A 57,671-nucleotide genomic window follows, 5' to 3' on the forward strand; every position below is an offset into this window, starting at 1 on the left:
GCGGGATGGGAAGGGGCCGCGCCGGCCGCCGAAGTCGGACGAACTGAGGGCTTGCGCACAGACAATCCTTGGTTATTATTAAGCAGCTTGCTTGCCGACACGTGGAGGGGATGGTCAATGGAACACCTCGCACACCGGTGCGCCACCGTAGCGGCTGCAGCCCTCACTGTAGGCGGACTCGTCGCGGCACTGACGTCGACGACACCGTCTCTTCCCGACGTGCAAGTCCATGACATCGACATGGCCGCGGCGAACGTCGACACGAACGCGATCATCGAAACCATCGAGAACCACGTCCGCCCGGACATGGTCGGCAGTGGCGGCACCGACCAGATACAGCAGATCGACCTCGGAGATCTGCTCACCGGCAATGGCGATGGCGACCTCGGGGACGGCGCGACGTTCAACGCCGGCGACCTGGACCAAAGCGCCCTGGACGCCTTGCTCAGCGAAGGCGGGGGATTCGACGCGCAGAGCGTGCTGGGCACCGTGGCGTTCGCTCCCGATCTCGGTGTTCTCGGAGTCCCCTCGGCCGGCGCGTTCGCCGGAACCGAGTCGGCCGCCGGCAGCGCGGCTGCCGGCGCTTTCGCCGGCATCGCCCTGGCCCTGAACGGCCTTCCGGCCGCCTACCAGTCGCTGCTCAGCGGCATTGCGAGCGCCGAATTGGCGTTCAACAGCGCCCTGGTGGAGGCACAGCTGGGTGTCCTCGGGCAGTTGGACGACGGCGACGCGGCCAGCGAGATCGCCCACTTCATCTTCCTGGCCAACAACTCGATCGTGGCCCAGAGCCAGTACGCGCTGAACAGTATGCTCGGCATCGATCTGAGCGGAGCCGCCCTGCACGACAGCCTGTTCGGTGATTTCGACGCGAGCAGTGCCGCGTTCGGAGCCGACTGGGATGCCCTGCTGGCCTCCTTCACCCCGGAAGTGGTGTCGGCGGTGCTGCACGACAACCTCGCGTTGCTGCTGGCCGACCTCGACATTCCCAGTTACCTGGCGAGCTTCCTCCTCAGCCTCTTCTGATAACCAGGCGTTCTCCGGACCATCGGTAGAGTTCCGGCCGTGTCGGATCAGACCCCGCGGTTGTTGTTCGTGCATGCCCACCCCGACGACGAGACGCTCACGACCGGCGCGACCATCGCGCACTACGCCGCGCTCGGCGCCGACGTGCATGTTGTGACCTGCACGCTCGGTGAAGAAGGCGAGGTCATCGGCGACCGCTGGGCCCACCTGGCGGTAGATCAGGCCGACCAGCTGGGCGGCTACCGGATCGCCGAGCTGGCCGCCGCGCTGCGGGAACTGGGCATCGGCGAACCGCAGTTTCTCGGCGGCGCCGGGCGCTGGCGGGACTCGGGGATGGCCGGCACCCCGCCCCGGCGACAGCAGCGATTCATCGACGCCGATGACACCGAGACCGTGGCAGCACTGGTGGCCGTCATCCGGCGGGTGCGACCACACGTCGTGGTGGGCTACGACCCGACCGGTGGCTACGGCCATCCCGACCATGTGCACGTCCACCATGTCACCACCGCGGCGGTGGCCGCCGCGGCGGCCGACGACGCCGGCCCGGACCAGGCCTGGTCCACGCCGAAGTTCTACTGGACGGTGACCGCCGCCAGCGTCTGGAGCGACGCCCGGGAGGCACTGCGGGACCCCGACCGGCTGCCGCACTGGTCGCTGCCGGGCGACGGCGACCGGCAAAACACGGTCGGAGGGTTCTCCGACGACCGCATCGATGCGGTCATCGAGGCCCCCGGATCGCGCGCGGCCAAGGTGGCGGCCATGGCCGCACACGCCACCCAGGTGACCGTCGGCCCCACCGGCCGGGCGTTCGCGTTGTCCAACAACGTGGCTCAGCCCATCGTGGACAGTGAGCACTACGTGCTGGCCGTCGGCAGCGCCGGCCCGCGCGACGACCGCGGCTGGGAGACTGATCTGCTGGCCGGACTTGGGCTCGGTGCGGCCGGGGACGCGGTAAGCTCCTGCTGAGCAAGTACCCGACACGTTAGGGCTAGGTGGTTTAGGCATGGATCCCGATCTGGACCCGAACTTGGAGCACTGGCAGTGGTGGCTGGACAGCTACCAGTGGATGGTCGGTTCGATGGTCAGCCAGCTGGACAGCATCCCGACTTGAGCTCGGTCGCGCCGCTCACCGAGCCCGCGATGACCACCGATCCGCCGGGCCGGGCCGTGAACTACCCGGTACTGGCCCTGCTGGCCGTCGACGGCGTGCTCTGCGCCGTTTCCACCGCCCTGCTGCTGCCCGCGCACCTCGGCGCGGTCCCGTTTCCGCTCAGCGCTCTGGTGGGCGGTTTCGTCAATGCGGGTCTGCTGTGGGTCGCCCTGCGTTGCACGGCGTCATTGCGGCTGGCCGCCCTGCCGCTGTGGACCTGGTTGCTGACGATCGCGCTGATGACCCTCGGCGGGCCGGGCGATGACCTGATCTTCGCCGACCGCGGCGTGATGGCCTACGGCGTGCTGTTGATGATCGTGCTGGGCAGCGCCCCGCCGGGGTGGCTGTTGTGGCGGCGCCGCCTGGCGCTGTCGGCCGGCCGGCCGGCCGGCGAGCCCTGAGGACCGGGCGGGCGCGCCCTGCGCTCCGGGCTACCTCGAAGGGCAGTTCGGGGCGGCGACTACTGTGGCGCATATGGCATGCGCGAGATTCCGGGTGCGGGTGACGCGCGGATGACGAACCCGTCGGCGCTGCGGCGAGTCCTGCGGCGGGCCCGCGACGGCGTGCTCCTCAACAGCGAGGAAACTGCCATCGCGATGAGTGCTCGCGGTCCCGACCTGGCCGACCTGTGCGCCAGCGCGGCCCGGGTCCGAGACGCCGGCCTGGCATCCGGTGGCCGGCGCGGGCCGGGCGGCAGGCTGCCGGTCAGCTACTCGCGCAAGGTGTTCATCCCGGTCACCCACCTGTGCCGTGACACCTGCCACTACTGCACCTTCGTCACCGTGCCCGGCGTGCTGCGAGCCCGGGGCAAGCAGATGTACCTGGGGCCCGACGAGATCCTCGAGATCGCCCGTCGCGGTGCCGAGTTGGGTTGCAAAGAGGCACTGTTCACCCTCGGGGACCGGCCCGAGGAGCGCTGGCCCGAAGCGCGGCAATGGCTCGACGAGCGCGGCTATGACAGCACGCTGGCCTATGTGCGAGCGATGGCCATCCGGGTGCTGGAGGAGACCGGCCTGCTGCCGCACCTGAACCCCGGGGTGATGAGCTGGTCGGAGATGTCGCGGCTCAAGCCGGTGGCGCCGTCGATGGGCATGATGCTGGAGTCCACCTCGCGGCGGCTGTTCGAGACCAAGGGGCTGGCGCACTACGGCAGCCCTGACAAGGATCCGGCGGTACGGCTGCGCACGCTGGCCGATGCGGGCCGACTCTCGATCCCGTTCACCACCGGCCTGCTGGTCGGCATCGGCGAGACGCTGGCCGAGCGTGCCGACACCGTGCACGCGATCCGCAAGGTGCACAAGGAATTCGGGCACATCCAGGAAGTGATCGTGCAGAACTTCCGGGCCAAAGAACACACCGCGATGGCGTCGACGCCGGACGCGGGCGTCGAGGAGTTCCTGGCCGCCGTGGCGGCGACCAGACTGGTGCTGGGCCCCAAGATGCGGGTGCAGGCACCGCCCAACCTGGTCTCGCCCGAGGAGTGTCTGGCGCTGATCGGCGCCGGGGTCGACGACTGGGGCGGGGTGTCGCCGCTGACGCCCGATCATGTCAATCCGGAGCGGCCCTGGCCCGCGCTGGACGATCTGGCCGCGGTCACCGAGCAGGCCGGCTACGACCTGGTGCAGCGGCTCACCGCACAGCCCGACTACGTGCAGGCCGGCGCGGCGTGGATCGACCCGCGGGTACGCCCGCACGTCGCGGCGCTGGCCGACCCGGACACCGGCTGGGCGCGCGAGGTCAACCCGGTCGGGTTGCCGTGGCAGGAGCCCGACGAGGTGGTCTCCGCCGGCCGGGTGGATCTGCACGCCGCCATCGACGTCGACGGCCGGGCCACCGAGACCCGCAGTGACCTGGGTAGCGCCTTCGGGGACTGGGAGTCGATCCGCGAACAGATTCACCAATTGGCCGCCCGCGCACCCGAACGCGTCGACACCGACGTGCTGGCCGCGTTGCGCTCTGCGGAACGCGACCCGGCCGGCTGCACCGACGCCGAGTATCTGGCGCTGGCCACCGCGGACGGCCCGGCATTGGACGCCGTTGCCGCCCTGGCCGATTCATTGCGCCGCGATGTCGTCGGCGACGACGTGACCTACGTGGTCAACCGCAATATCAATTTCACCAACATCTGCTACGTGGGCTGCCGGTTCTGCGCGTTCGCCCAGCGCAAAGGGGATGCCGACGCGTTCTCGCTGTCGAATGCCGAGGTCGGCCAGCGCGCCTATGAGGCGCATCTGGCCGGCGCCACCGAGGTCTGCATGCAGGGCGGGATCGACCCGGAATTGCCGGTCACCGGTTACGCCGACCTGGTGCGCGCGGTCAAGGCCCGGGTGCCGTCGATGCACGTGCACGCCTTCTCGCCGATGGAGATCACCAACGGGGTGTCCAAGAGCGGCTTGAGTATTCGGGAGTGGCTGATCAGCTTGCGCGAGGCCGGCCTGGGCAGCATCCCGGGCACCGCCGCGGAGATCCTCGACGACGAGATTCGCTGGGTGCTGACCAAGGGCAAGTTGCCGACCTCGATGTGGGTCGAGGTCATCACCACCGCGCACGAGGTCGGGCTGCGGTCGAGTTCGACGATGATGTACGGCCACATCGATTCGCCGCGCCATTGGATCGGGCACTTTAAGGTGCTGCGCGACATCCAGGACCGCACCGGCGGGTTCACCGAGTTCGTGCCGTTGCCGTTCGTGCACCAGAGCTCGCCGCTGTACCTGGCCGGGGGCGCGCGGCCCGGCCCGAGCCACCGCGACAACCGTGCGGTGCACGCGGTGGCCCGGATCATGTTGCACGGGCGGATCCCCAACATCCAGACCAGCTGGGTCAAGCTCGGGGTGCACCGCACCCAGGTGATGCTCAACGGTGGCGCCAACGATCTGGGCGGCACCCTGATGGAGGAGACCATCTCCCGGATGGCGGGCTCCGAGCACGGCTCGGCCAAGACCATCGCCGAATTGGTGGGGATCGCCGAGGGCATCGGCCGTCCCGCTCGCCAGCGCACCACCGACTACGCGCCCCAATTACCGCGAGCTGGGGCCACCACCCGCTTGCGGGGGAGCGCGTCCCCGGCCGACACGCCGGGCTGACAACCGGATTTGCGCACGCTCACCGGCGGGTGGACTACAGGCGCGCGGCCAGCTCGGTGCCCTGCTTGATGGCCCGCTTGGCATCCAGTTCGGCCGCCAGCGCCGCCCCGCCGATGACATGCGGACGCACCCCGCGTGGCCGCAAGCCGTCCACGAGGTCACGCACCGATTCCTGCCCGGCGCAGATCACCACGTTGTCCACGGCCAGCAGCTGCGGGCGCGACCTCTTCCGGCCGTAACTGATGTGCAACCCGTCGTCATCGATACGCTCATAGTTGACCCCGGAGAGTTGTTGGACGCCTTTGGCTTTCAACGACGCCCGGTGCACCCAACCGCTGGTCTTGCCGAGCTTGCGGCCCTGCGCGCCCTCGGTCCGTGCCAACAGGTAGACCTGCCGGGCCGGCGGCGCGGGATCCGGCGGCGCCAGCGCACCCCGTGCCTCCCAGGGGTCGGCGGCGCCCCATTCGGCCCGCCACTCTTTGAGGTTCAGTGTCGGCGAGGACTCCGGGTTCGCCACGACCAGGAACTCGCTGACGTCGAAGCCGATGCCGCCGGCGCCGATCACCGCCACCGCGGCGCCCACCGGGCGGCCGTTGATCGCATCGGCATACGACAGCACCATCGGATGCTCGATGCCGGGAATCTGCGGGATCCGCGGCTTCACACCGGTGGCCAGGATCACCTCGTCGAAGGCGGTCAATTCCTCGACCCCGGCACGACGGCCCAGTCGCACGGTCACCGCGTACTTGTCCAGCATCGTGGTGTAGTAGCGGATCGTCCCGGCGAACTCCTCTTTGCCGGGAATCCGCTTGGCCAGATCGAATTGACCGCCGATGAACTCGTTGGCCTCGAACAGCGTCACCTGGTGGCCGCATTCGGCGGCCGTCACCGCCGCCGACAGCCCGGCCGGTCCGGCGCCGACCACCGCGATGCTCCGGCGGCGCCGTGTCGGGCGCAGGACCAGCGTCGTCTCGTGGCCGGCGCGGGGGTTGACCAGACACGAGACCTTCTTGTGCACGAAGGCATGGTCGAGGCAGGCCTGGTTGCAGGCGATGCAGGTGTTGATCTGGTCGGCCCGGCCGGCGGCGGCCTTGCGAACCCAGTCGGGGTCGGCCAGCATCGGGCGGGCCATCGAGATCAGTTGGACCGAGGTCTCGGCGAGGATCTGTTCGCCGGCCTGCGGCATGTTGATCCGGTTGGACGCCACCACCGGGATCGTGACGTGATCGGCGAGGGCATGCGAGATGTCGACGAACGCACTGTTGGGGACCGACGTGACGATGGTCGGTACCCGGGCCTCGTGCCAGCCGAAGCCGGAGTTGATCAGGGTGGCCCCGGCGTCCTCGACTTCGGTTGCCAGCGCGAGGACTTCGTCCCAGCTCTGCCCTTCCTCGACGTAGTCGGCCAGCGACATCCGGTAGCAGATGATGAAGTCGGGACCTACCGCCGCGCGGGTGCGCGCCACGATCTCCACCGGGAAGCGGCGCCGGTTGGCCGGGGTTCCGCCGTAGCGGTCGGTGCGTTTGTTGGTGCGTGGCGCCAGGAACTGGTTCAGCAGATACCCTTCGCTGCCCATGATCTCCACACCGTCATAGCCGGCCTCCCGGGCCAGTTCGGCCGCCCGGGCGAAGTCGGCGATGGTCGAGTCGACGCCGCGCGAGGAGAGCGCCCGCGGCCGGAACGGGTTGATCGGTGCCTTGATCGCCGAGGCGCTGACCGAAAACGGGTGGTAGGCATAGCGTCCCGCGTGCAGCACCTGGAGCGCGATCTTGCCGCCCGCGTCGTGGACGGCGTCGGTGACGCGGCGGTGCCGGCGGGCGTCGGCGGGGCTGGTCATCGCCGAGGCGAATGGCAGCAGCCAGCCGGTCCGGTTCGGGGCGTATCCGCCGGTGATGATCAACCCGACGCCGCCGCGGGCGCGTTCGGCGAAGTACTCGGCCAGCTTGTCGATGTCGGAGGCCCGATCCTCCAGGCCGGTGTGCATCGAACCCATCACCACCCGGTTGGCCAGCGTGGTGAAGCCCAGGTCCAACGGGGACAACAGCATCGGGAAGGGGTTGGTGGATCGCGTCGTCATGGTGCCGCCTTCACCTCAGTGCCTCCTCGACCTCGTCGAGCCAGTCGATCGCGCTTTCTTCGGCCCGGATGCCGCCGCGCAACACCAGGTACTGGTGCAGTGCGGCCCCGGGCAGCGAGCCGGGATCGGGGAACTGCTTCTTCTCCAGGGCGCGGTAGACGTCGAGTCGCGCGGAACGCTCGGCGCGTAACGTGACGGCCTGCTCGCGCACCGCGGCGGCGTCCCCGTAGCCGGCGCCGCGGATCTTGACCGCCAATTCCCGCAGCCGGTTGTCGACGAGCGAGTTTCCGCGACCGGCGAGCGGTGCGGCGAGCCAACGTGCCAGCTCGTCACGGCCCGCCTCGGCGACGGTGTAGACCTTCTTGTCCGGGCGGCCCCGCTGGGCCACCTCGGTGGCGACCACCCAGCCGTCGGCCTCCATGCTGCGCAGCGTGCGGTAGATCTGCTGGTGGGTGGCGCTCCAGAAGTACCCGATCGAACGGTCGAATCGGTTGGCGAGCTCGTAGCCGGAGCCGGCCTGCTCGGATAGCGACACCAGGATCGCGTGGGGAAGGGCCACGACGGCGAGCATAGGCATCCGGCCGCCCGCTATGCAACTAGTTGCAGTGCAACTGCGTGCATAGCCGGGGTTATATCGCTCGGCGGCCCGCCGTCCCCCCGCGGCTACTATCAGAAACCGATGAATCCGCCGCCCCGTCTCCGCCCCGCCGCCGCCCCGTGAGTCCCGTGTTTGGCGGCCGATCGGCCGCCCTGCCGACTTTCCCGTGGGACACGCTGGCCGACGTGACGGCGCTGGCCAAGGCCCACCCCGACGGCATCGTCGACTTGTCGGTCGGCACCCCCGTCGACTCGGTCGCCCCGGTCATCCGCGACGCATTGGCGGCGGCCTCGTCGGCGCCGGGATATCCGACCACGGCCGGTACCCCGGCACTGCGGGCCTCAGCGGTCGCGGCGCTGGCCCGCCGCTATGGCATCACCGGCCTCGCCGAGTCGGCGGTACTGCCGGTGATCGGCACCAAGGAGCTCATCGCCTGGCTGCCGACCCTGCTCGGTCTCGGCGGCGGCGACGTGGTGGTGGTGCCCGAATTGGCGTACCCGACCTACGAGGTGGGAGCTCGGCTCGCCGGGGCGTCATGGCTGCGCAGTGACGCACCGGAGCGACTCGACGCGCCGCCGGCCCTGGTCTATCTGAACTCGCCCAGCAACCCGACCGGAGCCATCCTGACCGCCGGTGAGCTACGCGCTGTCGTCGGCTGGGCCCGCGAGAAGGGGGTGCTGCTGGTCTCAGACGAGTGCTATCTGGGGTTGGGGTGGGACGACACGGCACCGCGGTCGGTGCTGCACCCGCAGGTGTGCGACGGCGACCACACCGGTCTGCTGGCGGTGCACTCGCTGTCGAAAACATCGTCGCTGGCCGCCTACCGGGCGGGCTTCGTCGCCGGGGATGCCGCGGTGGTGGCCGAACTGCTCGCGGTGCGCAAACACGCCGGCATGATGGTCCCGACCCCGGTGCAGGCGGCGATGGTCGCCGCCCTCGACGACGACGAACACGAACACGAACAGCGCGACCGGTATGCGCGGCGGCGTAAGACACTGCTGCCGGCGCTGCGCGCGGCCGGCTTCACCGTCGATCTGTCGCAAGGCGGGCTGTATCTGTGGGCCACCCGCGGTGAGCCGTGCCGCAGCACGCTGGGGTGGCTGGCCGAGCGCGGCATCCTGGTGGCGCCCGGGGAGTTCTACGGGCCGGCCGGGGCCGAGCACGTCCGGGTGGCGCTGACCGCCCCCGACGAGCGGATCGCCGCGGCGGCCGAGCGGCTCGGTTCGGAGCGTTAGGCCGCAGCATCGATCGGCGCGTCTCCACGGTCACCCCGGGTTTAGCGGCTGCGAGATTCTATCTGCGTCCAGACGATCGGGGCCGGCATGTCGCGGTGGACGAACCTGGCCTGCGAGCTGCCGTCAAAGCTGGGCATTGCCGCAGGTGCACGCCGTAACACCGGCTCGCCGCGTGGCCGACGCAGACCGAGGTCGCGACCGGGTATCCGCCGGGGTGACGCCGGGCATACGCCGTCGCCGGCCGGCGGGATGGGTGCGGTAGTCGTACTAACCTCGCCTCAAACCGACGGCCGTGGACTGCGACGCAGGGTTCTCCCGAAGATGAGCTCCGTTGCCGTGAACGCCGACGGGGGATCGGTCTGGCGATATGCGCGAGGGGTTGTGGTGATGGACTTCGGAGCGTTGCCGCCGGAAATCAATTCCGCGCGAATGTATTCCGGAGCCGGATCGGCACCGCTGCTCGCAGCGGCGACCGCGTGGAGCGCTGTTGGGAATGAACTGTATTCGGCGGCCGAACTCTACCAATCGCTGATCTCCCAGATCGTCGAGGTCTCGTGGTGGGGGCCGTCCGCGACGATGATGCTGACGGCGGTAGGCCCCTACGTGTCGTGGATGACGGCGACCGCCACCGAAGCCGAGCAGGCCGCCGACTACGCCCGCGCCGCCGCCGGCGCGTATGAGATCGCCTACGCGGCAACGGTCCCGCCGAGCGAGGTCGCCGCCAATCGCAGCCTGCTGGCCCTACTCGTGGCGACGAATCTGCTGGGGCAGAACAGCGCTGCGATCGCGGCCACCGAAGCGCACTACGCCCAGATGTGGGCACAGGATGCCGTGGCGATGTACGGCTACGCGGCGGCCTCACGGATCGCCGCGATGGTGACACCATTCCAGACTCCACCGGAGACCACTGCCGCGGGCGGCGAGGAACGCCAACGGGACACGGTGACTCGAGCCGTGGGATCAACTGCGCAACAACAACTCGCGACTGATCTGGTCGAGGCCATCCGGCAGGGGCTGCAGAACCTTTCCGCATCGCCGTCGCAGTATGCGGTATGGGAGGACATCAAAGCCAACCTGCCGCAGCTGCTGAAAAGCTCCACCAGCACCGTGCAGATCGTCCAGCGGCTGGCCTCGACCCCGACGAACATCATGAACATCGCGAAGGGGATCCTGCCGCCCGCTTCCAGCGCCACCCCGGTGCCGCCGGTGCCCAGCGGGCCGATGCCGTCGGTGACGGCCGGCGCGGGCGGAGTGCCCGCAGCCGGTGTCGGACGCGCAGGCACCGTCGGCAGGTTGTCGGTGCCGCCGAGTTGGTCCGGCGCCGTAGCCGAGACGACTCCGCAGGCCCTGCCGCCGCCCGCTGCCGCCGTCCCACCCGACGGGAACCAGCCTCGAGGGATACTGCGGGGGATGCCGGTCAGCAGCGGGAGTGCGGCTCGCCGCAGCGACGGCTACGTCAACCGATACGGCTTCCGATACAGCGTGTTGACGCGCCATCCAGCCGGCGGCTGACCGGGCGGTCGCCACCGAGGGCGGCGACATTCCATATCCGTTGCGCCATAGTTGCATCCGATGGCAGTCGATGCGGAACATTAGCCGCGGCGGGATTCTTTTCCTCGCACCGCGACCCGAGCGGGTGGTCAACAGCCGGCGCGTTTCGGTCTTCGGACGGCGTTTGCGGTGGTCAGGGGCGTTTGAGTGACACCCGCGGGCGAGAAGTGCAGCCCCGGGCGCGCGCGAATGACGCCGAGGTGCCGTGGTTGCGTGACCGAGCGCCGGTAACGGCAGGTTCGACAATCCCCTAATCTCACGATCAACAACATTCGCGAAGTGCCGTGGCGCAGACAATGATTAGGAGGTGCCAGATGTCGTTCGTCAACACCCAGCCGGAAGCATTGGCCAGCGCTGCCAGTGAACTGCGGGGCATCGGATCGGTGGTAGCGGCGCAGAACATGGCAGCCGCCGGTCCCACCACGGTGTTGCCGCCGGCGGCGGCCGACGAGGTATCGGCGTTGACCGCGGCGCTGTTCTCCGCTCACGCACAGGCATACCAAGAAGTCAGTGCTCAGGCGGCGGCCATTCACGAGGCATTTGTGCGGACATTGGCGCTCAGCTCCGAGTCGTATGCGGCAACCGAGGCGGTCAACGCCGCTGCGGCAAGTTAGCTCGCGACAATGGATTTCGGGGCATTGCCACCGGAAGTCAACTCGGCGCGAATCTATTCCGGGGCAGGTTCGTCGCCACTGATCGCTGCCGCTTCGGCCTGGAGCAGGCTGGCCGCCGAACTGACCTCGGCAACCACCGGCTACGAGGCGATCGTGACGCGGCTGGCCGGCGAGGATTGGCTTGGGCCGTCAGCGGCTTCGATGGCGCAGGCGGTCGCGCCCTACCTGGAGTGGATGACCGCCACCGCGGCGCGGGCCGAGCAGGCCGCAACGCGGGCGCGGCAGGCCGGCGCGGCCTACGACTCCGCCGTGGCGGCCACGGTGCATCCCGCCGATGTCGACGCCAACCGCACCCAGCTGTCGTCACTGTTGTCGACAAACGTGCTGGGACAGAACACTCCGGCGATCGCGGTGACCGAGGCCGACTACGGGCAGATGTGGGCGCGTGATGCCGCCGCCATGTACCAGTACGCCGGTGAGTCGGCGTCGGCGTCGCAGGTGGCGCCGTTCAGCGGGCCGGATCCGACAACCACCGGTAATTCACCCTCCTCGCAACTGGTTTCCGCGGTCCAGTCGGCGTTGGCGAACTTGACCTCACCCGCCTCATCGGCGGCGGGTGCAGCGGGTGCATCGACGTCACCGCTGGATGACATGCTGGGCGATCTCTACGCCATAGTCGGCTTGAAGTACACCCCCGAAAGTCCGATAGCCAACCTGCTCGCCCCGTGGACGTCCTATGTCGCCCCGGCGCAAAGCAGCATCGCGATAGCGCACTTCTCCACGGGTGCGATCAACAGCGGGGTCTCGTTGTCCAAGGCCCTGGCGCCGGCTGCCGCTGCTGCGAAGGCTGCCGGTGACGGCGCCAAGGCTGCTGCGGGGGCGTTGCCCGCGGCGCTGCCTGCCGCCGGTTTGGCCGCCCCGCTCGGTGGCGGCGCACCGGTGGCCGCCGCCCTGGGCAATGCCGCGGCGGCCGGACGCCTGTCGGTGCCGGCCGGCTGGACCGCGGTCGGCCCGGCAGCGGGCGCGGTCCCGCCGATTCCGGTCAGCACGGTCTCCGCTATCAGCCCGGATGTCGAGGGCTCCGGGAATCTGCTGGGCGGGATGCCGCTGGCCGGTGCCGGGGCCGGCGGCAGGGGATCGGGTCCCAGGTACGGATTTGCGCCCAAGGTCATGGCACGCCCGTTCTCCGCCGGGTGACGGTCACGCCGGCTGATCGTCCCGGCTCTGCCGGACCGCCGCGGCGCTGGAATCGAAGGCTGCGCGAAGGAACTGGGCGGTCAGGGCCACGGTTTCGCGGCCTTCCGGGAGTAGGCCGGTGAGCACCGGAAAGGCGTGGACACCGCGTCGCCAGCGATGGGTCTGGACCGTGGTGCCGGCATCGTGGAGACGACCGGTGAAGGCGAGGATGTCGTGTTCCAGCAGTTCTCGTTCGGCGACGGTGAGGAATGCCGGCGGGAACGCGGCGACGGGTGCGTCGATGGGTGTGCGCAAACCGGGTAGTTCGATGTCGCCGCGCAGCCACTTGCTCTTGGCCCGGTGCACCGCGCTCAGGGGTTGGTAGGCATCGTGTTTGAGTAACGCGGGATCGCGTTGGTCGGCGTCCAGGCTCAGTTGGGGGGAGTAGCCGACGAATGCGGCGGGGCGCTCGCGACCGTCACGGTGGGCCAGCTCGCAGATCTTGGCAGCCAGGAAACCACCGGCGGAGTCACCGGCCAGGACGATCTTTGCCGGCGCCGTGACGCGGGTCAGCGCCTGGTACGCGGTGTAGGCATCGCGGACCGATGTGCCCACGCCGGCTTCGGGAAGCTGGCGGTACCGGACGGAATGCACCGGCACCCCGAGCGTTGCAGCCAGGCTGCTGCAGAGCCGGAGATGGGTTCCCGGGCCGCAGAACAGGAATGCGCCGCCGTGCAGAAACAGCACATGGGCGCCGGCCAGCGCATCGTCGGCGGGCCGCAACGGCGTGCACGTCCGGACCGGGACATCGCCGAGGACGCTGTGGCCGTGCAGCACCCGCCGCGATTTCGGCAGTCGCCCGAAGGTGGCTTCGATCAGCCGCAGCGCGCGAATCCCGCGGTCCCCCAACGGCCAGATCCGATAGACCTGCTTGAGGAAGATCCGCGCGAGCCAATACAGCACCACCGACACCGGGCTCGGTGCGCGATGCTCGACGATCGGGGCCCCGGTCACGAGGCCGATCGCTCCGGTGCCACGATGGTGCCGTAGTTCAGCCCGCCGTGGGAGAAGGTCGGGATCAGCGGCCACTGACGCTTCCACGCAGCACATTCCGACGACGGCAGCACCTGCAGCCAGCGCGGGTCGCGCGGCGAGGGGGAGGCCATCGTCTTCTCCTTGATCATCGAGTCGTACTGGTCGAGGCTGTCCTCGAGGGTGTTGCTGTTGAGCACGACCTCCCGGCCGTAGAACTCCGCCTGCTGCTTGACACCCGGGATCTTGGACAGTTCCGGCTGCCAATTGTCCGGCGCCATTCCGTTTTCCGACGAGATCCACACTCCGTCCGGGGTGTTGATGCACAGCGAGTGGTTCCCGTCGGTGTGTCCGGGAGTCCACAGCAGGCTCACGCCGACACCGAGCTCGACGTCTCCATCGAAGACTTCGAGCCGGTCTTCGGGAACGCCGGCCATCCCGTTCTCCACGTACCAGGCCCACTGCATCGGGTGCAGCGATTCGAACGTGCCGAGCTCCTTGCGGTGCACCAGCAGCTTCGCGTTGGGAAACAGCGGACTGCGCGGCTCGCCCTCGCCCTCGATCGGTTCGGTGCTGCCCATGATCATCCGCACGTCCTGGACGTGCAGATGATCGAAGCTGACGTAGTCGACGTCGGTGTTGGCCAGGCCCAGGCGGGGCAGTACATGGTCGGGATCGTTGTAGTACTTCACAAAGAAGCGGTCGACGTGCAGCGCGGTCCCGAACTTCTGGAACTTGTTGTAAAAGGGCGCTTCCGCGGAACCCGCGGCCACCGTCGGCTCCCACACCAGAGTCTTGAGTTTGCCGTCGAAGCCGTCGAACTGGATCACCATCATTCGGTTGATGATGGAGATGACCGGGTTGAGGTTGACCGAATAGCCTTGGAAGGCGAACCGGGCGGGGTAGGGCGCCGCGGCGATGTCGACGCTTTTGATCGCCCGGATCTGCCCCTGAGTCAGAAACCGCTCCCGGTAGCGGCGGGCGGCGTCGCGGACCGCCGCCAGGCGATCTCCGCGGGGCCAGATCTGGTGGACCCCGTTGAATTCCGGGATGGGACGTAGCAAGGCGGGCTCAAGCGTTGTCATCGGTGTTCTCCGTGTCGGTAGGGGCGAGGAACTCGGATTCGTAGCGGGTGCGGACGGACGATTCCCGTGTCGCCGCGACCTGATCGGGGACCAAGCGGCGCAGGACGGCATCCCGCGTGCGTTGCGGCAACAGATCGGCGATGCGGCTGAGCGGGCCGACGTAGCCGGGGATGGTCAGTTCGAATCGGGGCCGGACGATCACTCGCAGCACGGCGCGTGCGACATCGTCGGGCGTGAGCAGTCGGGCCGCGCCGCTGGCGGTGCCGGCCGCCAATTCGGTGTCGACGACGCCGGGCATGATCATCGACAGCTGGACACCGCTGCCGTGTAGTTCTTCGCGGACACCCGTCAGATAGCCCCGCACACCGTGCTTGGTGGCCGCGTACGTCGACTCTCCCGGTGGGGACAGCCGTGCGGCGGCCGAGGCGATCGTCACGATGTGGCCGCGGCCGCGGGACCGCATGGCCGGGGCCGCCAGGCGCACTCCGCGGATGACGCCGTGCAGGTTCACGTCGATCATGCGTCGGGTCGCCGATTCGGGCTCCTCGTCGAATGCACCCGCCCACAGCACGCCGGCGTTGTTCACCAGCACGTCGACGGGGCCCCATTGTGACTCGACCGCATCCAGGAAGCCGCGGAATGACGCGGCGTCGGTGACGTCGAGCGGGAAACCCTGCACGGCCGGCCCCAACTCGTCCGCGGTGGCCCGCAGCGCATGGCGGTCACGGTCTCCGATGGCGACCCGGGCGCCGGCAGTCGCGAGGTGCCGGGCGATCTCTCGCCCGATCCCGCGGGCGCCGCCGGTCACCGCGACGACTTGCCCCGCAAGGCGTGCGCGCAACTTGTGTCCTTCGAACGATCTGGCATCATCTGACATGAATGCATGTCAGAATTAGTTACTTTACTGTACACAGGGATGACGGGCAAGAAAACGGTGCCGGCAGGCCGCAGATATCAGGGCCGGACGTCGCAGGAGCGCACGAGCCAGCGCCGTGCCGCAATCATCGACGCCGGCCTGGAGGTGTTCGGCACGCTGGGCTACGCGGGCAGTTCGGTGAAGAAGATCTGCGAGTTCGCCGGGCTGACCGAGCGGTATTTCTACGAGTCGTTCACCGACCGCGAGAGTGGACTTGCCGAGGTGTACGACCAACTCGTTCGCCAGATCCGCGCGGCGACGGTGGCGGCCGTCGAATCCGCCGACGCCGACGTCGACGACCGGGCGCAGGCCGGTCTGCGCGCATTCATCGGCTACCTCACCGATGACCCGAGGCGAGCGCGGATCGTGTTGATCGAAGTGGTCGGCGTCTCACCGGCCATGGAGCAGCGGCGACACGGCGTGTTAGCCGAATTCGCCGACCTCGTCGCCGGCGTCTGGGCGGCTTCGCGCCCCGAACCGTTGACCGAACGTGAGCAGCTGACCGCCGTGGCGCTGGTCGGCGCCGTCAACCACCTCCTGGTCGACTGGCTGATGACCGGCCGGCGACAGGCTCCCGACGAACTCACCGACATCTGCGCCACCTTGTTCACCGCGGCGCGGGAACGGTTGGACAGCGGGCGGCAATCCGAGGCCGCACGCCGCTGAGTCAAGGCTGCGCGGCCAGCGGTTCCCCGGCGGGCGCGCCGCACTCGCCGGTCAGGATGCGGGCGATCGCATCATGTTCGGCCTGCGTCACCCACAGGCCGTAGCCGGACTTCACCTCCACGATGCGCGAGACGTACTCACAGCGGTAGGACTTGTTGGGCGGCAACCACGTTGCGGCGTCACCGTCACCTTTCTGATAGTTGATCGGACCGCTGGTGGCCTGCAGGTTCAGCGGATCGTTGGCGAAGTTGCGGCGGGTCGGCTCGTCCAACTGCTGAGCGCCCTTCTGCCAGGCGTCCGACAACGCCACGACGTGGTCGATCTGCACCGCCCGGGAGGTGCCCCGGCCGCGCTGAAAGGGGATCGCCGTACCGGTGTAGGGATCGTGGAGCACCCCGGAGAGCACCACGCAATCGTTCGTTCCCGGCTTGATCTCGATGTCGACCAGATCGCGGCGCAGGATGTCGTTGCGGGTGTCGCAGCCGTTGTGCCCGCCGGGCACCGTGACGTCATCGCTCCAGGCCTGCCCGAACAGGGCGCGGTCATAGCCGGTCCGGGGCGCGCGGCCCTTGATCGGCAGGCTCTCGAGCATGGCCAGAGCGGCCGGCCCGTCGGCCGCGCCGGCCGCAACCGGGTCGGCCGGCGCGGGAGTCGCCGGCGCGACGATCACCAGGGCCGCCGCAACCACGGCGTAGCCCGGCCACCTGCGTCGCTGGTCGGCCACGGCACCTCCGGAGTCTTGATGGGCTGGCGCGGACGTTATCAGGCTGCCCCGACACGATCGGATGGCGCGAAGCGGTTGCCGATCACCATAAGGTGAGACGGTGCGCGTCCATCCCGAAGTCGCCGATGCGCTGGCCGCAGGCCGTGCCGTGGTGGCGCTGGAGAGCACGATCATCACCCACGGATTGCCCCGCCCGGACAACCTGCGCGTCGCCCGAGAGATCGAGACGGCGGTGCGCTCGACGGGAGCGGTACCGGCCACCATCGCGATCATCGGCGGCCAGCCGCACATCGGTCTGGACGGCGAAGCGCTGCACCACCTGGCCACCGCGGGAACGGCGGTCAAGGTCAGCGTCCGCGACCTGGCGATGCTGGCCGCCACCGGCGGCCACGGCGCGACCACGGTCGCCTCGACCGCGCACCTTGCCGCGGCGGCGGGCATCGCGGTGTTCGCCACCGGCGGGCTGGGCGGCGTACACCGTGGGGCGCGCGAGAACTTCGACGAGTCCGCGGATTTGACGACGCTGTCGCGCACACCGGTGCTGGTGGTGTGTTCGGGCGTCAAGTCGATCCTGGACATCGGTGCGACGCTGGAGCGCCTGGAGACACTCGGGGTGGGCGTGATCGGGTACCGCACCGCCCGGTTCCCCGCCTTCTACCTGGCCGACTCCGGTTTCCCGATCGACTGGCAGGTGCACACCGCGGCGCAGGCCGCCGCGGTGTTGCGTGCCCGCGCCGGGGTGCACACCGAGGGCTACGGGCTGATTCTGGCCAATCCGGTCGACGCCGACGCCGAACTGGATCGCGCGCTGCACGACCGGGTGCTCGCCGACGGGTTGGCCGCCGCGGCGGCAGCCGGGATTCGCGGCAAAGAGGTCACCCCCTTCCTGCTCGACCACTTCCACCGCGGCACCCGCGGCGCGTCGGTCGCGACCAATGTCGCGCTGGTGCTGGCCAATGCCCGGCTGGCCGGGGAGGTCGCCGTCGCCTACGCGGCGGGGTGAGCGGCGACACATCGCGCGGATTTCCCGTACCATAGGTCGTTATATCCGCTGGTCTGGCCGGCACTCGCTGCCGACGGGGCTACGACTTCGGCGGGAGGCGTGCTGATGGCAGACGTGGTCAGCCGGGGTGCCGCGTGAGCCTGACGAGCATCCCCGGCAAGCAACTGTTACCGCGGCGCCCGTATCCGCCCCGAGGCGGCCCGCGAGGGGCCTTGCTCTACCGGGTCATCGCCACCACCGACCACAAGCTCATCGGCATCTTGTACATGGTGACCACGTTCAGCTTCTTTCTGATCGCCGGCCTGATGGCCCTGCTGATGCGCACCGAGCTGGCCGCGCCCGGCCTGCAGTTCCTGTCCAACGAGCAGTACAACCAGTTGTTCACCATGCACGGCACCATCATGTTGCTGCTGTATGCCACCCCGATCGTGTTCGGCTTCGCCAACCTGGTGCTGCCGCTGCAGATCGGGGCGCCGGACGTGGCCTTCCCGCGGCTCAACGCCTTCAGTTACTGGCTGTATCTGTTCGGCGGGCTGATCGTCGTCGCCGGCTTCCTGACGCCGGGCGGCGCCGCGGATTTCGGGTGGACGGCCTACTCGCCGCTGAGCGGGGCGATCCACGCCCCCGGAGCGGGAGCCGACCTGTGGATCATGGGGCTGGTGCTCTCCGGGCTGGGCACGATCCTGGGCGCGGTCAACATGATCACCACGGTGATCTGCATGCGCGCTCCCGGCATGACGATGTTCCGGATGCCGATCTTCACCTGGAATGTGCTGATCACCTCGATTCTGGTGCTGATCGTCTTCCCGATGCTGACCGCGGCCCTGCTCGGACTGGCGGTCGATCGTCACCTGGGCGGCAACGTCTTTGATGCGGCGAACGGCGGAGCGTTGCTGTGGCAGCACCTGTTCTGGTATTTCGGTCACCCCGAGGTGTACATCGTCGCGTTGCCGTTCTTCGGCATCGTCACCGAGATCTTCCCGGTGTTCGCCCGCAAGCCGCTGTTCGGCTACAGCCAGATGGTGTACGCGACGATGAGCATCGCCGGCCTGTCGACGGCGGTGTGGGCGCACCACATGTTCGCCACCGGCGCGGTGCTGTTGCCGTTCTTCGCGTTCATGAGCTTCCTGATCGCGGTGCCGACCGGTATCAAGTTCTTCAACTGGATCGGCACGATGTGGCGGGGCCAGTTGACGTTCGAGACGCCGATGCTGTTCTCGCTCGGGTTCGCGGTGACGTTTCTGGCGGGCGGGCTGACCGGGGTGATGCTGGCCAGTCCGCCGCTGGATTTCCACGTCCACGACAGCTATTTCGTGGTGGCGCACTTCCACTACGTGCTGTTCGGCACCATCGTGTTCTCGACGTTCGCCGGGATCTACTTCTGGTTCCCGAAGATGACCGGCCGGTTGCTCGACGAGCGGCTGGGCCGGCTGCATTTCTGGCTGACGTTCATCGGTTTCCACACCGCGTTTTTGGTGCAGCACTGGCTGGGCAACATGGGGATGCCGCGCCGCTACGCCGACTACCTGGGCACCGACGGGTTCCAGCCGTTCAACATCGTCTCCACCGCCGGGGCCTTCATCCTGGCCGCCTCGGTTCTGCCGTTCTTGTGGAACGTGTTTCGCAGCTGGCGCTACGGCGAGGTGGTGACCGTCGATGACCCGTGGGGTTACGGCAACTCGCTGGAATGGGCGACCAGTTGCCCGCCGCCGCGGCACAACTTCACCGAACTGCCCCGGATCCGTTCGGAGCGGCCGGCGTTCGAACTGCACTATCCGCACATGGTGCCCCGGCTCCGCGACGAGCTCCACATCGGGCGCCGGGAGATCGCTGAGCCGCTCGCGTCACGCGACTGATCGTGGGCGAGGTCAGCCGCTGCGGCGACCGGTCAGGGACCGATGACCCGGGCGATGCACAACTCCGGCTCGACGAACGGATCCAACTCGGCGTGCAGTGCGGCCTTTTCGTCGTCGGCATCGGTGTTGAGCAGTCCGCGCAGCAGACCCAGGTGCATGGCGCAGCTGACCTCCGGATGGGAGCGTGCCAGGTCGCGGACCGGGCAGGCGTGCAGCCGGATCGCACACTCGCGGCGGCCGTCGTCGACGTCGGCCGGCGCGGTGATCTCCGGGCCGAACCCCATTCGTTCGAAGGCCTCGGCGATCCGGCCGGTGCGGTCAGCGAGGGCCGGTGCCGTCGTGCCCGACTCGGCGGCGTCAGCGGCCTCGCCGGAGCCGTCCTGGGCCATGATCCGGTCGGCCCAGCGCCGGCCGGCCCGTTCGGCGCGCTCCCGGCGCTCGGCGGCGGTGTCGCCGAGTTCCATCGCGAGGATCTCGGCGAGGCCCCGGTAATCCAACCGGTCGCGCACCGCGACGTAGCCGGTGCGGGGGCGACCGACGCCGTCCCGCTTGATCCGGGTGCGCGCGACCGAGCCGTCCTCACACAGTGCGTCGAGGTGGAACCGCACGGTGGTGACGTGCAAGTCCATCTGGGTGGCTATCTCGGAGGCATCCACGGCGCCGGTTGCGCAGCTGACCAACCGCAGCACCCGTTCCCGCTGCTGGTTACGCGGCAACCGGCGGCCGCGTTCGGCGCCGCGCCGCTGGTCGGACTGGTCGTGCATCGGTGTGCCTCTCGTGAAGCCGTCTCCACAAATTTAATGGAACAAACTCGTTGATACCACTTACGGCGGTGGCCGGTTGTCCGGCTGAGCGGCCACGGCCGGCCGGGCCGGTAACCGGTAACGTCCCCCTGGTGCTGCTGACCTCGCTGGATACCCATGCCGACGATATTGCCGATGCGGTACGCATCGATGACACCACGCTCAGCCGGGCCGACCTGAGGGCCGCGGCGGCGGCGGCGCTCGAAGACCTCGGCGGCGCGGGGCGGGTCGCGGTGCTGGCCACCCCGACGGTGTCGACCGTGCTGGCCGTCGCCGGTTGCCTGCTCGCCGGGTTGCCGGTGGTCCCGGTCCCCGCCGACGTCGGCGTCGCCGAACGCGCCCACATCCTGCGTGACTCGAACGCGCAGGCCTGGCTGGGGGAGCGGCCCGACGAACTCGCCGGCCTGCCGCATGTGCCGGTGCGGCGTGGCGTCGGTGCGTCGAGCCTCCCCGAACCGCCGGGCGAAGACGACGCCGCGCTGGTCATCTACACCTCCGGCACCACCGGCCCGCCCAAGGGTGTGCAGCTGAGCCGGCGGGCGCTGGCCGCCGACCTGGACGCGCTGGCCCAGGCCTGGCAGTGGAGTCCCGAGGACGTCTTGGTCCACGGCCTGCCGATGTATCACGTTCACGGCCTGGTGTTGGGACTGCTGGGATCGCTGCGGGTCGGCAACCGCTTCGTGCACACCGGCAAGCCGACGCCGCAGGCCTACGCGCGGGCCTGCACCGAACTGGGCGGCACGCTGTATTTCGGGGTGCCCACGGTGTGGTCGCGGGTGGTGGCCGACGCCGGTGCCGCCGAAGCGCTGCGGCCGGCCCGGCTGCTGGTCTCGGGCAGTGCGGCGCTGCCGGTCCCGGTGTTCGACGCGCTCGTCGCCCGGACCGGCCACCAGCCCATCGAGCGCTACGGCAGCACCGAATCGCTGATCACGGTGAGCACCCGCGTCGACGGTGAACGCAGACCCGGATGGGTGGGCCTGCCGCTGCACGGCGTGCAGACCCGGCTCATCGGGGAGGACGGCGACCCGGTCCCGCACGACGGAGCGACCATCGGGCGGCTGGCGGTGCGCGGACCGACACTGTTCGACGGCTACCTCAACCTGCCCGAGGCGACCGCGGCGGCCTTCGACGCCGACGGCTGGTACCGCACCGGGGACGTCGCGGTCATCGACGCCGACGGGATGCACCGGATCGTCGGCCGCGAATCGGTGGACCTGATCAAGACCGGCGGGTTCCGGGTCGGCGCCGGTGAGATCGAGACCGCCCTGCTCGGGCATCCCGCGGTGGCCGAGGTGGCCGTCGTCGGACTGCCCGACGACGACCTGGGCCAGCGCATCGTCGCGTTCGTTGTCGCCGCCCCGAACGACACGGCGACATCCGACGAGCTGATCGACTACGTGGGCCGACAGTTGTCGGCTCACAAACGCCCGCGCGAGGTGCGGATGGTGGATGCGCTGCCGCGCAACGCAATGGGAAAGGTACTCAAGAAGGCATTGCTGCCGTAGGCTCGCGCTTGCGCGAACCGGAAACCAGAAGGGTGGGCCCCGTGAAAACTTGGACTCTTGCCGCCGGCGCACTCCTCGCCGGCGCGACGCTGCTGCTCGGTGGCTGCTCGGAGGTCAGCAAGGTCATCAACAAGGGCGGCGACACCACCTGCCAGGAGTTCAACAGCCACGACGACGAGAAGCAGCGCTCGGAAGTCTCCAAGATGCTCAAGGACAAGAACGGCAACGAGCCGTCCAACATGGAGCTGTCCGCGACGCGGGTGGCGGTCAGCGCCTACTGCAAGACGATCGGTAAGGACAGCGACAAGATCAGCAGCGCGATGCTGTAACCGCCGGCTGAACGCTCAATCGCCGTCGGGATGGGTGCTGAGGCGGTCAGCGCCGGGGCCCGCCGGTTCCCAGGTCCGCATCGCGGCGTCGACGGCGTCGTCGTCCATCGCGGCCACCGGTAGCGGCAATTGGTCGGTGCGGTAACGCATCCCGTCGAGGAGGAGGGCCACATAGCGGCGCCACAGGTCTGCGTCGACGTGGCCGGCGAACTCGCTGACCGTGCCGGCCAGCAGCCCGAATATGGGCATGTCGGTATCGGACAGTTCGGGACGCAGGCGGCCGTCGGCCCGTGCGCGCTCGACGAGCCGTTTCAGGATCGGAACAAGTCGCTCCTGGGCGGCGGTCACCCGATCGGCCCCGTAGCTCTTGCTGAAGGCGATCTCCCGCAATCCGCGGTCGGTCGCGGTGATCTGACACATCTGCTCGACGTACCACACGAACCCCTGCCATGGGTCTGGTTGGCGCAGAGCTGATTCCGCCAGGTCGGCCAGCTGGTGGAGGCCGTCGGCGAAGATCGCCTCGAATAGCTCCTCCTTGCTGCCGAACCTGCGGTACACGGTGCCTACTCCCACGCCCGCGTGGTGCGCGACGTCATTGAGATTGGGTTCGAGGCCCTTGCGGGCAAACAGATCTCGGGCGGCCTCCAAGACCCGCTTGCGATTGCGCTCGGCGTCCTTGCGCAGCGGGCGGCCCGTTGTGTTACTCGCGCTCACATCGGCCGAGTGTAATGCGCGCAACAAAAAACCGGATTGACTTCATCCACTTATGTAGTTAGCTTGGCTACTCGGAGAGCCGCAGGACTGCCCCCGGGCCGACATCGGGAAAGGTGACGATGACAAGGCTGCTAGGCCGGGTGTGGTTGCCCGTCTTGATCGTGACCGCCGCGGCGGCGGGTGTCGTCGCCGTCGCCCAGCTGCGAACGGTGTTCGGTGCGCATCCCGTCGTGGTGACCGACATCTCCTCGGATAACGCCGAGGACTTCAACCCGAAGTTCGTCACCTATGAAGTCTTCGGCTCGGGCAGCAGCGCCGTCATCAATTACATGGATCTCGAAGGCAAGCCGCAGCGCGTGGCGAGCGCGGCGCTGCCCTGGACGCTGACGCTGGAGACCACCTTGCCCTCGGTCATGCCCAACATCCTGGCCCAGAGCGACGGCGACAGCATCAGCTGCCGGGTCACCGTCGACGACGAGATCAAACAGGAACGGACCGCTACCGGAGTGAATGCCGAGACCTTCTGCTTCGTGAAGGCAGCATGACCGCGCCGACGGACGACACGCCGCCCGAGGCCGTCGCGCAGGCTCGCCACGCCGAGCGTCCGCTGCTTCCCCGGCTCATCCGGCGGTTCGCTGTGCCGATCATCCTGGCGTGGATCGCCCTCATCGCCGTCCTGAATATCGTTGTGCCGCAGCTGGAGGAAGTCGGCAAGCTGCGCGCGGTGTCGATGAGCCCCAACGACGCGCCGTCGATGATCGCCACCAAGCGGGTAGGCAAGGTGTTCGAAGAGTACGACACCAGCAGCTCGGTGATGGTGGTGCTCGAAGGCGACGAGCCCCTGGGCGCGCAGGCGCACGACTTCTACGATCGGATGGTGCGCGACCTGCGCGCCGACACCGCCCACGTGCAGCATGTGCAAGACTTCTGGGGCGACACGCTGACTGCCAAGGGCGCCCAGAGCGCCGACGGCAAGGCCGCCTACGTTCAGGTCTACATCGCCGGTGATCAGGGTGAGACGCTGGCGAACGAGTCGGTGGATGCGGTGCGCCACATCGCATCCCAGGGCCCCGCCCCCGACGGGGTGAAGGCCTACGTCACCGGGCCGGCGGCCACCAGCACCGACCAGAACCACGTCGGCGATGAGAGTATGAAACTCATCGAACGGCTCACCTTCGCCGTGATCACGGTGATGCTGTTGACCGTCTACCGATCCGTCATCACCACACTGATCGTGCTCGCCATGGTCGTACTCGAGCTGTCAGGTGCCCGGGGGGCGGTGGCATTCCTGGGTTACCACAACCTGTTCGGCCTGACGACCTTCGCCACCAACCTGCTGGTGACCTTGGCGATCGCCGCCTCCACCGATTACGCGATCTTCCTGATCGGCCGATACCAGGAGGCGCGCAAGGCCGGTGAGGACCGAGAATCCGCGTACTACACCATGTTCGGCGGCACGGCGCACGTGGTGCTGGCCTCAGGGCTGACCATCGCCGGGGCGACGCTGTGTCTGCACTTCACCCGACTGCCGTACTTCCAGACGATGGGTATCCCGCTGGCGATCGGGATGGTGATCGTGGTGGCGGCAGCCCTGACGCTGGGACCCGCGGTGATCTCGGTGTGCAGCCGCTTCGGCCGGGTGCTGGAGCCCAAGCGCATCAGCGCGGCCCGCGGATGGCACCGGGTCGGCACCTCGACCGTCCGCTGGCCGGGGGCGATCCTGGTGGTCGCCGTCGCGGCGTCGCTGATCGGCCTACTGGCCCTGCCGGGTTACCACACGAGCTACAACGACCGCATCTACCTGCCCGACGACGTCGCGGCGAACGTGGGCTACGCGGCGGCGACCCGGCACTTCTCCGAAGCGAAGATGAACCCGGACCTGATGATGATCGAAACCGACCGGGATCTGCGCAACCCGGCAGACTTTCTGGTGATCGACAAGATCGCCAAGGCCCTCAAGAATGTGCACGGTATCGCCCAGGTGCAGACCATCACCCGCCCCGACGGTGACCCGATCAAACACTCGACGATCCCCTACACCATCGGCCAGAGCGGTACCGCCGCGCTGATGAACAACGACTACATGCAGACCAACCTGGAGAACCTGCTCAGTCAGGCCGACGACCTGCAGGCCAGCATCGACTCGATGACCGAGATGATGAGGATCCAGACGGATCTGGCCGCGGTGTCGCAACGGATGGCAGACAAGATGGCGAAGACCTCCGACGACATCTCCGACATGCGGGACCACATGGCCGATTTCGACGATTTCTTCCGGGTGTTCCGTAACTACTTCTACTGGGAGCCGCACTGCTTCGACATCCCCATCTGCTGGGCGCTGCGATCGGTCTTCGACAGCCTGGACGGCATCGACACCATGTCCGGCGACTTCGACGACCTGGTTCCCGACATGCAACGCATGGCCGAGCTGATGCCGCAGATGGTCGCCGTGATGCCGGCGCAGATCCAGTCGATGAAAAACCAGAAGCAGACGCTGCTCAACCAGTACCAGGTGCAGAAGGCCCAGCAGGACCAGAACATGGCCATGCAGGAGAATTCCACGGCGATGGGCGAGGCGTTCGACGCCGCCAAGAACGACGACTCGTTCTACCTGCCGCCGGAGGCCTTCGAGACCGCCGACTTCAAGCGGGGCATCAAACTGTTCATGTCACCCGATGGACATGCGGTGCGGTTCACCATCATTCACCAAGGTGATCCGTTGACCCCCGAGGGAACATCGCGCATCGACCCGCTCAAGGTCGCGGCGGCCGATGCCATCAAGGGAACGCCGCTCGAAGGCGCCCGGATCTACCTCGGCGGCAGTGCGGCGATGTTCCACGACATGCAGCAGGGCGCCAACTTCGACCTGCTGATCGTCGGGGCGGCCGCACTCGTGCTGATCTTCATCATCATGCTGGTCCTCACCCGCGCCGTGGTCGCCGCAACGGTGATCGTCGGCACGGTGGTGCTCAGTCTCGGCTCGGCGTTCGGTCTGTCGGTGGTGCTCTGGCAACACCTCGTCGGCATCCCGCTGCACTGGATGGTGCTGCCGATGTCGGTCATCATCCTGCTCGCCGTCGGAGCCGACTACAACCTGCTGCTGGTCGCGCGCATCCGGGAGGAGATCCACGCCGGTCTGCACACCGGGCTCATCCGCGCCATGGTCGGCACCGGCGCCGTGGTCACCGCGGCGGGTCTGGTGTTCGCCTTCACCATGGCCTCCATGGCCGTGAGCGCATTGATCGTGATCGGCCAGGTCGGCACGACCATCGGACTGGGCCTGCTGTTCGACACCTTGATCGTCCGGTCCCTGATGACACCGTCGATAGCCACCCTGCTCGGACGCTGGTTCTGGTGGCCGCAGCTCGTGCGCCCGCGCCCGCGTCCGCAGCCCTGGCCGCAACCGAGTACCGCGGAGCCCGTGGCCGAGGGGGCGGCACGGGTCTGATCGCCGCCCTTCAGTTGGCGTGCAGGTCCTCGTTGAGCGCGATGCCCTGACCGTCGCGGGCGACGACCTCGACCGCCCCGGTTGACGAATTGCGCCGGAACAACAGGTTGTTGCCGCCGGCCAGCTCGCGGGCCTTGACCGTGGTGCCGTCGGGCATGGCGACCTTGGTGCCGGCGGTGACATAGAGGCCGGCCTCGATCACACAGTCGTCACCCAGCGGGATGCCCAGGCCGGAGTTCGCGCCCAGCAGGCAGCGCTGGCCGATCGAAATCACCTGGGTGCCACCGCCGGACAGGGTTCCCATGATCGACGCACCGCCGCCGACGTCGGAGCCGTCGCCGACCACCACGCCCGCCGAGATACGGCCCTCCACCATCGAGGTGCCCAGCGTGCCGGCGTTGAAGTTGACGAACCCCTCGTGCATCACCGTGGTGCCCGACGCCAGGTGCGCGCCCAGGCGTACCCGGTCGGCGTCGGCGATGCGCACCCCGGACGGCAGCACGTAGTCGACCATCCGCGGGAACTTGTCCACGCCGTAGACGGCGACCGGACCGCGGCGGCGCAGCCGGGCTCGCACCGACTCGAAACCCTCGACCGAGCAGGGACCGTGATTGGTCCACACCACGTTGGTCAGCACACCGAACAACCCGTCGGCGTTGAGTCCGTGTGGCGCCACCAGCCGGTGCGACAGCAGATGCAGCCGCAGGTAGGCGTCGTAGGCGTCGACGGCCTTGTCCGCCAGTGAACCGATCACGGTGCGCACCGCCACCGTCTCGGTGCCGCGGTCCTCGTCGGCGCCGACCAGCTCAAAGAGGTGAGCCAGATCGGCGGGCACGTCGGCAGCCGCCAAGCGAGTGGTGCCCGGGTCACCCGAGCCGTCCAACTCCGGTGCGGGAAACCAGGTGTCGAGAACCGATCCGTCTGCGGCCAGCGTCGCGACGCCGACGCCCGAAGCTCCAGTCACGCCGGTCAGGCTACCCGGCCCGCTACGCTGGGGCCGTGCTGGACCTGCACTCCGACCCGATTGCGCTGACCGCGGCGCTGGTCGACATCCCCAGTGAATCGCGGCACGAGGCACGCATCGCCGACGAGGTGGAGGCCGCGCTGCGGGCCCAAACCTCGGGCTTCGAGATCATCCGCGACGGCGCCGCGGTGCTGGCCCGCACCCGGCTGGGCCGGCCGACCCGGGTGCTGCTGGCCGGCCACCTGGACACCGTCCCGGCGGCCGGCAATCTGCCCAGCCGCCGCACCACCGGGGCCGAAGGCGACGTGCTGCACGGCTGCGGCACCGTCGACATGAAATCCGGCGACGCTGTCTTCCTGCACCTGGCGGCCACCATCGCCGAACCGGCTCACGATTTGACCTGCGTCTTCTATGACTGCGAGGAGATCGACGCGGCCGCCAACGGGTTGAACCGCATCGAACGCAACCTGCCGGACTGGCTGGTGGCCGACCTCGCCATCCTCGGTGAGCCCACCGGCGGCTTCATCGAGGCCGGCTGTCAGGGCACCTTGCGGGTCGTCATAACCGCCGGCGGCACCCGGGCGCATTCGGCGCGGTCCTGGCTGGGCGACAACGCCATCCACAAACTGGGGGCGGTGCTCGACCGGCTCGCCGCCTACCGGCCGCGCAGCGTCGACATCGACGGCTGCGTCTACCGCGAGGGGCTCTCGGCGGTGCGTATCGACGGCGGGGTGGCCGGCAACGTGATCCCCGACGCCGCCAGTGTCACGGTGAACTTCCGCTTCGCGCCGGACCGCTCGCCCGAGCAGGCGCTGACCCATGTCCGGGAGGTGTTCGACGGGCTCGACATCGCGATCGAACAGACCGACGTCGCCGCCGGCGCCCTGCCCGGGCTCACCGCCCCCGCGGCGGCCGCCTTGGTGGCCGCGGCCGACGGGCAGGTGCGGGCCAAGTACGGCTGGACCGACGTCTCGCGGTTCGCCGCCCGCGGCGTTCCCGCGGTCAACTACGGGCCCGGCGACCCCAACCTGGCCCACTGCGTCGACGAGCGGGTCCCGGTCGCCCAGATCAGCGCGGTAACCGATCTGCTGCGGCGGTTCCTCACGGGTTAGCCCGGGCCGCGGCCAGCGCGGTCCGGCCGAACGCGCAGTCGACCTCGTCGCACAGCCGGGCCAGCGGGTCGAAGGCCCGGGCATCACCGAGCTGGACCGCCACCTGCCAGGCCTGCAGCGCCACCGCGAACTGTCCGCTGCGCTCGGCCATCCGGGCGGCGTCACGGGCAGCGGTGACCGCGCCGTGTCGGTCGCGCATCCCGGCCCGCTGCCAGGCGCGCGCCATGCCCAACTCCGGGGCGAACAGCGCCGACTTGGTTCCATGCCGGGACTCCGCGCGGCTCAACGCTTTCGCCGCTCCGGCGATGTCGGACTGCCGCGCCAGGGCGGTGGCCAGCAGGGTCAGCGACAGCGGACCCCACGAATACCCGGTCCGCTCCAGGGTCGCCGCGGCCGGTGCCAGCAGCTCGGCCGCGGCGTCGAATTCGCCTGCCGCGATCAGCACCTGCGCCACCAGCACCTCGCCGATCGCCCGTCCGGGCTGGGCCAGCTCGGCGAAATCGGTGAACTGCCGGGCGGTTTCGTGTGCCTCGGTGAGCCGGCCCGTCATCAGCAGCACGGTGATCTCGGCCAGCCCGATGGTGAACCGCAGCAGGCCGGGATGTTCGGCGTCGGTTGCGCGGCGCGCCGGCGGCCCGACGTCGTCGAACCGGCCGGCCCGCGCCGCGCACAGTGCCGCGGCGCTGCCCGCCCAGGCCACCGCCATGTCGTCGGCGGCCGGATCGGCCAGCACCGCGGCTGCGGCCTCGGCGGCGCGGCCCAGGTTGCCGGCGTTCATCGCGAAGGTTGCACCGAGTGCGTCCAACGTGATGCGCGGGCCCGCCCCGGTAACCCGTCCGCGGGTGGCGGCCAAGAACGCGGTGGCGCGTTCGGGCTCGCCCAGCATGAAGAACTGGTTGGCGGCCCGCGGCAGCGCCCAGGCCATCAACTCCGGTTCGGTCAACCCGGCCGGGTCGACCGCGGACAGCACCGCGTCGGCGTCTCGCCCGCGGCCCTGCCAGCCCAACGCGTGAGCCAGCGCCAGCCGGGCCGGTAGGGCCCCGGACCGGTCGAGGGCACTGCGGGCCAGCCGCTCACCCAGCTCCAGATCCCCCAGTCGCAGCGCCTGCTGCGCGGCGCCCAGCAGCTCCGCGACGGGCTGCGGCGCGTCACTGTCGGCGGCCAGCGCCGCCAGCCGCAACTGTTCGCCGACGTGCTCGCACGGCCGGTCCGACAGCACTGCGATCGCCTCGGTGCGCAACCGGCGGGCGGCTTCGCCCTCCGGGCCGCCCAGTGCATCGCGGGCCCGCTCGCCGAACAGCGGGTGGGCGGTGTAGACCACCGGGTCCGGGCCGTGACCGCCGCGGCTGCGGATCTCGACCGCGCCGAGTTCTTCGGCCTGGCCGACGGCGTCGGCGCCGGTGAGCCGGATCAGATCGGCCAGCGGCAGCGGCTCGATGACCGCCAGGTAGTCCAGCACCGCGCGCGCGGCGGCCGGTAACCCGGCCACGAAGGCTTCGATATCAGCGACGTCGTGGCCGGCTTGGGTCGCCCCGTCCGGTGCCGCGATGTCGATGCGGGCCAGCAACTCGTCGCCCCACAGCGCGGCGACGGGCGGGGCGGCAACCGGCGCCGCGTCGGCGCACCCGGTGATGATCATGCGGGCCGCGCCGGTCAGCGCCAGCTGGTAGACCAGCGTCGCCGAGAGGATGTCGAGCTGATGTGCGTCGTCGACCACCAGCAGCAGCTCGCCGCCGTCCCGATCCTCCTCGGCTAGCGATTCGCGTGCCGCCCGCAGCAGCGCGGCGGGCTTGCCGATGTCGGAGACCCGGATCAGATGGGTCAGGGCGCCGAACGGCACCGTGCGCTCGGCGGGGGTGCCGATCACCCAGCGGACGCGGGTCGCCGGGTGCCGGCGGGCGCGGTCCTCGGCGGCGAGCCGGGCCAGGGTGGACTTGCCGCAGCCGTCGGGGCCGAGCACGACCGCACCCGCGCGGACCCCGTCTGCGTCGAGCGCTTCGGTGAGCCGGTGCAGGGCGGCCGCATGCTCGGGGACGTTCCACCGGATCGGCATCGCGGAGATTTTACGGTCTGAGCTACCCGCCGGATAGCCTTTCGGGTGTGCAGGGCAGCGAATGGGCGGTGTGCGTCTACTGTGCGTCCGGCCCGACCGACCCGGCGCTGCTGGCTCTGGCCGCCAAGGTCGGCGCAGCGATCGCGCAACGGGGCTGGACGCTGGTGTGGGGCGGCGGCAACATCTCGGCGATGGGCGCACTGGCGGTGGCCGTCCGCCAGCACGGTGGCCGGACCGTCGGGGTGATCCCCAAGGCGTTGCTGCACCGCGAGGTGGCCGACGTCGAATCCGACGAGCTGATCGTCACCGACACCATGCGCGAGCGCAAACAGGTCATGGACGAACGCGCGGACGCGTTCCTGACCCTGCCCGGCGGGATCGGCACGCTCGAGGAACTGTTCGAGACGTGGACCGGCCGGTATCTGGGACTGCACGACAAACCGGTCGTGCTGCTCGATCCCGACGGCCACTACGCGGGGCTGTGGGCCTGGATGGCGGGGCTGCTCGACGCCGGATTCGTGTCGCAGCGCGCGATGGACCGACTGCTGGTGGTCGACGAACTCGAGACGGCACTGGACGCCTGCGCACCCGGTACTGCCGGTACCGATTAAGCTGGGCTGTCTTCAGCACCTGCCGACCCCGAGGGGATAGCGTGTCCGATCACAATTCCGGGGCCCGCATCGGGCTGACCGACATCGCGACTCGGCTGCCGGTGCTCGTCGCCGACATGCCGGCGATGCTGCGCGGGATGCGGACCGGCCTGCTGGCCCGACCCACTTCCACGGCGTCGATCGGCAAGGTCTTCCAGGACCGCGCCGCCAAGCACGCCGACCGCGTCTTCATCCGGTTCGGTGAGCAGCAGCTGACCTACCGGGAGGCCAACGCGACCGTCAACCGCTTTGCCGCGGTATTGGCCGCTCGCGGCGTCGGCCACGGCGACGTCGTCGGAGTGATGCTGCGCAACTCGCCCAATGCGGTGCTGATGATGCTGGCCGTCGTCAAATGCGGCGCGGTCGCCGGGATGGTCAACTACCACCAGCGCGGTGACGTGCTGGCCCACAGCCTGGGCCTGCTGGAGGCCAAATTGCTGGTCGCCGAGTCGGATCTGGTCAGCGCCGTGCACGACAGCGGCGCGACCGCCGAGCCGGTCACCATCGAGGAGTTCGAGCGGCTGGCGGCCGGCGCACCCGCCGACAACCCGGCGTCGGTCGAGGCGGTGCTGGCCAAGGACACCGCGTTCTACATCTTCACCTCCGGCACCACCGGCTATCCCAAGGCCAGTGTGATGACCCATTACCGGTGGCTGCGGGCGCTGGCCACCTTCGGCGGAATCGGGCTGCGGTTGCGCGGCAGCGACACGCTGTACTGCTGCCTGCCGCTGTACCACAACAACGCGCTGACGGTCGCGGTGTCCGCGGTGCTCAACTCCGGCGCGACACTGGCGCTGGGCAAATCGTTCTCCGCCTCGCGCTTCTGGGACGAGGTCATCGCCGCCGACGCCACCGCGTTCGTCTACATCGGCGAAGTCTGCCGGTATCTGCTCAACCAGCCGGCCAAGCCGACCGACCGGGCGCACAAGGTGCGGGTGATCGCCGGCAACGGGTTGCGGCCGGAGATCTGGGACGAGTTCACCGACCGGTTCGCCATCAAGCGGGTCTGCGAGTTCTACGCCGCCAGCGAGAGCAACAGTGCGTTCCTCAACGTGTTCAACGTGCCGCGCAGCACCGGGTTGTACCCGCTGCCGCTGGCCTACGTGGAGTACGACCACGACACCGGGCAACCGGTGCGCGGCGAGGACGGCTGGGTGCGCCGGGTGCCGTCGGGGCAACCCGGGCTGCTGCTGAGCCCGGTGAACAGGCTTTCGCCGTTCGACGGCTACACCGACCCGGAGGCCAACGAGAAGAAGCTGGTGCGCAACGCCTTCCGGGACGGGGACTGCTGGTTCAACACCGGTGACCTGATGCGCCCGCAGGGCATGGGCCACGCCGCGTTCGTCGACCGGCTCGGCGACACCTTCCGGTGGAAGGGCGAGAACGTCGCCACCACCCAGGTCGAGGCCGCGTTGTCCGCCGACGAATCGGTCGAGGACTGCGCCGTCTACGGCGTCGAGGTGCCCGACACCGGTGGCCGGGCCGGGATGGCCGCGGTCAAACTGCGCGACGGTGCGTCGTTCGACGGGGCCGGGCTGGCGGGCACCGTCTACGACCGGCTGCCGTCGTATGCGGTTCCGTTGTTCGTGCGGCTGGTGGAAACGATGGCGCACACCACCACGTTCAAGAGCCGCAAGGTGGAGTTGCGGGAGCAGGGCTACGGCGCCGGTGACGCCGGCATCGACGACCCGCTGTACGTGCTGGCCGGTCGCGACGAGGGTTATGTGCCCTACTACGCCGAGTATCCCGGGGAAGTGGCCGCCGGGAAGCGACCGCGGGGCTGAGGCCGGTTTCGGCGGGTCAGGGTCGACCATCGCGTCGCCGCATCAGACCACCAGGCAACATAGAACCGTGCAGTCCACCCTCTGCGGTCGCCCGGTGGCGGCCGATCGCGCGCTGATCATGGCGATCATCAACCGCACCCCGGACTCCTTCTACGACGCCGGCGCCACCTTCGACGACGAGGCGGCCAAGGCGGCGGTGCATCAGGCGGTGGCCGAGGGGGCGGACGTCATCGACATCGGCGGGGTCAAGGCCGGGCCGGGGCAGACCGTCGACGCCGACGCCGAGACCGCCCGGGTGGTTCCCTTCATCGACTGGCTGCGCGGCGCCTACCCCGACCAGCTGATCAGTGTCGACACCTGGCGCTCGGAGGTGGCCAAACGCGCCTGCGCGGCCGGCGCCGACCTGATCAACGACACCTGGGGTGGTGTCGACCCGCAGCTGCCGGCCGTCGCCGCGGAGTTCGGTGTCGGCCTGGTCTGCTCGCACACCGGCGGCGCGGCGCCGCGGACCCGCCCGTTCCGGGTGCGCTACGGCACAGGCGTGGACGGCGTGGTGGACGCGGTGATCGGCGAGGTCAGCGCGGCCGCCCAGCGGGCGGTGGCGGCCGGGGTGCCACGCGAGAAGGTGCTGATCGACCCCACCCATGATTTCGGCAAGAACACCTTCCACGGGCTAGCGTTGTTGCGACACACGGAGAGGCTGGTCGCTACCGGATGGCCGGTACTGATGGCGCTCTCCAACAAAGACTTCATCGGGGAGACTCTCGGTGTGGGTCTGACCGAACGACTGGAGGGAACGCTGGCGGCCACCGCACTGGCGGCGGCCGCCGGAGCCCGGATGTTCCGGGTGCACGAGGTCGGGCCGACCCGGCGCGTCCTGGAGATGGTGGCATCCATCCAGGGCGTGCGGGCGCCGACCCGCACAGTAAGGGGACTTGCATGACCGACCTGGTCGCGGGGCTGGGTGACACCCGGCTGGCCGGGCGCACCTGGAACCGTCCGGACTGGACGGTCGCCGAGCTGGTGGCGGCCAAGGCCGAGACCGGGCGCACCGTCTCGGTGGTGCTGCCCGCGCTGAACGAGCAGGCCACCATCGAATCGGTCATCGACAGCATCACCCCGCTGCTCGACAACCTGGTCGACGAACTGATCGTGCTCGACTCCGGCTCCACCGACGACACCGAGATCCGGTCCATCGCCGCGGGGGCCCGCGTCGTCAGCCGCGAACAGGCCGTCCCCGAGGTGCCCCCGCAGCCCGGCAAGGGCGAAGCGCTGTGGCGCTCGCTGGCCGCGACCAGCGGCGACATCGTGGTGTTCGTGGACTCCGACCTCATCGACCCCGACCCGATGTTCGTGCCCAACCTGGTCGGCCCACTGCTCACCGGCGACAACGTCCACCTGGTCAAGGGCTTCTACCGGCGGCCGCTGAAGGTCAACGGCACCGAGGACGCCACCGGTGGCGGCCGGGTCACCGAGTTGGTCGCCCGGCCACTGCTGACCGCGCTGCGGCCCGACCTGGGCGCCGTGCTGCAGCCGCTGGGCGGTGAGTACGCGGGCAGTCGCGAGCTGCTGGCGTCGGTGCCGTTCGCGCCCGGCTACGGCGTGGAGATCGGCCTGTTGATCGACACCTATGACCGGTTGGGCCTGGATGCGATCGCCCAGGTCAACCTGGGGGTGCGGGCGCACCGCAACCGCCCGCTGGCCGAGCTGGCCGTGATGAGCCGGCAAGTCGTGGCCACCCTGCTGTCGCGGTGCGGCGTCCCCGACTCCGGTGTCGGGCTCACCCAGTTCTTCGCCGCCGGTCCCGACGGTACCGACTACCTGCCGCGCACCACGCCGCTGTCGCTGGTGGACCGGCCGCCGATGAACACGTTGCGCCAGCGCTGAACACACGCGTGCGGTCGAATGAGGCACTATCGATCCCGTGACACTGGTGTTGCTGTATCTCGTGGTGCTCGTCCTGATCGCGCTGCTGCTGTTCGGGGTGGCCAGCGTGCTGTTCGGCCGGGGTGAGCAGCTGCCGCCGCTGCCCCGGGCGACGACGGCGACCATGCTGCCGGCCTCCGGGGTCACCGGCGCCGACGTCGAGGCGGTGAAGTTCTCCCAGGTGCTGCGCGGCTACCACACCGGCGAGGTCGACTGGGTGCTGGAGCGCCTCGGCGCAGAACTCGACCAACTGCGCGGGCAGCTCGCCGCGGCACAGGCGCTCGCCGCGGACCCGTCGGGGCAGAATTGACCGGCCCCACCGACGACGGCCTGGTGCGGTGTGCCTGGTCCGATGGTTCGGCGCTGTACCGCGACTACCACGACCGGGAGTGGGGGCGTCCGGTGCGTGAGACGACGGCACTGTTCGAGCGGATCAGCCTGGAGGCCTTCCAGAGCGGGCTGTCGTGGCTGGTGATTCTGCGCAAGCGGGAGAACTTCCGGCGCGCGTTCGCCGACTTCGATGTCGAGACCGTCGCGCGCTACACCGACGCCGACGTGGCCCGGCTGATGACCGATGCCGGCATCGTGCGCAACCGGGCCAAGATCGAGGCGACGATCGCCAATGCGCGGGCCACCATCGCCCTGGGATCCACCGATTTGGCGGAGCTGTTGTGGTCATTCGCCCCGCCGGCGCGCCCCCGGCCCGCCGAGCTGTCGGAAATTCCGGCCGTCACGCCGGAATCCACGGCGATGGCGCGCGAATTGAAGCGGCGCGGGTTCCGATTCGTTGGACCGACGACCGCCTACGCGTTGATGCAGGCCACCGGCATGGTCGACGACCACCTGCGGTCTTGTTGGGTACCGACGGTAACCGTCTAGATCCATTAAAATGCACTCCTGGAATCGGGTCTTGTGCACGCGGCGTCGCCGATAGGGAAGAATGGCGTGGTGAAACTGCAGTTCGATGCCGGATGCTGCGATCGCGGTGCACAGCCGGCGCAGATCAAGGGCACGGCCGGTGGGCTGGTACCTGGAGGGAGCACTCGATGGCGGCGATGAAGCCCCGGACCGGTGACGGTCCACTGGAAGCGACCAAAGAGGGGCGCGGCATCGTCATGCGGGTACCGCTTGAGGGTGGTGGACGACTGGTCGTCGAACTGACTCCGGACGAGGCCGCCGCACTGGGCGACGAACTCAAAGCCGTCACGAGCTGACGGGCGGTCCGTCCCGACGGACTGTCAGCCGGCGCCCAATTGCCGATACACGGCGTGGGTCTGCTCGGCGACGCGCTGCCAGGAGAAGACCTCCTCGCAGCGGAGCCTGCCGGCCTCGCCGTATCGCCGTGCGGTTCCCGGGTCGTCGATCAGCGCGTTGACCGCCGCGGCCAGGCCGTTGCAGTAACCGTCCGGGTCGGCGGGGTGATAGGGCACCAGCGACCCGGTGACGCCGTCGGCGACCACCTCGGGTATGCCGCCGACGTCGGAGGCCACCACGGCGGTGCCGCAGGCCATCGCCTCAAGGTTGACGATGCCCAACGGCTCGTAGACCGAAGGGCAGACGAACACGTTTGCTGCCGAGAGCAATTCGCGGATCTGCCGGGCCGGCAGGGTCTCCTGGATCCAGAACACCCCGCTGCGGGTAGCGGCCAGATCCGCGACGGCCGCGCTCACCTCGGCGGCGATCTCCGGGGTGTCGGGTGCGCCGGCGCACAACACCAACTGCGCCTCCGGACGGAACCGGTGCGCGGCGGCCACCAGATGGGCCACCCCCTTCTGCCGGGTGATCCGCCCGACGAACGCCACCATGGGCCGGTCGGGGTCCACGCCGAGTTCGGCCAGCATCGACGACTCCGTCGCGGCCGGCTGCGGGCACCACACCCCGGTGTCGATGCCGCTGTGGATGACATGGACACGGTCGGGCCGCAGGTCCGGGTAGACCCGCAGCAGGTCGTCGCGCATGGCCGAGCTGACCGCAATCACCGCGTCGGCCGCGGTCGTGGCCACCTGCTCCGCCCAGGACGACACCCGGTAGCCGCCGCCCAGTTGCTCGGCCTTCCAGGGCCGCAGTGGCTCCAGCGAATGCGCGGTGAGCACGTGGGGGATGTCGTAGAGCAGTGCCGCCAGCCGGCCGGCCAAAGCGGTGTACCAGGTGTGCGAGTGCGCGATATCAGCCGTGCCGACGGCGTCGGCCATCGTCAGGTCGGCCGAGAGGGTGCCCAGCGCCGGATTCGCGTCCCGCAGCGCCGGATCCGGCTGATGCGCCGTGGCGCCCGGCCGGGGCGCACCCATGCAGTGCACGTCGACGCGGCACAGCCGGCGCAACGCCTCCACCAGGTTCGTCACGTGCACGCCCGCGCCGCCGTAGATGTCCGGGGGGTATTCCCGGGTCAGCATCGCCACCCGCATAACCCGCACCGTAGCGGTCGGCGGCGGGCGGGCGCGCGGCGGATGACCCGGCGATGGGCACGAACCGGGCACCAATCGTGCGGTCCACTGGCAGGTCCTCAAAACGGCCGATAGGTTTGGGGCTATGAGGGAAGCGCCGCATGTGCTGGGCATCGTGCTGGCCGGGGGAGAGGGCAAGCGGCTGCACCCGCTGACCGTCGACCGGGCCAAGCCGGCTGTTCCCTTCGGCGGCGCCTACCGGCTCATCGATTTCGTGCTGTCGAATCTGGTCAATGCGCGGTACCTGCGGATCTGCGTTCTGACGCAGTACAAGTCGCACTCGCTGGACCGGCACATCTCGCAGAACTGGCGGCTGAGCGGCCTGGCGGGGGAGTACATCACCCCGGTGCCGGCCCAGCAGCGGCTGGGGCCGCGCTGGTACACCGGGTCGGCCGATGCCATCTATCAGTCGTTGAACCTGATCTTCGACGAAGACCCGGAATACATCGTGGTTTTCGGCGCCGACCACGTGTACCGGATGGACCCCGAACAGATGGTGCGCTTCCACATCGACAGCGGCGCCGGTGCGACGGTCGCCGGGGTGCGGGTGCCGCGCGCGGAGGCGACGTCGTTCGGCTGTATCGACGCCGACGAGTCCGGGCGGATCCGCAACTTCGTGGAGAAGCCGGCGAACCCGCCGGGCACGCCGGACGACCCGGACAGCACCTACGTCTCGATGGGCAACTACATCTTCACCACCAAGGTGCTCATCGACGCGATCCGCGCCGACGCCGACGACGACCACTCCGACCACGACATGGGCGGCGACATCATTCCGCGCCTGGTGACCGACGGCATGGCCGCCGTGTACGACTTCTCCGACAACGAGGTGCCCGGCGCCACCGAGCGGGACCGCGGCTACTGGCGCGACGTGGGAACCCTGGACGCGTTCTACGACGCCCACATGGATCTGGTGTCGGCGCACCCGGTTTTCAACCTGTACAACAAGCGCTGGCCGATCCACGGCGCGACCGAGAACCTGGCGCCGGCGAAATTCGTCAACGGCGGCACCGCGCAGGAGTCGGTGGTGGGCACGGGCAGTGTCATCTCGGCCGGCTCGGTGCGCAATTCGGTGTTGTCGTCCAACGTGGTGATCGACGACGGCGCGATCGTGGAGGACAGCGTCATCATGCCCGGGACCCGAGTGGGACGCGGCGCGGTGGTGCGCCACGCGATCCTGGACAAGAACGTGGTGGTCGGCCCGGGCGAGATGATCGGTGTCGACCTGGAGAAGGACCGCGAACGGTTCTCGATCAGCGCCGGCGGTGTGGTCGCCGTCGGCAAGGGCGTCTGGATCTGACGGCGATCGCCGGCGCGGGGCGCCGGGCCTAGAACGGTTCCTCGGCGCCGCCGGGGTTGCAGCCGTTGGCCAACATGCTCAGCGTGCTGACGACCGGACGCCACGGCTCCAGGTTCCAACTGGTCTTGCCGGGGAGAATGAACTCGGCGAACTGCCAGTGGCACAGGAACTGTTCGCGCATGCCGGAGGTGTTGGCGTCCGGGTTTCGGTTCACCACCTCCGACCAGGCCTGCTCACCTTGACGTAGCGTGCCGGTCTCGCCGGCCTCGGTCCGCCCGGTGTCGGTCGGATAGACCCGCAGGCTGGTGCCGCCGTCGTAGTCCACCCATTGGGTGCGCTCGACGTAGGGCGACGCACTGACGCCCGACGCGCCCAGCCAGCCGCCCGAGCCGCCGAGACCGCCGGCGCCGCCGGCGCCGCCGGCGCTACCCAGACCGCCGTCGCCGCCGCGGCCCAACAGCAGCCCGCCCGCGCCGCCGTCGCCACCGGCCCCGCCGTTGCCCGCCTCGACGTCCGCCCAGCCGGCACCGCCGTCACCGCCTGCGCCGCCGGTGCCGCCGGTGCCCAGCCACCAGCCGCCGGCTCCACCGGTTCCGCCGGTGCCCCCGTCACCGCCGAGATCGCCGGTGCCGCCGGCCCCGCCGGGGCCGCCGATGCCCATGAACCAGCCGCCGGCACCACCGTCGCCGCCGGTTCCACCGGTGGCGCCCAGACCGCCGGCCCCGCCGTGACCGAAGAACCCGCCGTCACCGCCGGCACCGCCCGCGCCGTCGATCCCGGCACCGCCGTTGCCGAACAGGAACCCACCGTCACCGGCGTCGCCGAACCCGCCCCACTGGCCGAACAGACTGTCGTTGACGCCGTCGAATCCGTCGATGCCATCGCCGATCAGGTCGCGGCCGAACAGCGTGATGAACGGCGCGTTGATCAGGTCGAGGCTGAACTCTCCGAACGGGCTGGTGATCCATTCCTGCAGGCCGGCGTGCAACGGCGCGTAGAAGAACTGGTCCAGCCACGCGGCGGCGTCAAAGGTCTGCCCCGGGCCCGGCAGCGCCAGCACCGCGTCGATCGTGGTGGAGAAGAACGCGTTGCTCGCCGGATCCAGTTGGTCCACCCAGGTCTGCGCCAACTCCATCAAGCTGCCCAGGTCGAGGCCGGGCTCGGTGGTGTCGACGGCCGCCATCGGCGCGACCAGGTCGATGGCCCAATCCCAGTCCGCCTGTGCGGGCGGGGCCGGCGTCATCGGGGTGATCCCGAGCAGGGCCGCGGCGCCCAGTGCGCCGGCCACCCGCCCGGCCGAAAGCGCCCGAATACCGCCGCCACTGCCTCGCCGGGGTGTGCGCATGGCTCGACCAGCCTCCCTGAATCACGTCGACAGTCACGTTGAGCGGCCGCGTTTAACAGCCTGTGCTTAGGGAACTGTAAGCCAAGGTGGCTAAAAAGTGGAATGTTGACTACCAGAAATACGGAATCAGGCGGTAGCGGACTTTCTCGGTGTACTCCCGGTAGCCACTGAGCTCAGCGGTGAGCAGTTGCTCCTCGTCCCGGATCCGCAGCACCAGCAGCGCCAGTCCGGGCAGCAGGAACACCAGCCCCCAGTAGGAGCCGAGCGCCAACGGAGTCCCGATCATCAGCAGGACGTTGCCGGTGTACATCGGGTGCCGCACCCACGCGTACAGCCCGGTGGAGACCAGCGTCTGGCCCGCTTCCACGGTGACGTTGGCGGCCGCGTAGCCGTTCTGGATGACCACCACCATGGCGGCCCCGAGCCCGATCGCCACCAGCGCATCGCCGAGCAGGCACACCGGTGTCGGCACCGCCGACCAGCCGAAGCGGTGATCGAGGGCGCTGAGCACGAACATGGCCGCGAAGCAGATGAACACGGCGGTGATCACCCGCCGTTGCAGCGGTCGGCTCTCGGCCCGCGGGCCGACCTGCATTCGCCGTTGCAGCGCAGCGGGATTGGTGCGCATCAGATAGATGCTGGGAATCCAGGTGGACGCCGCGAACACCGCGAGGAACACCCACGCCTGCCAGTAGTGCAGCGTTCCGGCCGGCACGAACAGCAGCACGCCGAACACCACCAGCCCCAACGACGCGGTAACCAGTCCCTTGCCGACAGTCTTCACGGTTGCCTCCTCAGGAGTTGAGGTCTCTGCGGCGAAAAGCCCAGGCGCCCAGCCCGATCAGCGATGCATCGATCACCAGCAGCACCGCCAGCGGCACGACGCTGAATCCGCTGCTGACCAGCGGAACATGGCCGAACGGCTCGAGGTCGAGGAGCCACTGCGGCAATCCGGCGATGGTGCCCAACAGATACAGCGCGACGAACCAGATCAGCACCGCCCAGGCGGCGGGAGCGAATCGGGGCGCGAGTCCGAACAGCAGCACCGCCACCGCCGCGGGCAACCACACCGCTGGCAGTTGCACCGCGGCGCTGCCCACCGCGGTGGCCAGCTGCCCGCCGACGTCACCGGAGGCCGTCCCGTAGACGGTCCCGGCCACCACTCCGGCGGCCAGCATGGCTATCGCCGACCCGGCCAGTGCGATCACCAGATGGCTTGCCAGCCAACGATTCCGGCAAAGCGATCCGGCCAGCACGGTCTCGGCGCGCGCGGTGGACTCCTCCTGGTGCAGCCGCAGCACCAGCGACACCGCGAAGGCCGCGGCGACCATGCCCAACATGGCGAACGCCACCGCGATGAACGCCTGCTCGAGCGCTGCGGTGCCACCGAGCCGGATGACGATGTCGCGGGCGCTGTCGCTGCCGACCTCGTCGCCGATGCCGTGCGTCACGCTGCCGACCAGCAGCCCGTAGAGCACCAGACCGGTCGTCCACAGCAGCAGCGCGCCGCGATCGAGCCGCCACGCCAGCCCGAACGCCCCGGCCAGCGTCGGCGCCGCCCGGCGCGGCCCCGGACGATCGGTCAGCAGTCCGGCGCCGACATCCCGGCGGGCCGCGAGGCGGTAGGCCAGCCAGGTCAGCGCGACCGTCGTCGCCAGATGCAGCAGCAGCACCCACCACCGCTCACCGGCGTAGGGACGTACCTGCAACGACCAGCCGAGCGGGGAGAGCCACGACAGGACGCCGGATCCGGCGTCGCCGAGCGCCCGCAACGTGAAAGCCGCGGCCAGCACGCCGAACGCGGCACCGCGGGCGAACCGGGCGCCGGGGGACAACTGCGCGGCAACGGCTGCGACGGCCGCGAACACCAGCCCCGAGCAGGCCAGCGCCGCCCCGAACGCCCACGACCCCGCGGCCGGCACGTCGGTGGTGAGCAGGCCCGCCGCCCCGATGACGCCGGTGAGCACCGACGCCCCGAACGCCAGCAGCAGCGCGCCGGTCAGGCCGGCGTATCGGCCCACCGCGGTCGAGTCGATCAGCTCGGTGCGGCCGGACTCCTCGTCGGCGCGGGTGTGCCGGATGACGGTCAGGATCACCGCGACCGCGATGAGCAGATGGAAGATCCCGGCCTTCCAGATGCCCACGGCACCGAGGGTGTCGTTGTAGACAGGGCCGTAGACCGCGCGCTGCGCCGGGCTGGCCATGATGGTCGCCGCCAGACCGGCGCGGTCGGCCGCGGTGGGGTAGACGGCGGCCACGCTGGCGATGTAGACGCCGGCCAACGGCAGCGACAACAGCAGCACCCACAGCGGCGCGACGACGCGGTCGCGGCGCAGATAGAGCCGGAGCATGCCGAGGGCGCCGGTGAACTCCGGGCCGCGCCGGAAGGGCCCGGATGCCGGCGGCGCCTGCGGCACAGCGGCGGTGGTCATGCCCGCGCCGTGTCGTAGTGCCGCAGGAAGAGCTCCTCGAGGGTGGGCGGCCGGCTGGTGAGGCTGCGTACCCCGGCGGCGCCGAGCACGGCGATCAGGTCAGCGAGACTGGCGCTGTCGACCTGCGCGTGCAGCACGGTGCCGTGGTAGCGCACGTCGGCGACGCCCGGGATGCGGGTGAGATCGCCCGGATCGCGCATCAGGTCGGCTTGGATCGACGTGCGGTGCAAGTGGCGCAGCGAATCCAGCGAGCCGCTCTCGATGACGCGTCCGGCCCGGATGATCGTCACCCGCTGGCACAGCGCTTCGGTCTCGGCCAGGATGTGGCTCGACAGCAACACGGTGGCCCCGCGACGGCTCGCCTCGGCCACGCACTGCTGGAACACGTTCTCCATCAACGGGTCCAGGCCGCTGCTGGGCTCGTCGAGCAGCAACAGCCGGGCGTGCGAGGAGAAGGCCGAGATCAGCGACACCTTCTGGCGGTTGCCCTTCGAATAGGTGCGGGCCTTCTTGGTCGGGTCCAGGTCGAAGCGCTCGATCAACTCGTCACGGCGCCGCTCATCGATTCCGCCGCGCATCCGGGCGAGCAGGTCGATGATCTCGCCGCCGGACAGCGATGGCCACAACGTGACATCGCCGGGCACGTAGGCGATCTCACGGTGCAGGTCGACCGCGTCGGTCCACGGGTCCCCGCCCAGCAGGCGCACGGTTCCGCCGTCGGCTCGCACCAACCCCAGCAGGATGCGGATGGTGGTGGACTTGCCGGCGCCGTTGGGGCCGAGGAAGCCGTGCACCTCGCCGCCGTGCACCGTCAGATCCAGTCCGTCGAGTGCGGTGACCGGACCGAATCTCTTCTGCAGTCCCCGGACTTCGATGGCCGGCCAACGGTTCTCAGGTCGCATCGGTCTCCCTCTCCAAGAAGGCGTCGTACATGGTGCGGTCGGTCAACAGGCCCTCGGTGTAGATCTCGAGCGACGGCAGCACCATGTCGCGGGAGTAGTCGCGCAACACCGCACGCAGATCCGTCGGGTTCTCGTGCATCCGCAGGTACAGCAGGAAGGCGCCCCCGCCGGTGATCGCCACGTAGCGGGCCCTGGCCTTGGGGTCGCGGCTGGGTTTGAGGGTGCCGGCCCGCACGCCCTCGTCCAGGTATGACTCGGCGTTGTCGACCATCCGGCGCCACAGCGTGGTGGCCAGTTCACCGCCGGACTGCATGGTGCGCACCAGGTAGGCCATCACCGATGCGTAGGTCTCGATTTCGGCCATCGCGGCGAACCAGGTCGCCGGGTCGGCGGACTGCATCGCCTCGGATTTGCCGCTGCGGATCTCTTCGGCGACGAACTCGTCGCAGGCCCGGCGCAGCCCGTCTTTGGAGCCGAAGTGGTGGATGACCAGGGCCGCGCTCACCCCGGCGGCCTCGGCGATCGCCCGGATGCTCACCCCGAAGCCGTGTCGGCCGAACTGCTCGATCGCCGCGTCCCGGATTTTCGCGCTGGCCGTCAGGTCCGCTGAACGCATGTTCAATAGACTAAACGCGCGTTCAGTCCGGCGTCAACCAGCTGGCGGGAGCGCGCGTGGGCAGGGTCAGTCGCGGACGGCGGCCAGCAGTCCGTCGCCCAGCGGGATCAGCGCCGGCGTCAAGCGCTCGTCCTCGGCGATCAGCCGGGCCGCTTCGCGCACCGCGACCACCTCGGCGTCGTTGGCCGCGGGGTCTCCGGCCCGGCCGCCCAGCGCGGCCCGGTGCATGACCACCACCCCGCCGGGCCGCAGCAGCCGCACGGCCTCCAGCACGTAGTCGGGCTGGTCGATCGGGTCGGCGTCGATGAAGACCAGGTCGTAGGACTCGTCGGCGAGCCGGGTCAGCACCTCCTGGGCGCGGCCGCTGATGAACCGGGTCCGGCCCGGTCCGATACCGGCGTCCCCGAACGCCTGCTTGGCCGTGCGATGGTGCTCGGGCTCGATGTCGATCGTCGTCAGGACACCGTCCTCGCCCATGCCCGACAGCAGCCACAGCCCGCTGACGCCGGCCCCCGTACCGACCTCGACGACGGCCTTGCCGCCGCTGAGCTTGGTCAGCAGGCTCAGCAACGCGCCGACCGCGGCGCTGACCGACCCGACGCCGATCTCGCCGGCCCGGTCGCGGGCGGCCGCCAGCACCGCGTCCTCGGACATCGAGCCCTCGGCGTGTGCCAGGAGGGCGTCGGCCCGGCTGGGAGGCGGCTGCGGCCCGGAAGCGTCGTCGGTGCTGGCCATGTGCGCAGCGTAAGTCAAACCGCCGATCGGGGGTGCACAGGCTCGCCCGCGCGACACGCCCGGGATGGCGTCCGTGTCCGAACCGTTACCTGTCGTCGTAGCCGCACCATGCGGCCTATTCGAACACAAGTTCACAGTCGACGTTCAGGGCCGACACAGAGCCGACATACCGCGATAGGCAACGGTAGCGGCATGGAACGAGGTAGCAGCCAACCTCGAGGCACCCGGAATACGAGGGGCATGTCGCGCGTTGACCGCGATACCGCATTGCCGTCACCGGACGGCGGACCTGATACGGAGGACGTCACCATAACCACCCTGCTGCCCCCGGTCGCCATGTCGCACCCGACCACCCACTCGGACCGCTACTCCGACACCGACTGGGTCGAGCCGTCTGAGGAGCCGCAGGGGACCGCGGTCTTCGATGCCACCGGCGATGTGGCGGCCATGCCGTCCTGGGACGAGCTGGTGCGCCAGCACGCCGACCGGGTGTACCGGCTGGCCTACCGCCTGTCAGGCAACCAGCAGGACGCCGAGGACCTGACCCAGGACACCTTCATCCGGGTCTTCCGCTCGCTGCACAACTACCAGGCCGGGACGTTCGAGGGCTGGCTGCACCGCATCACCACGAACCTGTTCCTGGACATGGTGCGCAGGCGCGGCCGCGTCCGGATGGAAGCCCTGCCGGAGGACATGCTGGCCCGGGTTCCGGCCGATGAGCCCGACCCCGAGCAGATCTACCACGACGCGCGGCTGGATCCCGACCTGCAGGCGGCGCTGGACTCACTGGCGCCGGATTTCCGGGCGGCCGTCGTGCTGTGCGACATCGAGGGTCTGTCCTACGAAGAGGTCGGGGCCACCCTCGGGGTGAAGCTGGGCACCGTGCGCAGCCGTATCCACCGCGGCCGCCAGGCGCTGCGTGACTACCTCGCGAACCGCTCCGGCCAGCGTGACGGTGCCGCCTTCGGCGGTGTCGCGGCCGGCTGAATCTCGCCGCCGGCCGCCGGTTGCCGCGTTGGCGCCGGAACTCGCGCTACATTCTTATAAGGGCGATCCTTAATCAGGCGCATTTCGCTGCCGACGCCCTGGCGTGTGACGGAAGGAGACCGGTGGTGACGGACCGGGGAGGTGTCTTCCGTCGCGCGTTCTCCTGGCTTCCTTCGCAGTTCGCCTCGCAGAGTGACGTGCCGGTCGGCGCCCCGCGCCAGTTCGGCTCCACTGAGCACCTCTGCAGTGAGGCGATCGCCGCCTACGTCGACGGTGAGCTCCGGATGAACGCTCACCTGCGCGCCGCCCACCACCTGTCGCTGTGCTCCGACTGCGCCGCCGAAGTGGAGTATCAGGGTCGCGCCCGCTCGGCGCTGCGCGATTCGCACCCGATCCGGATCCCGTCCACACTGCTGGGCCTGCTGTCCCAGATCCCCGACTGCCCCACCGACTGTCCCCCCGATGAGCCGACGTCGCCGATGCCCGCCCGCTTCGCCGACGGCAAGCCGCAAGATCGCCGTAAACGTCGGTAAGGTGGATGCGACGCGGCGTCAGCGCCGAAGTAGCGCTTCGCCTGCGGCGCCTGGAAGCCGACGCGGGACCGGAAGAGGAATAGGTGAGTTCCAACAACGAGAACGCCGGCGGTAACCGCCTGGCGCCGCGGCCCGTCTACCGGCCCCCCGTGGACAACGCCTCCCAGAAGGCCTTCGGCCGTCCCGCCGGGGTGCCCGGGTCGTTCATCCCGGCCGAGGTGCGGCCCAAGAAATATCGCGAGCAGGGCGAATTCACCCCGCGTGACCTGCCGCCGGACCCGGTGCTCAGGGAGGCGTTCAGCCGCCCTTTCGGCTCCGGCCCCTCGCTGCAGCGGCATCCCGCCGACGCCGGCGCGCTGCAGCGCAACGGCAAGCCGGACGAGTTCACCGAGACCGACGACCCGTGGCGTGACCCGGCAGCCGGTGCCGCGCTCGGCGGGCCGGCCGTGGTTCCGCCCGCGCCGCTGGCGCGCGGAGAAGTGGGCGGCCGGCTCGGTGTGCGGGACGTGCTGTTCGGTGACCGGATCTCCTACCGTGCGCTGGCCACGCTGGCCGCGATCGCGCTGGCGATCGGCTTGGTCGGCGGCTGGGTCGGGCGGACCACCGCGCAGGTCGTCGAGGCGTTCACCTCCTCGAAGGTGACGCTGTCGACCAAGGGCAACGCCGAGGAGCCGGCGGGACGGTTCGCCAAGGTGGCCGAAGCCATCGCCAATTCCGTGGTGACCATCGAGTCCGTCAGCGACGACCAGGGCATGCAGGGCTCCGGCGTCGTCATCGACGGCAAGGGCTACATCGTCACCAACAACCACGTGATCTCCGAGGCCGCCAACAACCCCAGCAAGTTCAAGACCACCGTGGTGTTCAACGACGGCAAAGAGGTGCTGGCCAACCTGGTCGGCCGCGACCCGAAGACCGACCTGGCCGTGCTCAAGGTCGACAACGTCGACAACTTGTCGGTGGCCCGTCTCGGTGACTCCGACAAGATCCGGGTCGGTGACGAGGTGATCGCCGCGGGTGCTCCGTTGGGCCTGCGCAGCACCGTGACGCACGGCATCATCAGCGCCGTGCACCGGCCGGTGCCGCTGTCCGGCGACGACTCCGACACCGACACCGTCATCGACGCGGTGCAGACCGACGCCTCGATCAACCACGGCAACTCCGGTGGCGCGCTGATCGACATGGACGCGCAGCTGGTCGGGATCAACACCGCCGGAAAGTCGTTGTCCGACAGTGCGAGCGGTCTGGGATTCGCGATCCCGGTCAATGAGATGAAGATCGTGGCCGAAGCACTGATCAGGGACGGCAAGATCGTGCACCCCTCGCTGGGGCTGAGCGCGCGGTCGGTGAGCAACGCCCTCGCGTCGGGTGCGCAGATCGCCAACGTCAAGGTCGGCAGCCCGGCGGAGAAGGGCGGCATCCTGGAGAACGACGTGGTGGTCAAGATCGGTGACCGTACCGTCGCCAACGCCGACGAATTCGTGGTGGCGGTGCGCAATCTGACCATCGGTAAGGAAGCGCCCGTCGAGGTGGTCCGCGATGGGCGCCATGTGACGCTGATGGTGACCCCCACCCCCGACGGTTAGCAGCTCGCCTCGATGTTCGCGAATGTCGGCTGGGGCGAGATGCTGGTCCTCGTGGTGCTCGGTTTGGTGATCCTGGGCCCGGAGCGGCTGCCCGGAGCCATCCGATGGACCGCCGGCGCGTTGCGACAGGCCCGCGAGTACGTCACCAACGCCACCGATCAGCTGCGCGACGAGATGGGCCCCGAGTTCGAAGATCTGCGTGAGCCGCTGAGCGAGTTGCAGAAACTGCGCGGGATGACGCCGCGGGCGGCCCTGACCAAGCATCTGCTCGACGGCGACGACTCGCTGTTCACCGCGGTCAGTTCACTGGCCGAGGATCCGCGCACCGTGGCACCGGCGCCGGCCGTGACGCCCAAGCCTGCCCTGACGCCCAAGCCTGCCGGACCGGCCCCGTTCGATTCCGACGCGACCTAGCGGGATCAGCGCTGGGTGCTGCCGGTGTTGAGGCCCAGCGACATCCCCACCAATCCGCGACCGCGAGTGGCCAGCTGCTCGGCGATGCTGCGCAACTCCTTGCCGGCCACCGAATCCGGCGAGAGCACCACCGGCGATCCGGAGTCGCCGCCGGTCACCATCTCGCTGTCGATCGGCACCTGGCCCAGCAGTGGGACGTCGCGGCCCATCGCCCGGGTCAGCCGCTCGGCGACCTGCTCGCCGCCGCCCTCGCCGAACAGGTGCATGGTCGATCCGTCGGGCATGGCCAGCCCGGCCATGTTCTCGACCACGCCGACGACCTGCTGGCGGGTCTGCAGGGCGATCGCCCCGGCCCGCTCGGCCACCTCGGCGGCCGCCTGCTGCGGGGTGGTCACCACCAGGATCTCGGCGGGCGGAACCAATTGGGCCACCGAGATCGCGATGTCACCGGTGCCCGGCGGCAGGTCCAGCAGCAGCACGTCCAGGTCGCCCCAGTAGACGTCGGCGAGGAATTGCTGCAGCGCGCGGTGCAGCATCGGGCCGCGCCACACCACCGGGGTGTTGCCCTTGGTGAACATCGCGATCGAGATCACCTTCACGCCGTAACCGATCGGCGGCATGATCATCGAGTCGACCTGCGTGGGCAGCGCCGTGACGCCCATCATCCGCGGCACCGAGTGGCCGTAGATGTCGGCGTCGAGCACCCCCACCGACAGGCCGCGCTCGGCCATCGCGACCGCGAGATTGACGGTGACACTGGATTTTCCGACGCCACCCTTGCCCGAGGCGATCGCATAGACCTTGGTCAGGGAACCCGGTTGGGCGAACGGGATGACGGGTTCCTTGGCGTCGCCGCGCAACTGTTTGCGCAACTCGGCGCGCTGCTCGTCGCTGAACACGTCCAGGCTCACCTTGACCGGGCCGGTGCCGGGCACATCGTTGACCGCGCGGGTCACCATGTTGGTGATCTCGGCTTTCATCGGACAGCCGGCGATGGTCAGGTAGATCGTGACGTGCACGCTGTGGTCGTCGGCGATCTCGATGCTCTTGACCATGCCGAGCTCGGTGATCGGACGCTGAATGTCGGGGTCCAACACGGTGCCCAACGCGGCGTAGATCGCGTCGTGTAGGGCTGCGGTGTCGTCTGGTGTCTTGGACATCGCAATCGAGTCTAGGCCAGCGGCTCGTGCCCCTGAATTGTGATGTCGGTCAGGCCGGCGGGCCGGGCTGCGCACCGTCCGGCGGTGCCGGGATCGGCGGTGCCTGGGGCGGCAGTGCCGCCGGGTCCGCCGGGGGAGCCGGCGCGACAGCGTAGGCCGGCATCGGCGCGGGTGGCGGGGGTGGCGCCTCCGGCGGGCCGAATGGCGCCGGCGGGCCGAACGGTGCGGGGGCGCCGAACGGCGCCGGGGGACCGAACGCCTCCGGCGGGCCGGACGGCGCCGGGGGGACCGATGCCCCCGGCGCTGCAGCCTGCGGCTCCAGGCAGATCATCCGGCAGGCCGCCGACGGGCGTGGCAACTGCTGCTGCTGTTGCTCGGCGGCGTTCATCCAGGGCGCGAGCCAGGGCAGGTTCGCCATCGGGCCGTCCGCGCCCGACTGCCCCAGGTTGATCAGCGACGATCCGGCGGTCTCGTGGACCGGCGACAAGCCGTGCATGCTGAGCGACTCCGGGCCCAACCCCTCCGGGTGCTCCAGATGCTCCAGGTGCAGGTCGGCGATCGGCGGCGCCGGCCCGATGATCGGCGGCAGATCGACCGGGGCCACCCCGGTGGCGTAGGCCGCCGCCCAGCCCATCACGTTCTCCGCATAGGCCATCGAGTTGTTGTAGCGCAGGATCGCGGTCAGCACCTGGGAGTGTTCGCGCAGGTTGAGCCCGCCGCTGCACAGGTACCGTGCGGCCGCCAGCGTCGCGTCGTAGACGTTCTGCGGGTCGGCTTTGCCGTCGCCGTCGCCGTCGGCGGCGTAGCGTGACCAGGTCCCGGGCAGGAACTGCATCGGGCCCATGGCCCGGGCGTAGACCACCCGTCCGGGGCCACTGCTGGCCACGATGACTTCGTTTCCGGGCAGCGACCCGTCCAGTGACGGCCCGTAGATCGGCTGCAGCGCGGTGCCGCGCGCGTCGGTGGCGCCGCCGTTGGCATGTCCGGACTCGATGCGGCCGATTCCTGCCAGCAGATTCCAGCTGACCCCGCACCCCGGGGCCGCGACGGCCATCTGGTGCTCGGCGTTGCGGTAGGCCGCCAGCGCGGTTTTGGGGATTCCCAGGGTGCCCGGCGCGTAGACGACCGCGGCCGGCGGCGCCGACGGGGCGCCCGCGGCGACGTGCAGATTCGGTTGTGGGCGCTGCACCGCGACGACGGCCGGACCCGACGAGGTGTCGATGGCGGCTGCCAGCGGCGTCACCGCGGCACTGCGCAGCGGAAGCGAGGTCGACGGGGAGCGCGGTGTTGCGCCCACGGCCCCGGCGAACACCAGCGGGGTGATGAAGGTCAGACCGAATGCCGGGCGCAGCGCGGCACGCGCCGCCCGCCGCCACCTGGCCGCGCGCGACGGGTGTTCGGCTTCGCCGCCCCCTGTAGGCACTCGACCGCCCCTTGTCCGCCGTTATCAAGCCTTGATGAAACCGTCTTGGCTTCGTGAACTAGGTCACCATACCCAACACTGGTCCCGCCGGTGTCGGTTATGCCGGTCCGCACGAGGTCAAACCGGGCGGCCGGTCCCGGGGTCTCCGCCGGTGGGCTCCGGCCTGGGACGCAATTCGTCGAGCAGTTCGCGGACCCGCTCGAGCTCATGGTGCAGGTAATCGCGGGTGGCGACCTCCCCGACCGCCAACCGCAACGACGCCAGTTCCCGGGCCAGGTATTCGGTGTCGGCCTTGGTCTGGGCGGCGCGCCGGCGGTCTTCATCCAGGCTGACCCGGTCGCGGTTCTCCTGCCGGTTCTGGGCCAGCAGGATCAGCGGCGCGGCGTAGGCGGCCTGGGTGGAAAACGCCAGGTTGAGCAGGATGAAGGGGTAGGGGTCCCACTTCAGGCTGACCGCGTAGACGTTCAGCACGATCCAGCCCACCACCAGCAGCGTCTGGATGGCCAGGTAGCGCCCGGTGCCGAAGAACCGTGCCACCGACTCGGTGAACCGGCCCAGCGCGTCGGGGTCCATCCGCAGGCTGGGGAGGCGCGAGGTGCGCGGGGTGGAGAGCCGCTGCAGTGGCGAGCGCTCGGTCACGACGGCCTCCCGGCGAGTTTGGGCCCCAGGTCCGGCTCGGGCGTTTCGCGCCAGTCATGCGGCAGCAGGTGATCCAGCACGTCGTCGACGGTCACCGCCCCCAACAGGTGATTCTGTTCGTCGAGCACCGGGCCGCAGACCAGGTTGTAGGCGGCGAAATAGCGGGTCAGCTCGGCCAGCGAGACTTCGGCGTTCAGCGCCGGCAGGTCGGAGTCGACGATCCCGCCGATGAGCTCGGCCGGCGGCACCCGCAGCAGCCGCTGCAGCGGCACGCAGCCCAGATAGTGGCCGGTCGGGGTGGCGGTCGGCGGGCGCGTCACGAACACCAGCGACGACAGCGCCGGGGTCAGGTCGGGGTCGCGCACGCGGGCCAGCGCCTCGGCGACCGAGGTGTCGGCGGTCAGCACCACCGGGTTGGACGTCATCAACCCGCCGGCGGTGTCGGGGGAGTGCTCCAGCAGGCGACGGACCGGATCGGAGTCGTCGGGGTCCATCCGCGCCAGCAGCAACTCCGCGTCGTTGGGGTTCATCGCCCCCAGCAGGTCGGCGGCGTCGTCGGGATCCATCTCCTCCAGGACATCGGCCGCGCGTTCGGTGCCCAGCTGGCCCAGCACCGCGGCCTGCCGCTCCTCGGGCAGTTCCTGCAGGATGTCGGCCAAGCGGCCGTTGTCCAGGGCGTTGATCACCTCGAAGCGCCGCTTGGGCGGCAGCTCGCGGATGGCGTCGGCCACCTCGATCGGCCGCCAGCCCTCGAACTGCTGCAGCAGCTGGGCCACGCCCTGTCCGGGCATGGCCAGCGCAGAGGGGGTCAGCCCCTGCACGTTGTGCCAGTCCACGATGTGCACGGCGGCGCGCCGGCCCAGCCGCCGCGAGTGGCGCACCGCGATCCGGGTCACCAGCCAGTCGCGGGTGCGGCTCTGCTCGATGGCCAGGTCGGTGATCGTCACGTCGACGCCGGCCAGCTCCGGCAGTTCGGGATCGGTGACCCGGACTTTGGTGTCCAGTACCTGTCCGAGCACCAGCACCTCACCGGGCCGCTGGGTGAACTTGCGCAGCGATACGGTTCCGGTGTTGAGGGTGACCGCGTTGGGCTCGATCGCCGCGACCCGGAGAATGGGTACGAAAATGCGTCTACGGGTTGGTAGTTCGACGACGAGGCCCAGAACGCGCGGCTGTTGACGCACGATGCTGAGGCTGACCACGACATCGCGGACCCGTCCCACGGATTCGCCGAACGGGCCCAGCACCAGCATCCGCGCCAGGCGCGCTGCGTAAACCCTGTTGCTCGACGCCATGGTTGAAAGGGTAGGAGTGTTTAGGTGACCAACGCATATCGCCCCCGCCGTACCTGCCTGTCGGTGCCCGGTAGCAGCCAGAAGATGATCGACAAGGCCAAGGGCCTGCCCGCGGACCAGATCTTCCTCGATCTGGAGGATGCCGTGGCCCCCGACGCCAAGGAGCAGGCCCGCAGTCGGGTCGCCGAGGCGCTCACGGCATCGGACTGGCGTGCGCCGCTGCTGGGCGTGCGGGTCAACGACTGGACGACACCGTGGACGCACGCCGACCTGATCGAGGTGGTCTCGGCCGTCGGCGCCGCCGGTACCCGGCTCGACGTGATCGTGTTGCCGAAGGTGTCCGAGGCATCCCATGTGCAGGCCCTGGATCTGTTGCTGACCCAGCTCGAGACCGTCCACGGCCTGCCGGTCGGCCAGATCGGCGTCGACGCCCAGATCGAGGACGCCCGCGGGCTGACCAACATCAACGCAATCGCCGCCGCCCCCCGGGTGCAGGCGCTGGTGCTGGGCCCGGCCGACCTGATGGCCAGCCTCAACACCCGCACGCTGGAGGTCGGCGAGCAACCCGAGGGCTACACCGAGGGCGACGCATATCACCACGTGCTGATGACGATCCTGGTCGCCGCGCGCGCCCACGGGATCGCCGCCGTCGACGGGCCCTACCTGAAGGTTCGCGACGTCGAGGCGTTCCGGCGGGTGGCCGGGCGTTCGGCCGCCCTGGGTTTCGACGGCAAATGGGTGTTGCACCCCGACCAGATCGCGGCGGGCAACGAGATCTTCAGTCCGCGGCAGGGCGAGTACGACCATGCCGAGCTGATCCTGGAGGCCTACGCGTGGCACACCTCGCAGGCCGGCGGTGCTCGCGGCGCGGTGATGCTCGGCGACGAGATGCTCGACGAGGCCAGCCGCAAGATGGCGCTGGTGGTGGCGGGCAAGGGCCGGGCGGCCGGGATGCGCCGCGAGGCCGAGCCGTTCACGCCGCCGTCGGCCTAGCGGTCTGCCCGGCTGGGCGCCTACCTCTGCGCGGGGCTCAATTCAGGGCGATCATCGCCAGGACGAACGAGAGCACCACCGCCGCACCGCCGACCGCGGTGCCGGCCACCGCCATGCCGTGGCCGGCTTCACCGGTGCGCTTGATCTGGCCCAGGGCGATCACACCCAGCGTGGCGCCGACGATGGCCAGCGGCCAGAACAGCAGGCCCAGCAGCGCGACCACCAGGGAACAGACCGCCACGATGTTGGTCTTCTGCGGCTGGCCCGGGTTGAAGTAGCCGCCCGGGTAGGGCGTGCCGTAGCCCTGCGGCGAATACCCGGGAGGTGCGCCGTAGCCCGGCGGGTAACCGGGAGGCGTGCCCGGATAGTCGGCCGGCGCGCCGTAGCCCGGTGGTGTGCCGCTGCCCGGATAGTCGGCCGGCTGGCCATAGCCCGGTGGCGGATAGCCGCCCGGTGGCGGCGGCGGGGGAAATCCGCCGGTCGGCGGCGGCGGGTAGCCGCCGGCGGCCGAGGGTGGCGGAAATCCGCTCGGTGGGTAACCGGGTGGAGGGGCCTGCGGGTAACCGGGCGGTGGGGGAGGATAGCCCCCGTAGCCCGACGGGTTGGCCCAACCGCTCTGCTCGGGCCCGGGCGCACCCGCGTCGGGCCAGGGTTGGTCGGCATTGGGTCGTGGATTCTCGCCAGAATCCCCGCCGGGAGCTGTCATGCTGTTCAACCTAGCGGATGCATCGGGCACCGGACCCGCGCGGAGTGCCGGTCCGCCATCCCCGAAGTGTCCCGGAACGAGGAGAGAGAAACCCCATGACCAGCCCTTTTCAGTCCGGACAGGCGCCCGATCCGCTCGGTGCGGCGGCCGCGGGTCGGCGAGACGTGGCCCGGCTGCCCACACCGCCCAAAGGTTGGCCGATCGGGGCCTATCCCACCTACGCCGAGGCGCAGCGGGCAGTGGACTATCTGTCCGATCAACAGTTCCCGGTGCACCAGGTGACGATCGTCGGCGTCGACCTGATGCAGGTCGAACGGGTCACCGGTCGGCTCACCTGGCCCAAGGTGCTCGGCGGCGGGGTGTTGACCGGCGCTTGGCTGGGCCTGTTCATCGGCCTGGTGTTGGGCATCTTCAGCGAGAACCCGGCACAGGCGTTGGTGACCGGTCTGATCGCCGGGGTGTTCTTCGGCCTGATCACATCGTCGGTGCCCTACGCGATGGCCCGCGGCACAAGGGATTTCAGCTCGACCATGCAGCTGGTCGCGGGACGCTACGACGTGCTGTGCGACCCGCAGAGCGCCGAGCAGGGCCGGGACCTGTTGGCGAAGCTGACGCTCTGACTCCGCGTTGTTGCACAGCGCGGCCGACCGGCCTTACCGTTCTGGCACGGAACGGCAACGGGAGGCGGGTGGCGTGGCGAGTCGGCGCGGACGCGTTCGACGGCTGGGCGCGGCCGCGCTGGCGGTACTGACCGTCGTATCCGGGTCGGCCTGCGGTTGGGCCGGGCGCGATGACGACGGCCTGGTGGTCAGCGTGTACACCCCGGCCAACGACACCGCGACGTTCCGGGTGCTCGCCCAGCGCTGTACCGAACAGGCCGGTGGCCGCTACCGCGTCGAGCAGTTCAGCCTGCCGCGAGCCGCCGACGACCAGCGCCTACAACTGGCCCGCCGGCTCACCGGCAACGACCGCACGCTGGACGTCATGGGCCTGGATGTGGTGTGGACCGCGGAGTTCGCCGAGGCCGGCTGGGCGTTGCCGCTGTCGGACGACCCGGCCGGTGCGGCCGAGGCCGACGCCGTCGCCGACACCTTGCCGGGCCCGCTGGCGACCGCCCGCTGGCGACAGCGGCTCTATGCCGCCCCGATCATCACCAACACCCAACTGCTTTGGTACCGGCCGGATCTGATGGCCGCTGCGCCGTCGACCTGGGACACGATGGTCGCCGAGGCGGGCCGGTTGCGTGCCGCCGGTGAGCCGAGCTGGATCGCGGTGCAGGCCAAGCAGTACGAGGGGCTGGTGGTGTGGTTCAACACCTTGCTGGCAAGTGCGGGCGGCCGGGTGCTCGACGATGACGGCAAGACCGTCACGCTGACCGACACCGCCGAGCACCGGGCCGCCACCGTTGCGGCGCTGCGGATCATGCGGGCGGTGGCGACCGCTCCGGGTGCTGATCCGTCGATCACCCAAAGCGACGAGGGCACCGCTCGGCTGGCGTTTGAGCAGGGCAAGGCGGCGCTGGAGGTCAACTGGCCGTTCGTGCTGCCGTCGATGCTGGAGAACGCCGTCAAGGGCGGCGTCGCGTTCCTGCCGCTGGACCGGCGTCCGGATCTGGCCGGCACCATCAACGAGCTGGGCATGTTCGTCCCCAGCGACGCCCAGTACCGGATGGCCTACGAGGCCAGTCGCGGCGTGCTCGGGTTCGCGCCGTATCCGGCGGTGTCGCCCGGCCGGCCGGCCAAGGTGACCCTCGGCGGGCTGAACCTGGCGGTGGCCCGGACCACTCGGCATCGCGCCCAGGCGTTCGAAGCGGTGCGGTGCCTGCGCGACGTCGCCAACCAGAAGTACCTTGCGATCGACGGCGGGCTGCCCCCGGTGCGCGCCTCGCTGTACTCCGATCCGCAGCTGCAGGAGAAATACCCGCACCACAACCTGATTCGCGACCAGCTCACCGAAGCGGCGGTGCGTCCGGTCACGCCGGTCTATCAGGCGGTGTCGACGCGGATATCGGCGACGCTGGCGCCGATCACCGCGATCGATCCGGAGCGCACCGCCGACAAGCTCACCGCCGAGGTGCGCAAGGCCATCGACGGCAAGGGGCTGATCCCGTGAGCGGTGCCCCGTGACGTCCCGCGCCGACGAGGCGTCCCAGCGGCGGCTGGCGTTGCTGCTCGTCGCCCCGGCCGTGCTTTTGATGCTGGCCGTGACGGCCTATCCGATCGGGTATGCGATCTGGCTGAGCCTGCTGCGCTACAACCTGGCCACCCCCGACGACACCGCCTTCGTCGGCCTGGCCAACTACCAGACCACCCTGACCGACTCGTATTGGTGGACGGCGTTCGCGGTGACGCTGGGCATCACCGTGGTCTCGGTGGCCATCGAGTTCGTGCTGGGACTGGCGTTGGCGCTGGTGATGCACCGCAGCCTGTTCGCCAAGGGCATGGTGCGCACCGCGGTACTGGTGCCCTACGGCATCGTCACGGTCGCCGCCGCCTACAGCTGGTATTACGCCTGGACACCGGGCACCGGTTATCTGGCGAATCTGCTGCCCGCCGGCAGTGCGCCGTTGACCCAGCAGTTGCCGTCGCTGGGCATCGTGGTGGTCGCCGAGGTGTGGAAGACGACACCGTTCATGGCGCTGCTGCTGCTGGCCGGGCTGGCGCTGGTGCCCGAGGATCTGCTCAAGGCGGCCCAGGTCGACGGTGCCGGCGCCTGGCGGCGTCTGGTCAGCGTCATCCTGCCGATGATGAAGCCGGCCATCCTGGTGGCGTTGTTGTTCCGCACCCTGGACGCATTCCGGATCTTCGACAACATCTACGTGCTCACCAACGGCTCCAACAACACCGGTTCGGTGTCGATCCTGGGCTACGACAACCTGTTCAAGGGTTTCAACGTCGGCTTGGGTTCGGCGATCTCGGTGCTGATCTTCGTCTGCGTGGCGCTGATCGCGGTGCTGTTCGTCAAGGTGTTCGGTGCCGCGGCGCCGGGATCGGACCGGAGATGACCGACACTCGGCGCCGCGCGGCGTGGCTGATCATCGATGTGGCCGTGGTGGTTTACGCGCTGGTGCCGGTGCTGTGGATTTTG

General features: G+C 69.7%; 54 protein-coding genes and 1 pseudogene (1 of these 55 only partly in view). 33 read left to right on the plus strand and 22 right to left on the minus strand.

The window, feature by feature from the left end; translation table 11 throughout:
• Positions 1–219: 219 nt before the first annotated feature.
• The 4 genes from AWC24_RS20640 to AWC24_RS20655 all read left to right on the plus strand — a co-directional run bounded on the left by AWC24_RS20640 (position 220) and on the right by AWC24_RS20655 (position 5,256).
• Positions 220–1,023, plus strand: coding sequence for a hypothetical protein (locus tag AWC24_RS20640; protein ID WP_085088848.1), 804 nt, complete (start codon positions 220–222; stop codon positions 1,021–1,023).
• Positions 1,024–1,062: 39 nt separating this feature from the next.
• Complete coding sequence (gene mshB / locus AWC24_RS20645; RefSeq protein ID WP_085088850.1) at positions 1,063–1,989, plus strand: N-acetyl-1-D-myo-inositol-2-amino-2-deoxy-alpha-D-glucopyranoside deacetylase; 927 nt, start codon at positions 1,063–1,065, stop codon at positions 1,987–1,989.
• A gap of 174 nt (positions 1,990–2,163) precedes the next feature.
• The gene (locus tag AWC24_RS20650) at positions 2,164–2,574 is read left to right on the plus strand and encodes a hypothetical protein (RefSeq protein ID WP_085089139.1); all 411 of its coding nucleotides are present in this window, start codon (positions 2,164–2,166) and stop codon (positions 2,572–2,574) included.
• 78 nt (positions 2,575–2,652) lie between these two features.
• A complete protein-coding gene (locus AWC24_RS20655) occupies positions 2,653–5,256 on the plus strand; it encodes a bifunctional FO biosynthesis protein CofGH (protein WP_085088852.1) in 2,604 nt (867 codons plus the stop codon).
• Between the two features lie 34 nt (positions 5,257–5,290).
• On the opposite strand, the gene AWC24_RS20660 is transcribed toward AWC24_RS20655, so the two are convergent.
• Positions 5,291–7,333: an NADPH-dependent 2,4-dienoyl-CoA reductase gene (locus AWC24_RS20660; RefSeq protein WP_085088854.1), complete on the minus strand. Its 2,043-nt coding sequence runs from the start codon at positions 7,331–7,333 to the stop codon at positions 5,291–5,293.
• 10 nt (positions 7,334–7,343) lie between these two features.
• Positions 7,344–7,892: a PadR family transcriptional regulator gene (locus AWC24_RS20665; protein WP_085089141.1), complete on the minus strand. Its 549-nt coding sequence runs from the start codon at positions 7,890–7,892 to the stop codon at positions 7,344–7,346.
• Positions 7,893–8,059: 167 nt separating this feature from the next.
• Here AWC24_RS20665 and dapC point away from each other — a divergent pair, with 167 nt between their 5' ends.
• The 4 genes from dapC (at position 8,060) to AWC24_RS20685 (ending at position 12,528) form a co-directional block, all read left to right on the plus strand.
• Positions 8,060–9,166, plus strand: a complete 1,107-nt coding sequence (gene dapC, locus AWC24_RS20670) for a succinyldiaminopimelate transaminase (protein WP_085088856.1) — start codon at positions 8,060–8,062, stop codon at positions 9,164–9,166.
• Positions 9,167–9,595: 429 nt separating this feature from the next.
• Positions 9,596–10,678 (plus strand): PPE family protein, encoded by a 1,083-nt coding sequence (locus AWC24_RS20675; RefSeq protein ID WP_234807453.1) that lies wholly within the window; start codon positions 9,596–9,598, stop codon positions 10,676–10,678.
• A gap of 353 nt (positions 10,679–11,031) precedes the next feature.
• Entirely contained in the window at positions 11,032–11,331 is a 300-nt protein-coding gene (locus AWC24_RS20680) for a PE family protein (RefSeq protein WP_013828108.1), read from the plus strand.
• 9 nt (positions 11,332–11,340) lie between these two features.
• Positions 11,341–12,528 (plus strand): PPE family protein, encoded by a 1,188-nt coding sequence (locus AWC24_RS20685; RefSeq protein ID WP_085088860.1) that lies wholly within the window; start codon positions 11,341–11,343, stop codon positions 12,526–12,528.
• A gap of 3 nt (positions 12,529–12,531) precedes the next feature.
• On the opposite strand, the gene AWC24_RS20690 is transcribed toward AWC24_RS20685, so the two are convergent.
• The 3 genes from AWC24_RS20690 to AWC24_RS20700 are packed head-to-tail and all read right to left on the minus strand — an operon-like array spanning position 12,532 to position 15,465.
• Complete coding sequence (locus tag AWC24_RS20690; protein WP_163705382.1) at positions 12,532–13,521, minus strand: alpha/beta hydrolase; 990 nt, start codon at positions 13,519–13,521, stop codon at positions 12,532–12,534.
• The gene (locus tag AWC24_RS20695; RefSeq protein WP_085088865.1) at positions 13,518–14,624 is read right to left on the minus strand and encodes an MBL fold metallo-hydrolase; all 1,107 of its coding nucleotides are present in this window, start codon (positions 14,622–14,624) and stop codon (positions 13,518–13,520) included. The genes AWC24_RS20690 and AWC24_RS20695 overlap by 4 nt, the downstream gene beginning before the upstream one ends.
• Positions 14,611–15,465 (minus strand): SDR family oxidoreductase, encoded by an 855-nt coding sequence (locus AWC24_RS20700; protein WP_234807454.1) that lies wholly within the window; start codon positions 15,463–15,465, stop codon positions 14,611–14,613. Before AWC24_RS20700 ends, AWC24_RS20695 begins: the two co-directional genes overlap by 14 nt.
• Before the next feature lie 75 nt (positions 15,466–15,540).
• On the opposite strand from AWC24_RS20700, the gene AWC24_RS20705 reads away from it, so the two are divergent.
• Complete coding sequence (locus AWC24_RS20705) at positions 15,541–16,206, plus strand: TetR/AcrR family transcriptional regulator (protein WP_085088869.1); 666 nt, start codon at positions 15,541–15,543, stop codon at positions 16,204–16,206.
• 1 nt (position 16,207) lies between these two features.
• On the opposite strand, the gene AWC24_RS20710 is transcribed toward AWC24_RS20705, so the two are convergent.
• Positions 16,208–16,894 (minus strand): HNH endonuclease family protein, encoded by a 687-nt coding sequence (locus AWC24_RS20710; protein WP_407663450.1) that lies wholly within the window; start codon positions 16,892–16,894, stop codon positions 16,208–16,210.
• Positions 16,895–17,030: 136 nt separating this feature from the next.
• Here AWC24_RS20710 and AWC24_RS20715 point away from each other — a divergent pair, with 136 nt between their 5' ends.
• Together AWC24_RS20715 and ctaD are read left to right on the plus strand one after the other, a co-directional pair.
• Positions 17,031–17,933, plus strand: coding sequence for a pseudouridine-5'-phosphate glycosidase (locus tag AWC24_RS20715; RefSeq protein WP_085088873.1), 903 nt, complete (start codon positions 17,031–17,033; stop codon positions 17,931–17,933).
• Between the two features lie 134 nt (positions 17,934–18,067).
• Positions 18,068–19,789, plus strand: a complete 1,722-nt coding sequence (gene ctaD, locus AWC24_RS20720; protein WP_085088875.1) for an aa3-type cytochrome oxidase subunit I — start codon at positions 18,068–18,070, stop codon at positions 19,787–19,789.
• Positions 19,790–19,821: 32 nt separating this feature from the next.
• Here ctaD and AWC24_RS20725 read toward each other — a convergent pair whose 3' ends face one another.
• Positions 19,822–20,553: a helix-turn-helix transcriptional regulator gene (locus tag AWC24_RS20725; protein ID WP_085088877.1), complete on the minus strand. Its 732-nt coding sequence runs from the start codon at positions 20,551–20,553 to the stop codon at positions 19,822–19,824.
• 131 nt (positions 20,554–20,684) lie between these two features.
• Here AWC24_RS20725 and AWC24_RS20730 point away from each other — a divergent pair, with 131 nt between their 5' ends.
• Together AWC24_RS20730 and AWC24_RS20735 are read left to right on the plus strand one after the other, a co-directional pair.
• Entirely contained in the window at positions 20,685–22,097 is a 1,413-nt protein-coding gene (locus AWC24_RS20730; protein WP_085088879.1) for an acyl-CoA synthetase, read from the plus strand.
• A gap of 41 nt (positions 22,098–22,138) precedes the next feature.
• A complete protein-coding gene (locus tag AWC24_RS20735) occupies positions 22,139–22,426 on the plus strand; it encodes a hypothetical protein (protein WP_085088881.1) in 288 nt (95 codons plus the stop codon).
• Between the two features lie 15 nt (positions 22,427–22,441).
• Here the strand turns inward: AWC24_RS20735 and AWC24_RS20740 are convergent, their stop codons facing one another.
• Entirely contained in the window at positions 22,442–23,140 is a 699-nt protein-coding gene (locus AWC24_RS20740; RefSeq protein WP_085088883.1) for a TetR/AcrR family transcriptional regulator, read from the minus strand.
• Positions 23,141–23,259: 119 nt separating this feature from the next.
• On the opposite strand from AWC24_RS20740, the gene AWC24_RS20745 reads away from it, so the two are divergent.
• Both AWC24_RS20745 and AWC24_RS20750 read left to right on the plus strand, forming a co-directional pair.
• Positions 23,260–23,685 carry an MmpS family transport accessory protein gene (locus tag AWC24_RS20745; protein ID WP_085088885.1) on the plus strand — a complete coding sequence of 142 codons (426 nt, stop codon included), beginning with the start codon at positions 23,260–23,262 and terminating at the stop codon, positions 23,683–23,685.
• Entirely contained in the window at positions 23,682–26,588 is a 2,907-nt protein-coding gene (locus AWC24_RS20750; protein WP_085088887.1) for an MMPL/RND family transporter, read from the plus strand. Before AWC24_RS20745 ends, AWC24_RS20750 begins: the two co-directional genes overlap by 4 nt.
• A 10-nt stretch (positions 26,589–26,598) precedes the next feature.
• On the opposite strand, the gene dapD is transcribed toward AWC24_RS20750, so the two are convergent.
• Positions 26,599–27,561, minus strand: a complete 963-nt coding sequence (gene dapD / locus AWC24_RS20755; RefSeq protein WP_109560595.1) for a 2,3,4,5-tetrahydropyridine-2,6-dicarboxylate N-succinyltransferase — start codon at positions 27,559–27,561, stop codon at positions 26,599–26,601.
• Positions 27,562–27,587: 26 nt separating this feature from the next.
• On the opposite strand from dapD, the gene dapE reads away from it, so the two are divergent.
• Positions 27,588–28,664, plus strand: coding sequence for a succinyl-diaminopimelate desuccinylase (gene dapE, locus AWC24_RS20760; RefSeq protein WP_085088891.1), 1,077 nt, complete (start codon positions 27,588–27,590; stop codon positions 28,662–28,664).
• Here dapE and AWC24_RS20765 read toward each other — a convergent pair.
• Positions 28,654–30,717 carry an AAA family ATPase gene (locus AWC24_RS20765; RefSeq protein ID WP_085088892.1) on the minus strand — a complete coding sequence of 688 codons (2,064 nt, stop codon included), beginning with the start codon at positions 30,715–30,717 and terminating at the stop codon, positions 28,654–28,656. The genes dapE and AWC24_RS20765 overlap by 11 nt on opposite strands.
• Positions 30,718–30,764: 47 nt before the next feature.
• On the opposite strand from AWC24_RS20765, the gene log reads away from it, so the two are divergent.
• From log to AWC24_RS20800, 7 genes are all read left to right on the plus strand, one after another.
• Positions 30,765–31,328, plus strand: a complete 564-nt coding sequence (gene log / locus AWC24_RS20770; protein ID WP_085088894.1) for a cytokinin riboside 5'-monophosphate phosphoribohydrolase — start codon at positions 30,765–30,767, stop codon at positions 31,326–31,328.
• A 41-nt stretch (positions 31,329–31,369) separates the two neighbouring features.
• Positions 31,370–33,151, plus strand: a complete 1,782-nt coding sequence (fadD6, locus tag AWC24_RS20775) for a long-chain-acyl-CoA synthetase FadD6 (RefSeq protein WP_085088896.1) — start codon at positions 31,370–31,372, stop codon at positions 33,149–33,151.
• A gap of 118 nt (positions 33,152–33,269) precedes the next feature.
• Positions 33,270–34,094: a dihydropteroate synthase gene (gene folP, locus AWC24_RS20780; protein WP_234807464.1), complete on the plus strand. Its 825-nt coding sequence runs from the start codon at positions 33,270–33,272 to the stop codon at positions 34,092–34,094.
• Positions 34,091–35,038, plus strand: a complete 948-nt coding sequence (locus AWC24_RS20785) for a glucosyl-3-phosphoglycerate synthase (protein ID WP_085088900.1) — start codon at positions 34,091–34,093, stop codon at positions 35,036–35,038. The genes folP and AWC24_RS20785 overlap by 4 nt, the downstream gene beginning before the upstream one ends.
• Before the next feature lie 37 nt (positions 35,039–35,075).
• Positions 35,076–35,387 carry a DivIVA domain-containing protein gene (locus tag AWC24_RS20790; protein WP_085088902.1) on the plus strand — a complete coding sequence of 104 codons (312 nt, stop codon included), beginning with the start codon at positions 35,076–35,078 and terminating at the stop codon, positions 35,385–35,387.
• The gene (locus AWC24_RS20795) at positions 35,384–35,956 is read left to right on the plus strand and encodes a DNA-3-methyladenine glycosylase I (RefSeq protein WP_085088903.1); all 573 of its coding nucleotides are present in this window, start codon (positions 35,384–35,386) and stop codon (positions 35,954–35,956) included. The genes AWC24_RS20790 and AWC24_RS20795 overlap by 4 nt, the downstream gene beginning before the upstream one ends.
• Before the next feature lie 167 nt (positions 35,957–36,123).
• Positions 36,124–36,291 carry a DUF3117 domain-containing protein gene (locus AWC24_RS20800; RefSeq protein WP_003885506.1) on the plus strand — a complete coding sequence of 56 codons (168 nt, stop codon included), beginning with the start codon at positions 36,124–36,126 and terminating at the stop codon, positions 36,289–36,291.
• Between the two features lie 24 nt (positions 36,292–36,315).
• On the opposite strand, the gene glgA is transcribed toward AWC24_RS20800, so the two are convergent.
• Positions 36,316–37,482, minus strand: coding sequence for a glycogen synthase (gene glgA, locus AWC24_RS20805; RefSeq protein ID WP_085088905.1), 1,167 nt, complete (start codon positions 37,480–37,482; stop codon positions 36,316–36,318).
• A 124-nt stretch (positions 37,483–37,606) separates the two neighbouring features.
• Between glgA and glgC the strand changes: the two genes are divergently transcribed.
• On the plus strand, positions 37,607–38,821 hold the full coding sequence (gene glgC / locus AWC24_RS20810; RefSeq protein ID WP_085088907.1) for a glucose-1-phosphate adenylyltransferase: 1,215 nt from the start codon (positions 37,607–37,609) through the stop codon (positions 38,819–38,821).
• A gap of 28 nt (positions 38,822–38,849) precedes the next feature.
• On the opposite strand, the pseudogene AWC24_RS23455 reads toward glgC, so the two are convergent.
• The 6 genes and pseudogenes from AWC24_RS23455 to AWC24_RS20840 form a co-directional block, all read right to left on the minus strand.
• A pseudogene (locus AWC24_RS23455) lies at positions 38,850–39,758 on the minus strand (DUF2599 domain-containing protein); the annotation flags it as partial.
• A 517-nt stretch (positions 39,759–40,275) separates the two neighbouring features.
• A complete protein-coding gene (locus AWC24_RS20820; RefSeq protein WP_085088911.1) occupies positions 40,276–40,950 on the minus strand; it encodes a methyltransferase family protein in 675 nt (224 codons plus the stop codon).
• Between the two features lie 10 nt (positions 40,951–40,960).
• On the minus strand, positions 40,961–42,598 hold the full coding sequence (locus AWC24_RS20825; RefSeq protein WP_174813627.1) for an ABC transporter permease: 1,638 nt from the start codon (positions 42,596–42,598) through the stop codon (positions 40,961–40,963).
• Positions 42,595–43,500 carry an ABC transporter ATP-binding protein gene (locus tag AWC24_RS20830; RefSeq protein ID WP_085088913.1) on the minus strand — a complete coding sequence of 302 codons (906 nt, stop codon included), beginning with the start codon at positions 43,498–43,500 and terminating at the stop codon, positions 42,595–42,597. The genes AWC24_RS20825 and AWC24_RS20830 overlap by 4 nt, the downstream gene beginning before the upstream one ends.
• A complete protein-coding gene (locus tag AWC24_RS20835; RefSeq protein ID WP_085088916.1) occupies positions 43,490–44,116 on the minus strand; it encodes a TetR/AcrR family transcriptional regulator in 627 nt (208 codons plus the stop codon). Before AWC24_RS20835 ends, AWC24_RS20830 begins: the two co-directional genes overlap by 11 nt.
• Before the next feature lie 66 nt (positions 44,117–44,182).
• Positions 44,183–44,851: an O-methyltransferase gene (locus AWC24_RS20840; RefSeq protein WP_085088918.1), complete on the minus strand. Its 669-nt coding sequence runs from the start codon at positions 44,849–44,851 to the stop codon at positions 44,183–44,185.
• 192 nt (positions 44,852–45,043) lie between these two features.
• On the opposite strand from AWC24_RS20840, the gene sigE reads away from it, so the two are divergent.
• The 4 genes from sigE to tatB all read left to right on the plus strand — a co-directional run bounded on the left by sigE (position 45,044) and on the right by tatB (position 48,368).
• Complete coding sequence (gene sigE, locus AWC24_RS20845; RefSeq protein WP_085088920.1) at positions 45,044–45,838, plus strand: RNA polymerase sigma factor SigE; 795 nt, start codon at positions 45,044–45,046, stop codon at positions 45,836–45,838.
• Positions 45,839–45,963: 125 nt separating this feature from the next.
• Entirely contained in the window at positions 45,964–46,371 is a 408-nt protein-coding gene (gene rseA / locus AWC24_RS20850; RefSeq protein WP_085089145.1) for an anti-sigma E factor RseA, read from the plus strand.
• An 83-nt stretch (positions 46,372–46,454) separates the two neighbouring features.
• Positions 46,455–47,954 carry a serine protease HtrA gene (gene htrA, locus AWC24_RS20855; RefSeq protein ID WP_085088922.1) on the plus strand — a complete coding sequence of 500 codons (1,500 nt, stop codon included), beginning with the start codon at positions 46,455–46,457 and terminating at the stop codon, positions 47,952–47,954.
• 12 nt (positions 47,955–47,966) lie between these two features.
• Positions 47,967–48,368 (plus strand): Sec-independent protein translocase protein TatB, encoded by a 402-nt coding sequence (gene tatB / locus AWC24_RS20860; protein WP_085088924.1) that lies wholly within the window; start codon positions 47,967–47,969, stop codon positions 48,366–48,368.
• Between the two features lie 5 nt (positions 48,369–48,373).
• Here tatB and AWC24_RS20865 read toward each other — a convergent pair whose 3' ends face one another.
• From AWC24_RS20865 to AWC24_RS20880, 4 genes are all read right to left on the minus strand, one after another.
• The gene (locus AWC24_RS20865; RefSeq protein WP_085088926.1) at positions 48,374–49,528 is read right to left on the minus strand and encodes an Mrp/NBP35 family ATP-binding protein; all 1,155 of its coding nucleotides are present in this window, start codon (positions 49,526–49,528) and stop codon (positions 48,374–48,376) included.
• A gap of 49 nt (positions 49,529–49,577) precedes the next feature.
• Positions 49,578–50,951 (minus strand): lytic transglycosylase domain-containing protein, encoded by a 1,374-nt coding sequence (locus AWC24_RS20870; protein ID WP_085088928.1) that lies wholly within the window; start codon positions 50,949–50,951, stop codon positions 49,578–49,580.
• A gap of 117 nt (positions 50,952–51,068) precedes the next feature.
• Positions 51,069–51,590 (minus strand): DUF1003 domain-containing protein, encoded by a 522-nt coding sequence (locus AWC24_RS20875; protein ID WP_085088930.1) that lies wholly within the window; start codon positions 51,588–51,590, stop codon positions 51,069–51,071.
• Positions 51,587–52,885, minus strand: coding sequence for a magnesium transporter MgtE N-terminal domain-containing protein (locus AWC24_RS20880; RefSeq protein ID WP_085088932.1), 1,299 nt, complete (start codon positions 52,883–52,885; stop codon positions 51,587–51,589). The genes AWC24_RS20875 and AWC24_RS20880 overlap by 4 nt, the downstream gene beginning before the upstream one ends.
• Positions 52,886–52,909: 24 nt before the next feature.
• Between AWC24_RS20880 and AWC24_RS20885 the strand changes: the two genes are divergently transcribed.
• Complete coding sequence (locus AWC24_RS20885; RefSeq protein WP_085088934.1) at positions 52,910–53,878, plus strand: HpcH/HpaI aldolase/citrate lyase family protein; 969 nt, start codon at positions 52,910–52,912, stop codon at positions 53,876–53,878.
• Positions 53,879–53,915: 37 nt separating this feature from the next.
• Here the strand turns inward: AWC24_RS20885 and AWC24_RS23400 are convergent, their stop codons facing one another.
• A complete protein-coding gene (locus AWC24_RS23400; protein WP_085088936.1) occupies positions 53,916–54,584 on the minus strand; it encodes a DUF4190 domain-containing protein in 669 nt (222 codons plus the stop codon).
• 95 nt (positions 54,585–54,679) lie between these two features.
• Here AWC24_RS23400 and AWC24_RS20895 point away from each other — a divergent pair, with 95 nt between their 5' ends.
• The 4 genes from AWC24_RS20895 to AWC24_RS20910 form a co-directional block, all read left to right on the plus strand.
• Positions 54,680–55,204: a YflT domain-containing protein gene (locus tag AWC24_RS20895; RefSeq protein ID WP_085088938.1), complete on the plus strand. Its 525-nt coding sequence runs from the start codon at positions 54,680–54,682 to the stop codon at positions 55,202–55,204.
• 73 nt (positions 55,205–55,277) lie between these two features.
• Positions 55,278–56,696, plus strand: a complete 1,419-nt coding sequence (locus tag AWC24_RS20900; RefSeq protein WP_085088940.1) for an ABC transporter substrate-binding protein — start codon at positions 55,278–55,280, stop codon at positions 56,694–56,696.
• Between the two features lie 10 nt (positions 56,697–56,706).
• On the plus strand, positions 56,707–57,588 hold the full coding sequence (locus AWC24_RS20905; protein ID WP_085088942.1) for a carbohydrate ABC transporter permease: 882 nt from the start codon (positions 56,707–56,709) through the stop codon (positions 57,586–57,588).
• A protein-coding gene (locus AWC24_RS20910; protein WP_085088944.1) for a carbohydrate ABC transporter permease crosses the window boundary here: on the plus strand, positions 57,585–57,671 show its 5' end (the start). 741 nt of this gene lie beyond the right edge of the window; the window shows 87 of its 828 coding nt (coding positions 1–87); it begins with the start codon at positions 57,585–57,587; its stop codon lies off the right edge, out of view. The genes AWC24_RS20905 and AWC24_RS20910 overlap by 4 nt, the downstream gene beginning before the upstream one ends.

The organism is Mycolicibacter senuensis (assembly GCF_002101885.1).
Lineage (GTDB): Bacteria > Actinomycetota > Actinomycetes > Mycobacteriales > Mycobacteriaceae > Mycobacterium > Mycobacterium senuense.

Coding starts and splice junctions, on each gene's coding strand:
- AWC24_RS20675 (WP_234807453.1), top strand. CDS start 9,596: ATGTATTCCGGAGCCGGATCGGCACCGCTGCTCGCAGCGGCGACCGCG.
- AWC24_RS20825 (WP_174813627.1), bottom strand. CDS start 42,598: ATGACCACCGCCGCTGTGCCGCAGGCGCCGCCGGCATCCGGGCCCTTC.
- AWC24_RS20650 (WP_085089139.1), top strand. CDS start 2,164: ATGACCACCGATCCGCCGGGCCGGGCCGTGAACTACCCGGTACTGGCC.
- AWC24_RS23400 (WP_085088936.1), bottom strand. CDS start 54,584: ATGACAGCTCCCGGCGGGGATTCTGGCGAGAATCCACGACCCAATGCC.
- AWC24_RS20680 (WP_013828108.1), top strand. CDS start 11,032: ATGTCGTTCGTCAACACCCAGCCGGAAGCATTGGCCAGCGCTGCCAGT.
- glgC (WP_085088907.1), top strand. CDS start 37,607: ATGAGGGAAGCGCCGCATGTGCTGGGCATCGTGCTGGCCGGGGGAGAG.
- AWC24_RS20705 (WP_085088869.1), top strand. CDS start 15,541: ATGACGGGCAAGAAAACGGTGCCGGCAGGCCGCAGATATCAGGGCCGG.
- AWC24_RS20655 (WP_085088852.1), top strand. CDS start 2,653: ATGCGCGAGATTCCGGGTGCGGGTGACGCGCGGATGACGAACCCGTCG.
- AWC24_RS20800 (WP_003885506.1), top strand. CDS start 36,124: ATGGCGGCGATGAAGCCCCGGACCGGTGACGGTCCACTGGAAGCGACC.
- AWC24_RS20785 (WP_085088900.1), top strand. CDS start 34,091: ATGACCGACCTGGTCGCGGGGCTGGGTGACACCCGGCTGGCCGGGCGC.
- AWC24_RS20695 (WP_085088865.1), bottom strand. CDS start 14,624: ATGACAACGCTTGAGCCCGCCTTGCTACGTCCCATCCCGGAATTCAAC.
- folP (WP_234807464.1), top strand. CDS start 33,270: ATGGCGATCATCAACCGCACCCCGGACTCCTTCTACGACGCCGGCGCC.
- AWC24_RS20895 (WP_085088938.1), top strand. CDS start 54,680: ATGACCAGCCCTTTTCAGTCCGGACAGGCGCCCGATCCGCTCGGTGCG.
- AWC24_RS20685 (WP_085088860.1), top strand. CDS start 11,341: ATGGATTTCGGGGCATTGCCACCGGAAGTCAACTCGGCGCGAATCTAT.
- glgA (WP_085088905.1), bottom strand. CDS start 37,482: ATGCGGGTGGCGATGCTGACCCGGGAATACCCCCCGGACATCTACGGC.
- AWC24_RS20880 (WP_085088932.1), bottom strand. CDS start 52,885: ATGGCGTCGAGCAACAGGGTTTACGCAGCGCGCCTGGCGCGGATGCTG.
- AWC24_RS20750 (WP_085088887.1), top strand. CDS start 23,682: ATGACCGCGCCGACGGACGACACGCCGCCCGAGGCCGTCGCGCAGGCT.
- AWC24_RS20765 (WP_085088892.1), bottom strand. CDS start 30,717: ATGCCGATCCGGTGGAACGTCCCCGAGCATGCGGCCGCCCTGCACCGG.
- AWC24_RS20725 (WP_085088877.1), bottom strand. CDS start 20,553: ATGCACGACCAGTCCGACCAGCGGCGCGGCGCCGAACGCGGCCGCCGG.
- AWC24_RS20830 (WP_085088913.1), bottom strand. CDS start 43,500: ATGCGACCTGAGAACCGTTGGCCGGCCATCGAAGTCCGGGGACTGCAG.
- AWC24_RS20865 (WP_085088926.1), bottom strand. CDS start 49,528: ATGTCCAAGACACCAGACGACACCGCAGCCCTACACGACGCGATCTAC.
- AWC24_RS20840 (WP_085088918.1), bottom strand. CDS start 44,851: ATGGCCAGCACCGACGACGCTTCCGGGCCGCAGCCGCCTCCCAGCCGG.
- tatB (WP_085088924.1), top strand. CDS start 47,967: ATGTTCGCGAATGTCGGCTGGGGCGAGATGCTGGTCCTCGTGGTGCTC.
- AWC24_RS20660 (WP_085088854.1), bottom strand. CDS start 7,333: ATGACGACGCGATCCACCAACCCCTTCCCGATGCTGTTGTCCCCGTTG.
- sigE (WP_085088920.1), top strand. CDS start 45,044: ATGGAACGAGGTAGCAGCCAACCTCGAGGCACCCGGAATACGAGGGGC.
- AWC24_RS20835 (WP_085088916.1), bottom strand. CDS start 44,116: ATGCGTTCAGCGGACCTGACGGCCAGCGCGAAAATCCGGGACGCGGCG.
- AWC24_RS20745 (WP_085088885.1), top strand. CDS start 23,260: ATGACAAGGCTGCTAGGCCGGGTGTGGTTGCCCGTCTTGATCGTGACC.